Source organism: Ktedonobacter sp. SOSP1-85, assembly GCF_016587415.1.
Classification (GTDB): Bacteria; Chloroflexota; Ktedonobacteria; order Ktedonobacterales; family Ktedonobacteraceae; genus Ktedonobacter.
This window is the reverse complement of record NZ_BNJI01000001.1, coordinates 1,311,200-1,368,870: the sequence shown is the minus strand read 5'-3', so window position 1 is coordinate 1,368,870 and position 57,671 is coordinate 1,311,200. Positions and strand designations below refer to the sequence as shown.

At 54.8% G+C, this 57,671-nt stretch carries 48 protein-coding genes (1 of these 48 cut by a window edge); 22 read left to right on the top strand and 26 right to left on the bottom strand.

Going from position 1 to position 57,671, the window contains the following annotated elements:
* From KTE_RS05960 to KTE_RS05920, 8 genes are all read right to left on the bottom strand, one after another.
* Positions 1–1,069 carry the 5' portion of a histidine kinase dimerization/phospho-acceptor domain-containing protein gene (locus KTE_RS05960; RefSeq protein WP_201379519.1) on the bottom strand. It extends 449 nt beyond the left edge of the window, so 1,069 of the gene's 1,518 nt are visible here — the first part of the coding sequence; its start codon is at positions 1,067–1,069; its stop codon lies off the left edge, out of view.
* A 30-nt stretch (positions 1,070–1,099) separates the two neighbouring features.
* On the bottom strand, positions 1,100–1,474 hold the full coding sequence (locus KTE_RS05955; protein WP_201379517.1) for a hypothetical protein: 375 nt from the start codon (positions 1,472–1,474) through the stop codon (positions 1,100–1,102).
* Between the two features lie 373 nt (positions 1,475–1,847).
* Positions 1,848–3,719, bottom strand: a complete 1,872-nt coding sequence (locus KTE_RS05950) for an AAA family ATPase (protein ID WP_201379515.1) — start codon at positions 3,717–3,719, stop codon at positions 1,848–1,850.
* Between the two features lie 26 nt (positions 3,720–3,745).
* A complete protein-coding gene (locus KTE_RS05945) occupies positions 3,746–4,528 on the bottom strand; it encodes a hypothetical protein (RefSeq protein ID WP_201379513.1) in 783 nt (260 codons plus the stop codon).
* Between the two features lie 215 nt (positions 4,529–4,743).
* Positions 4,744–5,781 (bottom strand): NrfD/PsrC family molybdoenzyme membrane anchor subunit, encoded by a 1,038-nt coding sequence (gene nrfD, locus KTE_RS05940; protein WP_201379511.1) that lies wholly within the window; start codon positions 5,779–5,781, stop codon positions 4,744–4,746.
* Between the two features lie 18 nt (positions 5,782–5,799).
* Positions 5,800–6,834 (bottom strand): 4Fe-4S dicluster domain-containing protein, encoded by a 1,035-nt coding sequence (locus KTE_RS05935; RefSeq protein WP_201379509.1) that lies wholly within the window; start codon positions 6,832–6,834, stop codon positions 5,800–5,802.
* Complete coding sequence (gene fdnG / locus KTE_RS05930) at positions 6,824–10,024, bottom strand: formate dehydrogenase-N subunit alpha (protein WP_271413143.1); 3,201 nt, start codon at positions 10,022–10,024, stop codon at positions 6,824–6,826. The genes KTE_RS05935 and fdnG overlap by 11 nt, the downstream gene beginning before the upstream one ends.
* A gap of 154 nt (positions 10,025–10,178) precedes the next feature.
* Complete coding sequence (locus KTE_RS05920; protein WP_201379503.1) at positions 10,179–11,426, bottom strand: OFA family MFS transporter; 1,248 nt, start codon at positions 11,424–11,426, stop codon at positions 10,179–10,181.
* A 606-nt stretch (positions 11,427–12,032) separates the two neighbouring features.
* Here KTE_RS05920 and ftsH point away from each other — a divergent pair.
* From ftsH to KTE_RS05875, 9 genes are all read left to right on the top strand, one after another.
* Entirely contained in the window at positions 12,033–13,853 is a 1,821-nt protein-coding gene (gene ftsH / locus KTE_RS05915) for an ATP-dependent zinc metalloprotease FtsH (RefSeq protein ID WP_236600295.1), read from the top strand.
* Between the two features lie 79 nt (positions 13,854–13,932).
* The gene (thpR, locus tag KTE_RS05910; RefSeq protein ID WP_201379499.1) at positions 13,933–14,511 is read left to right on the top strand and encodes an RNA 2',3'-cyclic phosphodiesterase; all 579 of its coding nucleotides are present in this window, start codon (positions 13,933–13,935) and stop codon (positions 14,509–14,511) included.
* An 868-nt stretch (positions 14,512–15,379) separates the two neighbouring features.
* Positions 15,380–17,128, top strand: coding sequence for a biosynthetic-type acetolactate synthase large subunit (gene ilvB, locus KTE_RS05905; protein WP_201386987.1), 1,749 nt, complete (start codon positions 15,380–15,382; stop codon positions 17,126–17,128).
* Between the two features lies 1 nt (position 17,129).
* Complete coding sequence (gene ilvN / locus KTE_RS05900) at positions 17,130–17,696, top strand: acetolactate synthase small subunit (RefSeq protein WP_201379497.1); 567 nt, start codon at positions 17,130–17,132, stop codon at positions 17,694–17,696.
* Between the two features lie 199 nt (positions 17,697–17,895).
* On the top strand, positions 17,896–18,948 hold the full coding sequence (ilvC, locus tag KTE_RS05895) for a ketol-acid reductoisomerase (RefSeq protein ID WP_201379487.1): 1,053 nt from the start codon (positions 17,896–17,898) through the stop codon (positions 18,946–18,948).
* 57 nt (positions 18,949–19,005) lie between these two features.
* Positions 19,006–20,181, top strand: coding sequence for a 2-isopropylmalate synthase (locus tag KTE_RS05890; protein ID WP_201379485.1), 1,176 nt, complete (start codon positions 19,006–19,008; stop codon positions 20,179–20,181).
* Between the two features lie 265 nt (positions 20,182–20,446).
* Positions 20,447–21,472, top strand: a complete 1,026-nt coding sequence (thrB, locus tag KTE_RS05885; protein WP_201379483.1) for a homoserine kinase — start codon at positions 20,447–20,449, stop codon at positions 21,470–21,472.
* Positions 21,426–22,925: a threonine synthase gene (thrC, locus tag KTE_RS05880; protein WP_201379481.1), complete on the top strand. Its 1,500-nt coding sequence runs from the start codon at positions 21,426–21,428 to the stop codon at positions 22,923–22,925. The genes thrB and thrC overlap by 47 nt, the downstream gene beginning before the upstream one ends.
* Before the next feature lie 209 nt (positions 22,926–23,134).
* Positions 23,135–23,608: a hypothetical protein gene (locus KTE_RS05875; RefSeq protein ID WP_201379479.1), complete on the top strand. Its 474-nt coding sequence runs from the start codon at positions 23,135–23,137 to the stop codon at positions 23,606–23,608.
* A 142-nt stretch (positions 23,609–23,750) separates the two neighbouring features.
* Here KTE_RS05875 and KTE_RS05870 read toward each other — a convergent pair whose 3' ends face one another.
* The 4 genes from KTE_RS05870 to KTE_RS05855 all read right to left on the bottom strand — a co-directional run bounded on the left by KTE_RS05870 (position 23,751) and on the right by KTE_RS05855 (position 27,726).
* Positions 23,751–24,797, bottom strand: coding sequence for a type I phosphomannose isomerase catalytic subunit (locus KTE_RS05870; RefSeq protein ID WP_201379476.1), 1,047 nt, complete (start codon positions 24,795–24,797; stop codon positions 23,751–23,753).
* A gap of 84 nt (positions 24,798–24,881) precedes the next feature.
* Complete coding sequence (locus KTE_RS05865) at positions 24,882–25,223, bottom strand: co-chaperone YbbN (RefSeq protein ID WP_007906035.1); 342 nt, start codon at positions 25,221–25,223, stop codon at positions 24,882–24,884.
* A gap of 109 nt (positions 25,224–25,332) precedes the next feature.
* The gene (locus KTE_RS05860; protein WP_201379474.1) at positions 25,333–27,048 is read right to left on the bottom strand and encodes a DNA repair helicase XPB; all 1,716 of its coding nucleotides are present in this window, start codon (positions 27,046–27,048) and stop codon (positions 25,333–25,335) included.
* A gap of 3 nt (positions 27,049–27,051) precedes the next feature.
* Positions 27,052–27,726 carry an alpha/beta hydrolase gene (locus tag KTE_RS05855; RefSeq protein WP_201379472.1) on the bottom strand — a complete coding sequence of 225 codons (675 nt, stop codon included), beginning with the start codon at positions 27,724–27,726 and terminating at the stop codon, positions 27,052–27,054.
* A 991-nt stretch (positions 27,727–28,717) separates the two neighbouring features.
* Between KTE_RS05855 and KTE_RS05850 the strand changes: the two genes are divergently transcribed.
* Together KTE_RS05850 and KTE_RS05845 are read left to right on the top strand one after the other, a co-directional pair.
* Positions 28,718–29,677 carry a response regulator gene (locus tag KTE_RS05850; protein ID WP_201379470.1) on the top strand — a complete coding sequence of 320 codons (960 nt, stop codon included), beginning with the start codon at positions 28,718–28,720 and terminating at the stop codon, positions 29,675–29,677.
* Between the two features lie 180 nt (positions 29,678–29,857).
* Entirely contained in the window at positions 29,858–30,262 is a 405-nt protein-coding gene (locus tag KTE_RS05845) for a hypothetical protein (protein WP_201379468.1), read from the top strand.
* A gap of 12 nt (positions 30,263–30,274) precedes the next feature.
* Here KTE_RS05845 and KTE_RS05840 read toward each other — a convergent pair whose 3' ends face one another.
* Positions 30,275–30,916, bottom strand: coding sequence for a hypothetical protein (locus KTE_RS05840; protein ID WP_201379466.1), 642 nt, complete (start codon positions 30,914–30,916; stop codon positions 30,275–30,277).
* Positions 30,917–31,054: 138 nt separating this feature from the next.
* Between KTE_RS05840 and KTE_RS05835 the strand changes: the two genes are divergently transcribed.
* Positions 31,055–31,996 carry a GNAT family N-acetyltransferase gene (locus KTE_RS05835; protein WP_201379464.1) on the top strand — a complete coding sequence of 314 codons (942 nt, stop codon included), beginning with the start codon at positions 31,055–31,057 and terminating at the stop codon, positions 31,994–31,996.
* 101 nt (positions 31,997–32,097) lie between these two features.
* On the opposite strand, the gene ruvA is transcribed toward KTE_RS05835, so the two are convergent.
* The 4 genes from ruvA to KTE_RS05815 form a co-directional block, all read right to left on the bottom strand.
* The gene (ruvA, locus tag KTE_RS05830) at positions 32,098–32,688 is read right to left on the bottom strand and encodes a Holliday junction branch migration protein RuvA (RefSeq protein ID WP_201379463.1); all 591 of its coding nucleotides are present in this window, start codon (positions 32,686–32,688) and stop codon (positions 32,098–32,100) included.
* 38 nt (positions 32,689–32,726) lie between these two features.
* Positions 32,727–33,275: a crossover junction endodeoxyribonuclease RuvC gene (gene ruvC, locus KTE_RS05825; protein WP_201371569.1), complete on the bottom strand. Its 549-nt coding sequence runs from the start codon at positions 33,273–33,275 to the stop codon at positions 32,727–32,729.
* Between the two features lie 29 nt (positions 33,276–33,304).
* Positions 33,305–34,066, bottom strand: coding sequence for a YebC/PmpR family DNA-binding transcriptional regulator (locus tag KTE_RS05820; protein ID WP_201379462.1), 762 nt, complete (start codon positions 34,064–34,066; stop codon positions 33,305–33,307).
* 173 nt (positions 34,067–34,239) lie between these two features.
* Entirely contained in the window at positions 34,240–34,980 is a 741-nt protein-coding gene (locus KTE_RS05815) for an alpha/beta fold hydrolase (protein WP_201379461.1), read from the bottom strand.
* A gap of 202 nt (positions 34,981–35,182) precedes the next feature.
* Here KTE_RS05815 and KTE_RS05810 point away from each other — a divergent pair, with 202 nt between their 5' ends.
* From KTE_RS05810 to KTE_RS05775, 8 genes are all read left to right on the top strand, one after another.
* The gene (locus tag KTE_RS05810) at positions 35,183–35,563 is read left to right on the top strand and encodes a YraN family protein (RefSeq protein WP_201379460.1); all 381 of its coding nucleotides are present in this window, start codon (positions 35,183–35,185) and stop codon (positions 35,561–35,563) included.
* Between the two features lie 346 nt (positions 35,564–35,909).
* On the top strand, positions 35,910–36,443 hold the full coding sequence (locus KTE_RS05805) for a zinc ribbon domain-containing protein (RefSeq protein WP_201379459.1): 534 nt from the start codon (positions 35,910–35,912) through the stop codon (positions 36,441–36,443).
* Positions 36,444–36,691: 248 nt separating this feature from the next.
* Positions 36,692–37,255, top strand: a complete 564-nt coding sequence (locus tag KTE_RS05800; protein WP_201379456.1) for a tRNA (adenosine(37)-N6)-threonylcarbamoyltransferase complex ATPase subunit type 1 TsaE — start codon at positions 36,692–36,694, stop codon at positions 37,253–37,255.
* Positions 37,236–38,039 carry a tRNA (adenosine(37)-N6)-threonylcarbamoyltransferase complex dimerization subunit type 1 TsaB gene (tsaB, locus tag KTE_RS05795; protein WP_201379446.1) on the top strand — a complete coding sequence of 268 codons (804 nt, stop codon included), beginning with the start codon at positions 37,236–37,238 and terminating at the stop codon, positions 38,037–38,039. Before KTE_RS05800 ends, tsaB begins: the two co-directional genes overlap by 20 nt.
* Before the next feature lie 22 nt (positions 38,040–38,061).
* On the top strand, positions 38,062–38,706 hold the full coding sequence (gene rimI, locus KTE_RS05790; RefSeq protein ID WP_201379444.1) for a ribosomal protein S18-alanine N-acetyltransferase: 645 nt from the start codon (positions 38,062–38,064) through the stop codon (positions 38,704–38,706).
* Between the two features lie 146 nt (positions 38,707–38,852).
* Positions 38,853–40,019 carry a tRNA (adenosine(37)-N6)-threonylcarbamoyltransferase complex transferase subunit TsaD gene (tsaD, locus tag KTE_RS05785; RefSeq protein ID WP_201379442.1) on the top strand — a complete coding sequence of 389 codons (1,167 nt, stop codon included), beginning with the start codon at positions 38,853–38,855 and terminating at the stop codon, positions 40,017–40,019.
* Between the two features lie 8 nt (positions 40,020–40,027).
* Positions 40,028–41,062 carry an ROK family protein gene (locus tag KTE_RS05780; protein WP_201379440.1) on the top strand — a complete coding sequence of 345 codons (1,035 nt, stop codon included), beginning with the start codon at positions 40,028–40,030 and terminating at the stop codon, positions 41,060–41,062.
* 93 nt (positions 41,063–41,155) lie between these two features.
* The gene (locus tag KTE_RS05775) at positions 41,156–41,770 is read left to right on the top strand and encodes a GNAT family N-acetyltransferase (RefSeq protein ID WP_201379437.1); all 615 of its coding nucleotides are present in this window, start codon (positions 41,156–41,158) and stop codon (positions 41,768–41,770) included.
* Positions 41,771–41,851: 81 nt separating this feature from the next.
* Here the strand turns inward: KTE_RS05775 and metG are convergent, their stop codons facing one another.
* Both metG and KTE_RS05765 read right to left on the bottom strand, forming a co-directional pair.
* Positions 41,852–43,528 (bottom strand): methionine--tRNA ligase, encoded by a 1,677-nt coding sequence (gene metG / locus KTE_RS05770; protein ID WP_201379436.1) that lies wholly within the window; start codon positions 43,526–43,528, stop codon positions 41,852–41,854.
* A 205-nt stretch (positions 43,529–43,733) separates the two neighbouring features.
* A complete protein-coding gene (locus KTE_RS05765) occupies positions 43,734–44,756 on the bottom strand; it encodes a ThiF family adenylyltransferase (RefSeq protein ID WP_236600293.1) in 1,023 nt (340 codons plus the stop codon).
* 369 nt (positions 44,757–45,125) lie between these two features.
* On the opposite strand from KTE_RS05765, the gene KTE_RS05760 reads away from it, so the two are divergent.
* Complete coding sequence (locus KTE_RS05760; protein ID WP_201371582.1) at positions 45,126–45,572, top strand: response regulator transcription factor; 447 nt, start codon at positions 45,126–45,128, stop codon at positions 45,570–45,572.
* A 169-nt stretch (positions 45,573–45,741) separates the two neighbouring features.
* Complete coding sequence (locus KTE_RS05755; protein WP_201371583.1) at positions 45,742–46,119, top strand: response regulator transcription factor; 378 nt, start codon at positions 45,742–45,744, stop codon at positions 46,117–46,119.
* 210 nt (positions 46,120–46,329) lie between these two features.
* Here KTE_RS05755 and KTE_RS05750 read toward each other — a convergent pair whose 3' ends face one another.
* The 7 genes from KTE_RS05750 to KTE_RS05720 all read right to left on the bottom strand — a co-directional run bounded on the left by KTE_RS05750 (position 46,330) and on the right by KTE_RS05720 (position 57,107).
* On the bottom strand, positions 46,330–47,337 hold the full coding sequence (locus KTE_RS05750) for an ABC transporter ATP-binding protein (RefSeq protein ID WP_201379435.1): 1,008 nt from the start codon (positions 47,335–47,337) through the stop codon (positions 46,330–46,332).
* A gap of 15 nt (positions 47,338–47,352) precedes the next feature.
* Positions 47,353–48,330, bottom strand: coding sequence for an ABC transporter ATP-binding protein (locus KTE_RS05745; protein ID WP_201379433.1), 978 nt, complete (start codon positions 48,328–48,330; stop codon positions 47,353–47,355).
* Positions 48,331–48,349: 19 nt separating this feature from the next.
* The gene (locus tag KTE_RS05740; protein WP_201379431.1) at positions 48,350–49,438 is read right to left on the bottom strand and encodes an ABC transporter permease; all 1,089 of its coding nucleotides are present in this window, start codon (positions 49,436–49,438) and stop codon (positions 48,350–48,352) included.
* Positions 49,439–49,458: 20 nt separating this feature from the next.
* Entirely contained in the window at positions 49,459–50,418 is a 960-nt protein-coding gene (locus tag KTE_RS05735; RefSeq protein ID WP_201379428.1) for an ABC transporter permease, read from the bottom strand.
* A gap of 969 nt (positions 50,419–51,387) precedes the next feature.
* Positions 51,388–53,145: an ABC transporter substrate-binding protein gene (locus tag KTE_RS05730; protein ID WP_201379426.1), complete on the bottom strand. Its 1,758-nt coding sequence runs from the start codon at positions 53,143–53,145 to the stop codon at positions 51,388–51,390.
* A 649-nt stretch (positions 53,146–53,794) separates the two neighbouring features.
* The gene (locus tag KTE_RS05725) at positions 53,795–55,114 is read right to left on the bottom strand and encodes an RNA-guided endonuclease TnpB family protein (protein ID WP_201379424.1); all 1,320 of its coding nucleotides are present in this window, start codon (positions 55,112–55,114) and stop codon (positions 53,795–53,797) included.
* Between the two features lie 235 nt (positions 55,115–55,349).
* Positions 55,350–57,107, bottom strand: a complete 1,758-nt coding sequence (locus KTE_RS05720; RefSeq protein WP_201379422.1) for an ABC transporter substrate-binding protein — start codon at positions 57,105–57,107, stop codon at positions 55,350–55,352.
* Positions 57,108–57,671 lie beyond the last annotated feature (564 nt).

The following is a 57,671-nucleotide window of genomic DNA, read 5'->3' as shown; positions in this document are numbered from 1 at the left end:
CTTTGATCGCTGTCAGCGGGGTGCGTAGCTCATGTGAGACGACGGAGACAAACTCATCTTTCAGGCGTTCAACCTGTTTCATCGAGGTCACATCGTTGAGCACGGCCACAATCCCTATCGGAGGAGAAGTGACATCATCTGCGGCATAGAGTGGTGCGGCGCTCACATGGAGCGTCAATGGTACGGTTTCGTCACCTTCGCCAATAAAGAGTTCTTGATTCGTCACCGTTTTCCCTTGCAGGGCTTCTTGAGCGGTATCTGCCAGGCGTTCGAGCCAGGGAACGGCGTTTTCTTTAGCCAGTTCGTGCAGGGGGATGTTGAGTTGAAAATGGACATTCGCCTGGCCAAGCATATGCCTGGCGGACTGATTGAGGGAGGTAACCGCCCCTTCCGCATCGGTGATCAGCAGGCCTTCAGCCATACTACGAATTACCAACTCCAGGCGCTGGCGCTCAAGCTCTGCTTGCCGCCAGAGTGCATTCTCCCGTTCGCGTAGACGCACATTCTCCAGTGCGATAGCGGCATAATCGGCGATCATTGCGGTAAGTTGGAGCAGGTTGGTGTCGAAGGCGCCGGGCTGTTCATCAAAGAGGCTAAGTAGTCCGATGATGTGGCTTTCGACCGTTAAAGGGATGTTGAGGCAAGAGCCGACGGTCTCTCCTGAGTCGCCTTTTCGCGCACGAGGTTGCGCCAGTTCATCGGGGGCATCCAGGTAGGCGGTTGCCGCGAGCTGTTTCTCATCGATGTGGGGAAAATCCATGACATGAGCCGCGCTGGTAATCCGGTGAATCATGGCTTCGAGCAAGGGTGTGCTCAGGGGATAGGATGGGATAATGAAGAGCTGGTTGGGAGGACCTTTGAGCAAGATACAGCAGGCAGTGAAACTATAGATCTCTTGTAGCGCCGCAAGCAGGGCACGGTGGACTTGAAAGCGATCAAACGCCGCAACGAAGCGCTTTCCGATAGTATTGAGATATACTATCTCTTCACGGATATGAACCAGGCGATCCGCGTTCTGTCCAGTGGAAGAGCGAATCGCGCCTGCCTGGGATTGCATTTCCGATTGCACGCTGCTCTCCATGCTCTTTCCTTGCTGCTACTAGAGTTGCCGTAGTTGCTGGGTTACTTCCTCGTGCAGGTGTGGCACAATAAGGTCTCCTGTCAATTCTCGTAAGCCAGCGAAGCATTCGTCAAGAAGGTCATTGAGACCGTTAACGAACTCGGTTGGAGTGACGCCTGAGAGTTCTTCCTGGATGGCAGATGGATGAATATCGGTATAAGGCCGTTTAATAAGGCACCCAAGGAAGGGATGTTTATCCATAACTCTTTTGGCAGCTCCCTGAACCAGCACGCGCGTGGTCGCTCTCCCCAGATAGGGATAGACCCGCTTGTCAATCAGGCTGATGGCCTTCAGGAATGCCTCAGTAATTTGCTCACGAGAGATGGAAGAGGAGTTGTCAGGTAAGTATGACACTGTTCGCTCCCTTCACCTGTTGAAAAAAAACGCTCTCCTTTTTTATTATAGCATAGTTGCCTATATATTGTAAGTGTATGGTACTTACAATGCTTGAGCCGCTTTCTGGTTTATACACAGCCTTTTAGTCTCTTCTGGCTTTTTTCAAATTATGCTATAGAAACATTGATAGATGCACAATGAAAAATGTTGAGACTATAAATCCTACTGTTTTAATGTAATGTTAATGCAATTGGCGTACATGGCTTCTCGCGCCTGCGGCCCTCGCCCAGGTTAAAGAATGGAACGCGGGATGGCAGCCCGGGCTGCCATCCCGCGTTCCATTCTTTAACCTGGGCGAAAGTTGTTCTGCTACATGCTTCTGGAAGCCTCGCTAGAAGAGTCCGGAGACGTGTAGTAGGAGTACGACGGCGACGATGACCAGGATGAGCAGAAGGGAGAGCACCCAGAAGATGGGGTTTCGCAGGGCTAGTAGGGATGTGCCTGCGCCTGATAGGGCTGGCAGGTTTGAGAGCTGGTCCTGGCCTGCGGCCATCTCAAGAAGGCGTTCGCGTCCCTTCTCAAGCTTGGTGTGTTTCTCCTCGGCCTCTTCCTGAACATCATAGCGATCCCGCTGTTCATCAATCGCGCGGGCAAAGTGCTCGGCGCGAATCTGGAACTGGGTAGTGTCCTGGGTGGGAAGCAGGGCCACGCTAGTAGAGCTGGCAGAGGTTGCGTGTAGCGCATTTGTGACATCGGCCGTCGCCGTTGCTTGAGCTGGAACAGCTGCTGGTTGCAGCGTATTGAGTTGGGGCGTGATCCATTCGCGCAGGGCGAGGAGGGCTGCGCGCCGACAGATGGCCTCGATATCCGCGCCACTACGTCCATCGGTGAGACGCGCCAGCTCTTCGCTGGTTACTTCAGAGGCAATGGGTCGACCACGCAGATGCACATCAAAGATCATGCGGCGCTCGTCTTCGTTGGGATAGCGCAGTTCAACGACCAGGTCAAAGCGTCCCGGGCGCAGGATCGCGGGATCGATGAGTTCCGGGCGGTTGGTTGCTGCCAGGACGATGACGCCTTCGCGTCCCTCAATACCATCCATTTCGGTGAGTAGCTGGGCGATCAGGCGGTCGCCGACATTGCCATCCATGCCGCTGCCACGGCGGGGTGCGAGGGCATCGATCTCGTCGAAGAAGACCAGGCAGGGCGCGGCCTGTTTCGCGCGCCTGAAGACCTCGCGTACGCCTTTCTCCGATTCACCAACCCACTTCGAGAGCAGTTCTGGCCCCTTGATGGAGATAAAACTGGCCTCACACTGATTGGCAAGTGCCCGGGCGATCAAGGTTTTACCCGATCCAGGAGGGCCTGCGAGCAAGACGCCGCGTGGTGGCTCGACCTTAGCATTGGCATAGATGTCGGGATAGCGCAGGGGCCACTCGACCCCCTCGGTCAGGTTCTGTTTAATATCCTCCAGGCCACCGATATCGTCCCATGATGTTTCGCTGACCTCGACATAAACCTCGCGCGTGGTCGAGGGTTCGATCTCGCGGAGCGCGGCCTGGAAGTCAGCCATGGTAATACTCATGTTGATCAGGGTCTCATAGGGAATATAGCCTCGCTGGTAATCGATATGTGGGAGCACACGTCGCAAGGCAATCATGGCGGCCTCGCGGCAGAGCGCCTCCAGGTCGGCACCTACAAAGCCCGGCGTCAGTTGTGCCAGGCGCGCAAAGTCGATGTCGTTGGCCATGGCGGCATCCCGGCTGTGGATGCTCAGGATCTCTGTGCGCCCGCGTACGTCGGGAACGCGCAGGGCGATCTCGCGGTCAAAACGACCAGGGCGGCGGATGGCGGGATCCAGGGCATTGGGCTGGTTGGTCGCGCCAATAAGCACGATCTGGCCGCGAGAGGCTAGACCATCCATCAGGGCCAACAACTGCCCCACGATGCGCCGTTCGACCTCGCCGCCGCTCTCGGCACGTTTAGGTGCCAGGGCATCAAGTTCATCGATGAAGATAATGCTGGGAGCCTGGCGCTGGGCCTCCTGGAAGACTGAACGCAGGCGCGATTCGCTCTCTCCATAGAACTTATTGATAATTTCAGGCCCATTAATGACGAAGAAGGCGGCATTGGTCTCGGCTGCGACGACACGCGCGATCAAGGTTTTGCCGGTTCCGGGAGGGCCATAGAGCAAGACACCCTTGGGAGGCTCGACACCAAGGCGATCAAAAACGGCGGGATACTTGAGGGGCAGCTCAATCATCTCGCGAATGCGCTGGAGCTCTTTGCCTAAGCCGCCAATATCCTCGTAACTGATAATCCCTGGACCATGATTGGTTGCGCCTCGTGACTGTGCTCGTACCAGTGTCCCAGGTTGGACCAGAACGGCTTCAACATCAGCTGTTGGCTGAGGTGGATCAATCGGGGCAACTCGCTGGTGGCGCGTTTGCGCAGCGCATAGGCGGGTGTGGCTGGCGAGGTGTTGATAATCAGGAACTCGCGTGGCGAGGTTCCCGGCATGCCGATGCGCAGCAGATCGCCGATAGTAACAGGGAGTCCGACCAGGTAGCGGGCGATGTATTGCAGGTCGCTCTCCTGGATTGGCGTTCCCGCGCTTAGTGGGAGGAGCGTGATCTTCTCCGCATCGCGTACTTTTGCCTTGCGGACCGTCACGCGCTCGCCCAGGCCAGAGGCGCTATTCTGTCGTACCTGGCTATCCATCTGGATGGTGGGCTGGCCGCGATCAGTGAGCGCGCTGGGGACGACCTTGGCCGCGGTCGTGCGTGACCCGGTAATCATCACGATATCGCCGGGTTTACAGCCCAAGCGCGCAATTTGCGATGGATCGATGCGGGCGACACCTCGCCCGACCTGGAGACCCTCAATCACTGTGAGCTGGAGCGCATCACTGCTCGCTTCAGTGACCTCTTGCGCATCAAGGGGCCGCGTTGTCCCGCGAGTAGTGGTTGCCTGTGCGGTTGTATGTTCTTGTTCTTTTGGAAGCTTGGTTGTTGTAGTGGTTTGGGGAGCACGATTCTGCTCAGTGCTGCCAGTGTCCTGTGACTCCGCCATAGAATATAAAGCCCTTTCTCAGCCACGAAAATACTCTTGCTTCGTAGACATTCAGATCTCTCTGTAGTAGCTTACGAAAGTGCGCGAAAAAAGTTGAATTGTTTTCTACCGTCTGGTACCAGGAAGGGCTACATAGACAAAATGGGGAGGAGAAGGAAAAGCCGCCAGGAGCGCGAAAGGAGACAGAATGGGCGCTCCTGGTTCTGCTTCCAGGGTCAGGGTCGCGCGTTCCAGAGCGTGGTGTGGGCATCGACGCTTGAGGTGCGTCCAGCCTCGACGATGGTACGACGTAGGAAATAGCCACCTATCAGCACGAGCAGCGAGATGAGTAGACCCTTGCCACCACGCGCCCGCGTGCGCCGTGGTTTCTTTCCACCTAGCAGCGTGAGCGATTGAAGAAGCCAGGGAAGCACCAGGCCACCGCCTATCATAAAGCTCCAGAAATGCCGCCCTTGCTCTTGGGGACCAGTGCCAACGAGAGGGCGTGCGGCCCGACCAGAACCGCGTAAGAAGCTAAAGATCTCCAGAGCCTCCAGGCTCATAGCCACCCACTCAATCTTTTCCAGTTTATGCAGAGTCCGCGTAGGCGCGCCTATGACGCGCAAGATAAGCGAGATCAGGGCCGAACTGGTGGAGAGGGCAGAGGTGAGGAAGATTGCCCCCAGGCGCTTATCACGTGACCAGAGGGGAATGCTGGTAGCCGTAAGCAGGACGCCCGAGTAGCTCCCCAGGAAGAAGGCCAGAGCGACACCAGGAAGTGCGAGCAGCTTCTGGGGCAGGGCCGCGAGCGCACGCGCCCCCCACCACTTGCCAAGCAGGCCATCGCGTGCGGCCTGGATGGTCGCGGTTATACCGCTAAAGAGGGAGAAGCCAAGCAGGCACCAGGTCCCCATGGACATAGGTGACTTGACTTTGAAGACGCGCAGCATATGTAAGAAGCGCTCCGGGCGTCCCAGGTCTTTAATTAGAAGTGGTGGACAGGGCAGCAGGGCCAGCAGCGCGAGGTAGTAGCCTGTGCGTACCACCACGCGATCTTCTTTGCTACCAAAAAGCGCAGCAATGCTGGCGAGAGTATAGCAGCCAGCCGCGAGACCTCCAAAGAAGAAGTACCAGATAATCTCGGTACTCCAGAAGGATTTCGTGAGCACCGGATAGTCATAGTAGGTTGGCTCCTGGCCCTCCTTAACTGGATCGGGCTCATACCCGGTTGTCAGCGTGGCCAGACGCTCAAAGAGCGTGTCTGTATCGTTCACTTTCTTTCTCCTGGGGCTCTATCGCTCATCTCTTTGCTGAAAGAAGAGCATACTCGCCAGGCCCAGCACGAGCGCGGCCAGAATCGACCAGAGAGACGCGACTGGTACATTATTCATGGGGCGTGCGGGATTGCGAGGCAGGTTATAGACTTCAGGCTCTTCTAAAAGTAAGAAGAAGGAATTGAGACCACCATCAAGGATCTGATCATCGACGCCGTAGAGGCGTGCCTCCTTGACCCCGTGCTTCTGTAAGACGCCCAGGCGCTCACGCGCACGCTCCTTGAGCTGCTCGACCTCGCCAAAGGTGATGGAGTCAGTGGGGCAGGCCTTGGCACAGGCGGGCTCCATATCGTCTTTCAGGCGATCATAGCAGAGGGTGCACTTATGAGCGGTATGGCTTCCACCATCGTCGCGTGCGATCACGCCGAAGGGGCAGGCAACCGTGCAGTAGCCACAGCCATTGCAGATATCCTGCTGTACATAGACGGTATCGAACTCGGTGCGGATGATTGCGCCCGTGGGGCAGGCCTCCTGGCAGGGAGCGTTGGCGCAGTGCTTGCAGACATCGCTACGCATAAGCCAGCGCTCATTATTGAAGAAGGGTAGCGCCGTTCCAGGCGGGGTCTCAGGCAGGATACCTTCGAACTTTGCCGCAGCGATTTTATCTTCGAGTGTCTGTACCTCAAAGAGTGGAAGCTCCGGGACAGGTTGTCCAGCATGACCATTGCTGGTGGTTTCAACGCGGTCGATCTGCTCGATAAACTGCACATGGCGCCAGGTATGCGCGCCAAGGTGCGTCGTGTTATCGTAGCTGGAGCCGCTCCACTGGGCTGGAGGCGGCGTTAACTGGTTCCACTGGCGGCAGGCCACCTCGCAGGCTTTACACCCGATACAGATACTGGTATCGGTAAAAAAGCCCATCGTCGCCTGCTGTGGTGGCGGTGTCTCCTTATGGAGTGGCTTGAACATATTTAAGAGCACAGGCGCCCCCGACCGTCGTTTAGCGACGGTGGGTTGGACCTGTGTTGTGTTGGGCGTGGTTTCAACGGCCATTCGATTCCTCCTCTCCTGGGAGGCGTCCCGGGCGAATATTACAGGTAAACGCCTTGGCCTCTTCAATACTCACATTGGGTTCAAGCACCATATGGGTCAAATCATTAGTGATGCTGCCCGTGCTCTTGCCCTGGAAGCCCCAGTGGAAGGGCAGACCAATCTGGTGAATCTGACGTCCCTGGATGCGCAGGGGGCGCATCCGGCGTGTGACCATGGCGCGGGCCTCAATCTCGCCGCGTGGCGTACTGATCACCAGCCACTCACCATGCTTGACGCCGCGTTCAGCGGCCAACTCAGGGCTGAGTTCCGCGAAGAGTGTGGGCTGAAGCGCGTTAAGCCAGGGCATCCAGCGCGTCATGGGACCGCTGACATGGTGCTCGGTTAGGCGATAGGTCGTAATCACGATGGGATAGCGCTCATCGCCAACTGCCGCGAGCGGGTTGCCTGGGCGACCCTTGAAGTACTTGGCGGTCGGATTACTCTGCTGCTTGTAGAGTTTATTATGCACGGGCGACTCAATCGCCTCGTAATGTGTGGGCAGTGGTCCATCCTTGAGGCCAGAGGGAGCGAAGAGCCAGCCTCGCCCATCAGGCTTCATGATAAAGGGATCACTACCGGCAATGGCATCCATCCCCGTGGCGTCAGGGGCAGGAACATAGTCCGGCCGCTTGTTCACAGGAAAGTCGGGGATATCATAGCCAGTCCATTGCTGCTTCTCTTCGTCCCACCAGATGTACTTCTTCCGTTCCGACCAGGGACGCCCCTGGGGATCAGCCGAGGCACGGTTATAGAGAATACGGCGGTTGGCAGGCCAGGCAAAGCCCCATTCCAGGTTGGTGGGACCACCAGGTGTGCGGGAGGCCGCGCGGTTCCTCCCTGGCTCGGGATAAACGCCGCTATAGATCCAGGAGCCACAGGCCGTGCTTCCATCGGCCTTGAGCGCCACAAAATTGGGCACGTGAGGCGCGTCGTGCAGCGTATATGCGCGCTCATCGACAGGTTCCCCCTCTTTGGCGGGCTTACGCACGTAGTAGCCGTTGATCTCTTTTAAGACGAGCCGGGCATCTGGTTCATCAAGAATGCGCGAACCTGGCTCGGGCTCTTCACGCTCATAGTCCCAGAGGAGCGTTTGCAGACCACGATCTCTGGCCTCCTGGCTCTCGGCGTAGAGTTCTCTGAGGCGCTTGCCCAGGTGATAGGCAAACCAGAGATCCGAGCGCGCATCCCCAGGAGGATCAACGGCCTTATCGCGCCACTGCATCAGGCGTTGGGTATTAGTAAAGGAGCCTTCCTTCTCGGTAGAGGCGGCGGCAGGCAGTAAGAAGATCTCGGTCTTGATCTGCGTGGGATCTACCGGCCCGGGACCCTTATACCAGAAAGCGGCGCTCTCCACCTCGTACAGATCGCGCACGACCATCCAGTCAAGTTGCTGCAAGGCTTTACGTTGCAGGCGCGCATTGGTGCTGCCCGCGGCTGGATTCTGGCCAAAGAGGATATAGCCCTTAACCTTTCCATCCAGCATGGCATAGGTCGTGGCCAGGTGCGAGTGGTCGCCAGTAATCTTGGGGAGGTAGCGATAGCCACTATCGCTTTCCTGATCAAGGACGGTCTCCTCGCCATACCAGGCGGTGAGCAGGCTCTTGATATAGGCCGGGAAGTTGACCCACCAGCCTGTCTTCTGCCCAGAGGTGGCGATATACTCCTCCAGCGTATTCTGGGTTGGCACATGCGCTGTACTTGGCTGAGCACCTTCCAGGCGTTCAGCGGTATGCGTCTGTGGCTGGGCTGCTGGCTGAGGCATATAGCCTGCCAACAGGTCATAAAGTGTCGGGACGTCGGTCGAACCCTGGATAGAGGCATGCCCGCGCAGGGCTAGAATGCCACCCCCGGGACGCCCAATATTGCCCAGCAGGAGTTGCAGGATGGCCGCCGAGCGAATGATCTGTACGCCCTTGGATTGCTGTGTCCAGCCTACCGCGTAGCAGAGTGCCGTTGTGCGCTCACGGCCAGAGTTGTGAATGAGTGTCTGGGCCACCTGGAGCCACTGCTCACGGGGAACGCCGCAGACCTCTTCAACCATCTCAGGGGTATAGCGCGCGAAGTGGCGACGCATTACCTGGAAGACGCAATTGGGATGTGCAAGTGTGGGATCTTGTAGGGGCTTGCCATGCTCATCGCGTTGGTAGTCCCAGGATTTCTGGCTGGTGTAGGTCCCACTCTCAGCGTCATAACCGGAGAAGAGCCCATCAAGTTCTTCCGTATCTTGAAAGTCCTCGCGTACCAGCATGGCGGCATTGGTATAGTGCTGCACATATTCCTTGAAGTACGACTCGCTTTCAAGCACATGACGAATCAGCGCGCCCAGGAAGACGATATCGCTACCCGCGCGAATGGGGAGGTGCAGGTTGACCAGGGCCGAGGTGCGCGAATAGTGCGGGTCGATATGAATGACCGTCGTACCACGTTCCTTGGCTTTGACTACATTGGCGAATGCCACCGGATGAGCCTCCGCCATATTGCTGCCCATGATTAAGATGCAGTCGCTCTCAACGAGATTCTGCGGGAATGACGTGGCGCCGCCACGTCCATATGTTGTACCCAGACCGGGCACAGTCGAGCTGTGTCATATCCGGGCCTGGTTCTCAATCGAGACGATTCCCAGGCCGCCGGAGAGGAGCTTCTTGATCAGATAATTCTCTTCAACATCCAGCGTTGCCCCACCCAGAGAGGCGATCCCCTGGGTATGATTGACCTCGCGCCCATCATCGAGGTGCTCGACAAAGGTCTCATCGCGCGTCTGCTTGACCAGTTGCGCGATGCGTTCCATGGCCCAGTCGAGGGAGACCTCTTCCCAGTGATCGCTGTAGGGTGTGCGGTGAAGGACCTTGGTTAAGCGACTAGGGTTAATTGTGTATTGGAAGGTTGCTGAACCCTTGGGGCAGAGCGTGCCATGATTGATGGGACTCTCGGGGTTGCCCTCGATATCAATAACCTTGCCGTCTTTGACATATACATTTAAGCCACAGCCGACTGCACAGTAGGGGCAGACACTATGGACAAGCTTGGCGTCGCGGATACGTGGAGCCTTGCTCAGGCTCTCCTTGCTAAAGGACTTTGTATTTGCGCCAACTTGCAGAAGCTCGGTAAAGGCGGATCGCACCGTCTTTGGCAGAGAAGTATGTTCATCCATCTCAATCATCCTTTGAAAAGCGCAAAGCTGCTGCCAGTGGATAGCGTATGAAAGAAGTGTGGTGAAACTGGTGTGAGGCCAGTGCTATGTTCTATACAAATTGTAACATAGCACTGGTTTCGCTACCAGGAAAAAGCCACCTGGATATGCCTGCTTATGAGTTACCAGCACTCGCGGCGACTTCCTGAGCCTGGCGACGTGCCAGCAGTTGAGCCAGTAGTGGCAAGGCGCAACTGACAAGCATCAGTCCCGCCAGGATAAAGAGCGTTGTCTTATAGTCAATACTGGAAATGAGTAAGGGACCAACGATACCGCCCGCGCTCCAGGCGGTCAACATCGCGCCATAGATCGTGCCAGAATTTTTCGAGCCAAAGAAGTCTGCCGCGAAGGCAGGCATAGTGCCGAAGCCTCCACCATAGCAGAGACCGATGAGTGAGGCCGGGATAAACAGGAGCGCGATGGCCCCGATAAAGGGTGTCGCCAGGAAGGCCAGGACCTGGACCAGGAAGATGACCAGGAAGGTATATGGGCGTCCAAGCGCGTCGGAGAGCCAGCCCCAGAAGAGGCGTCCAGCCCCATTAAAGATCGAGATGGTAATCACCAGGGTCGAGGCGACGCCCGCGCTCACGCCAGTAAACTTCTGTGCCAGGGGAGAGGCTACAGATATGAGCGCTGCTCCCGCGGTCACATTGAGGGCGAGAATGAGCCAGAGCAAGTACCAGCGTGGCGAGCGCAGGGCCTCGCCCAGGGTATAGTTGCGGGCGCTTCCCTCTTCCTGTTGTTTCGATGTAGGAGTCCAACCGGCGGGAGCGTAACCCTCAGGGGCGGTACGGAAGAACTGTGCTGCTACAACCACGATGATACAGTAGGCGATGCCCAGGATGATAAAAGTCGTGTTGAGTTTATACGCTGGAAGCAAGAGGTTCGCGGCGATGGGGCCAGTCAGCGCGGCCCCCGCGCCAAAGCCCGCGACCGCCAGTCCTGTAATAAAGCCGCGCCGATCAGGGAACCACTTGATGAGCATCGCGAGCGCCACGATATAGCCCAGACCCAGACCAATACCACCGATAATACCGTAGGTGAGGTAGAGTAGATAGATGTTTGGCGATGCAAACGCTGCGAGTATAACACCTATGCCATACAGAATTCCTCCCACTGTTGCGATGGCACGTGGCCCAAAACGGCTATTCAAATAGCCACCAAAACCGGCAGTAATACCCAGGGCCAGGAGGGTGATACTGAAGGTCAGATTGGCCTGGGCCTGTGAGACCTTGTAGAGACTGATTACAGGCTTGAGGAAGACGCTCCAGGCATAGACTGCTCCTAGCGCTAACTGCATACAAAAGGCTGCGATGGCGATGGTCCAGCGGTTGATGCCGGTACCGGGTGCGGTATGACTCATTGAATACTCCTTTGTAGAAACAAATTGAGCATGCCGAGAATATATGGTAGAGACGTTAAGCAAGCACACATGTCCGCTACAAGATGCGAGCAGGAGTGCCTATGCTCGAACGGTCTCAATGCCATCGATGAAGATGCAAAAGTGCGTGTGCAACCATAAGACGCATCAAGAACGGTTTCCGGGTCAGGAGCCGCACTATATTTGGAATGCGGCGCTCTTTTGGCAGCGTTGCCTAAATCTTCGCATTTTTTCGGGCGAATGTGTATAGTACTTCGGTACCAGTGATGCGCAGAGAAGAATGAAGAAACAAAAACTCTTCAATTGCCGCTAGAGCAAGCGTATATGATGGGAATCTAGTTTTGTTTTCTAATAATTCTAAGATTTCTAAGTGTTTCTTCACCTTGCTAAACAAATTCTTATACGTTATACTAGCGACAAATTGATATAAAGAGATACGGCCGATTCCGGCGTTAGATAGTTTTGGTAGTTTTTTAGCCCGTTTAGTAAGCACAATAAGCACAGTAATCACAGCGATCACAGAGTCAATCACAGAGTATAGAAGGGTCTAGCGTCTGCATGGAAATGCCTCCAAAGAATAACCGCGAAATGAGAAAATCAAACCCACAAAGTTCAGCCCAGAAGGCAGCACGAAAGAAGAATGCCATCTTGCGTTATAGCCTGGCGGGTTCGTTAATTGTTGTCGGTATTATCTTGTTAGGAGTGGCGCTGGCACGCCTGGCTGGTGTTAGCTTTGGTGCGTCAACCGTCCAAGAGAAACCGATTAGCGCCGTATTGACCATGGCGCAGCAGCATAAGCTGAAGTCGGTCTCGCTTAGTGGCAATGACGTTACCGCGACAGCCGCTGATGGCACACAGATCCACGCGGTCAAAGAAGAGGGTCAGCCTGTCACGCCTTTCTTTACCCAAAATGGCGTCACGGTTGATGTTCAGGATCCGCAGAGTGGTCAGTGGGTGCAGGGACTTGAGGCCCTGGTGTTGATTCTCCTGGTTGTTGGTTCCATGGTGTTCTTCATGCGCCGCAGTGGTGGTATGGGTGGTCAGGCAGCTCCCTTTGCACGCTCGAAGGCGAAGCGTTTTAGCGAGTCCCGCCCGTCAATTCTCTTCAAGGATGTCGCTGGCGTCGAAGAGGCCAAGATGGAGCTGCAAGAGATTGTAGAATTCCTCAAGCATCCTGCCCGCTTTACTCAGATGGGTGCGCGTACCCCGAAGGGCGTCTTGCTGGTTGGTGCTCCAGGCACAGGTAAAACGCTTATTTCGCGAGCAGTCGCCGGCGAGGCTGGAGTCTCTTTCTACAGCGTCAGCGGTTCTGAGTTCGTTGAGATGTTTGTTGGTGTAGGTGCGGCGCGTGTACGCGACCTCTTCAAAGAGGCCAAAGACCATTCCCCATGTATCATCTTCATTGACGAGATCGACGCTGTTGGTCGCCAGCGTACCAATTCAGGTATGACCGGCAATGATGAGCGTGAGCAGACCCTGAACCAGTTGCTTGTTGAGATGGATGGCTTTGATAAAGAGACCAACATTGTGGTGATTGCTGCCACGAACCGCCCTGATGTGCTTGATCCCGCGCTGCTGCGTCCTGGCCGCTTCGACCGTCGTGTGATGCTTGATAAGCCTGACATTCGTGGCCGCCTGGCGATCCTGAATGTGCACGCTAAGGGCAAGCCCATGGCGCAGGGCGTCCTGATGGAAGACCTGGCACGCCAGACCGCTGGCTTCTCTGGTGCCGACCTGGCGAACCTCTTGAACGAGGCCGCTCTTCTCGCCGCACGTAATGGCCTGACCGAGATTCAGAAGCCTCACCTTGATGAGTCCATTCTGCGTGTGATGGCTGGTCCTGAGCGCAAGAGCCGCGTGATCACCGAGGCTGAGAAATCCATTATCGCGTACCACGAGGTTGGACACGCCATCGTTATGCGCTCGGTACCGGGTGCGGACCCTGTGCAGAAGGTTTCCGCCATCGCTCGTGGCATGGCCCTGGGTATCACGGTTCAGGCCCCTGCCGAGGATCGCTACCTCTTGCGCCGTTCGGAATTGCTTGCTAAGATGGCAGGTGCCATGGGTGGACGTGCCGCTGAAGAGATTATCTTCGGTGATATCACCACCGGTGCGAGCCAGGATATTGAGTATGTAACCGGTATCGCGCGGCGCATGGTCTGTGAATTTGGCATGACGCCTCTGGGTAATGTAGCGCTCAAGGCTGATGCCGATGGCACAAGCCCATTTAGCGCTGAGACCGCAGCCAAGATCGACGCCGAGGTCTCCACGCTGGTCAACCAGGCCTATGCTACAGCCCTCGACATCCTGCGCGAGAAGAAAGAGAAGTTGATCGAGATCTCAGAGCACCTGATCCAGGTTGAGACCATTGACGGTGTTGAACTAGACTCGATGTTGTTCGCCGCATAGTGCCTTACAGAAACCTGAGCGCGAAGCGCTAGCCACGACAGTGGCGTTGGTTTCTGCATAAGAAGATTGTCAGGACAGCATGACACGAACATTCATTGCCCTTGAAATGAATGATGCTCAGCAGCGCCACCTGTCGGAGGTAATCCGGCAGGTGGCGCTGTCTTTTCCCAGCATTCGCTGGGTCAATCCCGAGAGCATCCACCTGACCTTAGCCTTCCTGGGAGAGCTTGATGACGAGCGCCTGGAGACGGCGATTGAGGCCGCACAGGAAGCTGCCCAGCAGGCAGTATCATTCAGTTACCGTTTGACGCAATTAGGGGCCTTTGGCCCCCCTCACGCTCCCCGCGTCATCTGGATGGGGATTGAGGAGCCAACGGGCAAACTTGAGCGCGTCTACCGGGCGCTGAACCGCGAACTCCGCGCGCGGCGCTTTGAAGTGGAACGGCGGCCCTTCTCGCCACATCTGACGCTAGCGCGTGTCAAGACGCCCCTTGATCCTGTTGCACAGCAGGACTTGCAAGCCTTGTTACAGAGCAAGCAACAGGGACTGACCACGAATGAAGCGTATATGATTAAAAGCCTGCACGTTATGAAAAGCGAGCTCTCACATGGTGGCGCGCAGTATACCTGTCTGCAAGAGTGCTTGTTTCAGCGTTAGAGCGCGACTTTGTACGTACTCTAACTGCCGAGGCTGCGAACTCCTCCGCCTTTAGCGCTATCCATCAGGATAAGAAGCTATGGCCTGAATCGTGAAATTTTTGTGTGCCCACCTTGAACTATGGGCAATCTATCTGTATGATTGATCTTTAGACTGTGCAATCTATCTATACTGTGTAGGGGGCCTGGAAATGACATGGAAGGGGGTTGACAAGAGTTGGTAGTTAGGGTATCCTCCACAATAAGTAATCGACACAGGTCACACGCACTGGCGAGGTTGCTATGCGCAGTGACTTTACTGTGTGCGTTATTGTTACACGAGACGTTGCTACTGGCAGGCATGGCCTTGCTAAAGATGTACAAACTTTGTAAAAGCGAAGCGGAGAGAAGATAATGGCAGCGACATACACAGCGCAGATGCGGTCAGCAATGTTTGCTGACAAATGCCACGCTCGTAGTATGTCCAGTATGCCTGAAGCGATGTCTGCTGCGTCTCAGTGTGCTGCTCAAATGAACGCGAAGAAGAGCACTGCTTCTAAAACCGACGTAATCTACACGTCGGTTTTTTTGTTGGCTGTGGTCCTTCTGACTTCCGTATTCTCCATTAACGTTGTATTCTTGCTTAGCTTGCTTGGCCTTATTAGCCTTATTGTACTCCTCCTTAGCAGCCTTACCGGACTAAACGGGTTTGCGAGTCTGGTAGGGCAGAGTAAGAAGCAAGCCACGAGAATTGCAATGGGAGATTAACGGGAGCAACGAAGCGACCAATCCAAAGAAGGTAACCTGATGAGGGCCTCCCTGGTGGAGGCCCTCTTTTTGTTATCTTTGAAAACTGCTGCGGAGGAATTATGGCAATCGCGACCAATATTATGCAGGAAGCAGGAAACACCCGCGAACGAAACGCCGGGGCACGCGAGCTGACCGGAAGCCAGATTGTGTGTGAGGCACTCGTCCGCGAAGGTGTGGATTTTATCTACGGTTATCCCGGTGGCGCTATTATGCCTTTCTATGATGCGCTGTCCTCTTATCCCGCCTTACATCATGTACTGGTGCGTCATGAACAGGCGGCGTCGCATGCCGCTGATGGCTATGCGCGTGCGACCGGCAAGGTAGGTGTGTGTGCTGCCACGAGTGGTCCAGGCGCGACGAATCTGGTCACAGGCCTGGCGACAGCCTTTATGGATTCAACCCCTATGGTGGCAATTACCGGCCAGGTGGCGCGTACCTTTATTGGACGCGATGCTTTCCAGGAGACAGATGTCATCGGCATCACCCAGCCAATTACCAAGCATAGCTATCAGATTCAGCGCATCGAAGAGATCGCTCCTACGATTCACGAAGCCTTTCGTGTGGCGCGGAGTGGGCGCCCTGGTCCTGTGCTGGTAGATATTCCCAAGGATATTCAGCAGGGCAAGGGCTGGTATGATCCCACGCAATATCAAACCTCAGAGGAGCAACTACGCGAAGAGCGGGAGCGGCCCGAGCGCCCGGCTCCTCATTTGATTGTCCAGGCCATCGAACTCCTCGCCTCCGCCCGGAAGCCTCTCATTATGGCAGGTCATGGTGTCATCCTATCGAGCGCCTACAAAGAGCTGAAGGCCTTTGCGGAGAAGGCTGACTTACCTGTGATCACCACGCTTCTGGGGCAGAGTGCCTTCCCAGAGGATCATCCTTTGCACCTGGGTATGCCAGGCATGCACGGCCCGGCGCACGCCAATCGCGCGATTGGCGAGGCCGATGTCATCGTTGGCGTCGGTTTGCGCTTCGACGACCGGGTGACTGGGAAGGTGGCCGAGTTTGCGCCTAAAGCGCGCATTATTCACATCGATATCGATCCCTCAGAGATGCACAAGGTCAAAATCGCGACTGTACCCATTGTGGCGGACGCACGTATCGCCCTGGAGGCTCTGGCTGAAGCGGTTCAGCCCGCCGATCACCAGGAGTGGCGGCGCGAGATCCGTTCCTGGCAGGACGAGAGTGAGTCGCGCACCGGTGCCGGTCAGTGGGATCCTGCCTTCCCCAGTCCCATAGACATCCTGGGAGAGATACGCAAGCAGACCGATGGCAACGCCATTATCGTTACTGATGTCGGACAGCATCAGATGTGGACGGCCCGCCACTACACCTGGACGCGTCCCAATAGCCACATCACCTCCGGCGGACTTGGTACTATGGGCTTCGCCCTTCCCGCCGCGATGGGCGTGAAGATGGGTATGCCGGACGACTCGGTGTGGGCTATCGCCGGTGATGGCGGCATCCAGATGAATATCCAGGAGCTGGCGACACTTCAGCAGGAGCGCGTTCCTGTTAAAGTCGTCATCATGAACAATGGCTACCTGGGCATGGTGCGCCAGTGGCAACAATTCTTCCATTCGCGCAACTATTCCGAGACGCCCATCACGGGTCCAGACTATCTCAAACTGGCTGAGGCGTATGGGGTGACAGGTATCCGCGTCACAAAAAAGGAAGAGGTCGCAGCCGCGATTCAACGCGCCATTGAGACACCGGGAACCGTGATTGTCGAGTGTATTATCGAAGCCGAGGCCTGTGTCTATCCCATGGTTGCCCCTGGATCGGCTATCACCAGTATGATCGAAGAGAGTGAAAGGAGTGCCTAAGATGCTGGCTGCGCCAATGTCTAATTTTTCAGCAAGCGGCTCTACTGCGCGTGCAGGCCAATCGGAGAAGGCACGCGAAACCGTCCAGGCACATACGCTCATCGCCCTGGTCCAGGATCGTACCGGTGCCGTAGACCGGGTGGTTGGTCTGATGCGGCGGCGACGCGCGAATATGCAGACGCTTGTCCTGGGTCGTAGCGAGGTTGATGACGTGGTACGCGTCACGGTCGGCGTTGACGACTCTGAAGTGGCGGTTGAGCACCTGGTTGAGCAACTGCGCAAAATCCTGGATGTGCGCAACGTCATCAACATTCCAGAGCAAGAGGCCATTTCGCGTGAGCTGGCGCTGATCAAAGTCGCCTATACGCCCGCGCAAAAGACCGAAATCTTTGAGATCGCGCAACTTTTTAGTGCGCATGTCGTCGACGTGGCTGCGGAGACCATGACCCTGGAGGTCAGTGGCAGCACAGCCAGGGTCGAGAAATGCGTTGCGCAGTTGAACCCATATGGCATTCGTGAAGTGGCCCGTTCGGGACGCGTCACGATGGCACGTGGCACCAACGACTAGGTGCCACGCGCGCCTGGTCTCTGACGAGAGATCAGCAGTCAGGCCTCTATCTTTATTGACATACAGAGCCCACATTACCTTTTTATACGAAACCCAACCCCCATTCGGGGTACGGCGCCACTCACGTGGCTAGCGCTTCGCGCCCAGGTTTCCGATAGGCAGGTACATAGAAATTATCAATGAGGAGTGAAACACTATCATGCCAGCAACTATTTACTACGATTCCGACGCAAATCTCGATTTCATCCAGCAGAAACGCATCGCTGTTATTGGTTATGGCAGCCAGGGCCACGCGCATGCGCTCAATATGCGCGATAGCGGATGTGAGGTCGTCATTGGCCTGCCCAGCGGGAGCAAGAGTCGCGCCAAGGCCGAGGCCGAGGGCCTGCGCGTAATGACTCCGGCTGAGGCCTCTGCCTACGCGGATGTGATCATGATCTTGATCCCTGACCAGCATCACCGCGAAGTCTTTGAGCGCGACATTCGTCCCGGCCTAGCCGCGGGCAAGATGATCCTGGTCGCACATGGCTTTAGCCTGCATTATGGCCAGATCGTTCCCCCCGCCGATGTCGATGTTGCCATGGTCGCTCCCAAAGGACCAGGCCACATGGTACGTCGCCTCTATGTTGATGGCGCGGGTATCCCCGGTCTCTGGGCGGTCCTCCAGGACGCAAGCGGACAGGCAGAGGCACTGACCCTGGCCTATGCACGCGCCATTGGCTGCACGCGCGCGGGTGTTCTGCATACCACCTTCAAGGAAGAGACCGAGACCGATCTCTTTGGCGAGCAGGCCGTGCTGTGTGGCGGTGTTACCGAACTCATGCGCGCGGGTTTTGAGACCCTGGTCGAGGCTGGTTACCAGCCAGAGTCGGCCTATTTTGAGTGTCTGCACGAGATGAAGCTCATCGTCGACCTGATCTACGAAGGTGGCATGAACTACATGCGCTACTCCATCAGCGATACTGCTGAGTACGGCGATTATATCACCGGCCCCCGCCTGATTAATCAGCAGGTGCGCGCTGAGATGAAGAATGTGTTGAAAGATATTCAGGACGGCACTTTTGCCACACGCTGGATTCAAGAGAACCAGGCTGGCCGCCCCGCCTTTATGGCCATGCGCCGTAGGAACAGCGAGACCCAGCTAGAGCAGGTCGGCAAAGAGCTGCGCTCGATGATGCCCTGGCTCTCCTCGAAGGAGAAAGCGTCTGAGCAACAGGCGGAGCCAAAGGCGGAAGTCGAGACCAAGAGGTAGCAGCAAGGTTGCTGCACGACCTCGCGAAGTGAGCTGAAGAAAGGGAGACACTGCACCATGGAAGCTTCTGAGGTAGTAAAGATTTTCGACACCACCCTGCGTGACGGTGAGCAGTCGCCAGGGGCAACGATGACAATTGAAGAGAAGTTGCAAGTAGCGGAGCAGCTCGTTGCGCTTCGGGTAGATTGTATTGAGGCAGGCTTTCCCGCGGCCTCCCCTGATGATCTTGCCGCAGTCCGTGAGATCGCGCGCCGGACGAAAGGGGTCGCGGTAGCCGCGCTTGCGCGTGCCACGGCAGACGATATCGACGCGGCCTGGGATGCCATTCGCGAGGCTGAGCATCCCGTGATTCATGTCTTTCTTGCTACCTCAGATATCCATCTTCAGCACAAGCTGAACATCAGTCGCGAAGAGGCCTTGCAGCGCGTGAAAACCATGGTAGCGCGCGCCCGTGCTTACTGCCCGACCGTCGAGTTCTCGGCGGAGGACGCCACACGCAGCGACCGTGACTTCCTCTGCCAGGTATTTGACGTGGCGATCAAAGCCGGGGCAAGTATTATTAACGTGCCTGATACCGTGGGTTATACCACGCCGGGCGAGTACGAAGCGCTCTTCCATTATGTGCGTGCGCATGTACCGGGCATTGAGCAGGTCACCTTGAGCGCCCATTGCCACGATGACCTGGGCATGGCCACGGCTAATACCCTGGCGGCAATTCGCGCTGGCGCACGCCAGGTCGAGGTCACGATCAATGGCATCGGTGAGCGCGCGGGTAACACAGCTCTGGAAGAGGTCGTCATGGCATTGCGCACGCGTCCAGAAGCCTTCGGGGCCGAGACACGTGTGCAGGCTGAACAGCTATTGGACGCCAGTCGCGTGGTCAGTCGCGTCACTGGCCTGCCGGTTCAGCCAAACAAAGCGATTGTCGGCCTCAACGCCTTCGCGCACGAAGCGGGTATCCACCAGGATGGAGTCCTCAAGCATGCCCTGACGTACGAGATTATGACGCCTCAGTCGGTAGGCTGGGGCGACACGAATCTGGTGCTGGGCAAGCACTCGGGGCGACACGGTCTGGATGCGCGTTTGCGTAAGCTGGGATACAGGCTCTCGGCGGAGCAGCTCAAGTACGCATACAAGAGCTTTATCGCGATGGCTGAGCGGCAGAAAACCGTGGTGGATCATGACCTGGTCTATATCGCAGAGTGCATGCAAGAAACCCCCTCGGCGGTGTAGCATATATTGCTCCCATGGTTGTGATTGTAACGTCCGTGAGTGCCGAGGCGTGAATACGTTTCGGCACTCTTTTTTTCTATTATCATGGAGGAATATACGCATAATTGTGTAAAAGTATTGACATCAGAACATGCTACTTATGTAGATCTTTGATATGACTTTTGTACTGATATTGTCATTTATATTGTAAAACATGGTAGAATAGCCGAGAAGGCGAAAAGGAGAAACGCGATGCGTCTTCAAATGGAAAGGCAGGTAGCCGCCGATGGCACTGGCATTACCTGCTTCAGTAGAAGTCTTAGCGCCAGCGACGTCCGCTAACTTAGGCCCTGGTTTTGATAGCCTGGGGCTGGCGCTACAGCTATACAATCGATTTAGCGTAGTGGAAGGTGGTGTGGACCCGCTTCTTCCAGAGATCGAGGTCCTGGGACCGCTGGGTTCAGGACTAGAGCGAGGGGCTGATAACCTCTTCTTTCGCGCGTTTGCGACCTTGTTTGAGCGCCAGGGTGAGCCTCTACCGGCGGTGCGCATTCGTATGCAAATTCACATTCCTCCGGGGTGTGGATTAGGTAGCAGCGCGACCGCGGTCATTGGAGGACTTGTCGCGGCGAACGAGTGGTTGCGTAAGCGCGGGAAGGCGGTGTCCAGGGATGATTTGTTGGATCTGGCGGTTGAAATGGAGGCGGGCAACCATCCGGATAATGTCGCTCCAGCCTTGCTGGGGGGACTGGTGGCCACAACCATGATGAATGGGAAGGCGCATGCCATCAAGACGCCTTTTCCTGAAGCGTTAAAGGCCATCATCTTTACACCAACCTTTCCTATGGATACCGTGGCAGGTAGGGGACTCCTGCCAGCAAGCTATACACGAACAGATGTTACATTTAATACCGGGCGCGTGGCGCTGTTGTTATCGGCCTTGCAGATGGGGAAATATGAAGTGATTGGAGAAGCTATGCAGGACCGACTCCATCAACCGTACCGCCAGACCCTGTTTCCCGCGATGGACAGCATCATTCAAGCCGCCAAAGACGCGGGAGCATATGGGGCCTGTCTCTCGGGTGGTGGTTCATCGCTTATCGCCCTGGCGAGCACACGCTTCTCAGAAATTTTGCGGGCTATGCAGTTGACGGCGCGTGAGCATGGGGTAGAGGGAACGGGTAGGGTGTTACGAGCTGACCAGAATGGGGCTAGAGTTTTGCAAACTCCACGAACTCGTATACGAAAGGAAGACAGTGCGCGTTATGGCGATCAATTCTGCTGGTCTCCAGCCAGGCCGGGGGGCAGGTAAGGAAAATATGCAATCTCATGCGACACTTGTACCTGAAATAGCGGCTCTCTTGTCAGCCATACAACTGCGGTGCGTGGAGTGCTCAGCACTCTACCCACCAGTCGAGGCCCAGTCCTCTTCGGCGACGGGCCTGGTGCCGCGCTATCGTTGTGAATGTGGTGGAGTGCTCGATGTCGAGCTGGAGTTTACGCTTCCCAAACAGGTGGGAATGCAGGGCGATGAGGAGAGTTGGCACTTGATGGAGCGCGCCAGCAATGCCTCAGCCGTAGGAGCGCTCTGGCGCCAGGTCTTTGATGAACGCGCCTCATCTCCGCCTATCTGGTCGATCAGTACAGATAAATTATTGCTTGACTATAGCGGTGTCTGGCGCTATCGCGAATTGATCTTGCCCGCGCCCGAACGCTATGTCATTACGCGCCCGGAGGGGAATACGAACCTCTATCCTGTGGGCATGGAGAACTGTCCCGTAGGGCGTATCGGCCATCGCCAGATTGGTACATATGCAGGTTTGGAACTGTTTTTCCTCAAGCACGAGGGTGAAAATCCAAGCGGCAGTTTTAAAGACCGCGGGATGACCGCCGGGGTAACCATGGCCAATATGCTGGGGGCCAGCGCCGTGGCCTGTGCCTCCACCGGCAATACCTCGGCATCGCTGGCGGCATACGCCGCGCAGGCTGGCATGCGTAGCATCGTGTTTCTGCCTGCGGGCAACGTGACAGCTGGCAAACTTGCGCAAACGATGGCTTATGGTGCGACAACGGTCCAGATCGAGGGCGATTTTGATGCCGCGATGCAGCTGGTGGAGCAAGTCTGTAACGAGTTGGGGATCTACCTCTTAAACTCGCTGAATCCCTTCCGCGTTGAGGGGCAGAAGGCCATCGGCTTCGAACTCTTACAGCAGCTTGACTGGCAAGCCCCCGATTGGCTGATTCTACCCGCAGGAAACCTCGGCAATATTTCAGCGATTGGGAAGGCCTTCCGCCAGGCATATGACCTCTCCCTCATTACGCAAATCCCGCGTATCGCCGCGATTCAGGCCGCGGGTGCCAATCCCTTTTATCAGAGCTATCAACAGCAATTCCAGAAGCGGGTCAGTGTGAAGGCCGATACTGTGGCCTCAGCCATCAAGATTGGCAATCCCGTGAGCTATGCGCGCGCCCGCGCCGTCATTGAGGCCTGCGATGGCATTGTCGCCCAGGTCACAGACGAGGAGATTCTGGCTGCTAAAGAGATTATTGATCGCTCGGGAATTGGCTGCGAGCCTGCCTCCGCCGCTACCCTGGCTGGTGCGCATAAACTGGTGGCCGAAGGCGTCATCAAGCGCGATGAGCGTGTCGTTGGTATTCTTACGGGCAACCTGCTCAAAGATAACGTGACGGGTATTCCCCAGCAGCGCAATAGCGCAGTTGTGAAGCCCAACCTTGATGCTGTGCGGGCTATGCTCGCGCAGTAACGCATACCCCTTACACTCCCTACCGCTCCACCGGTAGAGCCGTGCCGGCTAGAGTGGTTGCGAGAGGTCGCGCGGTGACGAGGTCCGCGCGGCCTCTTTTTATTATTCGTGTCCCTGGCAAAACGAGAGAGGTACTGCTACAATAGAACGAAAGAATGTACATCTCATCGCGTCTCTCGTGAGGGAGTGCTGTGCCAAAGAGGGCTACCGTGAACACGTCAAAACGTTTTAAGCTCAAATCCGTGCGCGACCTTGTTCCGCCCTGGAACATGCCTTCAGATCCGGTCAAAGCTGTTTTGTGGTTTTTGCACTGGTTTCTGCGTGTGCTCGTCCATTTCTTCTGGCTGCCCATTGGAGTGATGTGTGTCTATGAGCTGGTGGCGAACTGGATGGCTGGGGGAGCCTGGAATGGCATTGTGAGCGCCTTTGTAACCCTGTTTGTAGGAATGCTCGTCTGGGGAATTTTGTACGCCATTACCCTGGCTGTCAACTTCGCCACGCGTGTCTCGCAAGTCATCGCCAATGTCTCGCGCTTGCAGGATCAGATGCCTGACATGTCTGGCTTTAGCCCGTTTGATACTCCCTTTAGTCAGACTCAGCAAGATCCGCCCAGAACGCGCATTGTCGAAGGGACAATCACAGATTTAGAAGAGGAGCGACGCAGGCGACGCTCTGAATCATGACGTTGCGTTGGCCGACACGTCATGCGCTACAAAAGCACGCGTCTACATATGCAGGTATGAGATCGCCCGTACCTGCATATGTAGACGCGTACTTTTGTAGCGTCGTCGCCCCCACAGCGTCAGTCCCCACCACATAGCTCAATTAGAGGCTGCTCTCTTTGTTTTCCTGGTTCCAGAGGCGCCATGCCGCATCCTCAGCGGAGGGGACATATGAGCGGAGCAGGAGGCCCTCACCTTGCAGGCGATACTCGCCCAGGGAGGCGGGCAAAATCATGGTCTCACCACGTTTGAGCGTTTCATGCTCCACGAAATCAGCTCCGTAGGCAATCGTCAGTGTGGCACCCAGCGAGGTGAGAATGATACAACTGTCAGTTGTGCGATCCTCGACAACGCTCTGTGTCTTCAAATTAAGCTCGCGTGAGACAAAATATTTGCAAGCCACCAGGCAGCGTTCTTCGTATTGCTCGCTACTATGGAGGACGACCGGGCGCATCTTGATTTGCGGGGAGACTTGATAGTGTGAGACATCGAGCGAGCGGTCAATATGCAGCTCACGCGGCTTTCCCGAGGCTGTCAGGCGTCCATAATCATACATGCGGTAGGTAACGTCTGAGTATTCCTGTAATTCATAGAGCAAAATGCCTGCGCCAATTGCATGGACGGTTCCTGCTGGCACGAAGACGACATCTCCAGCCTGTACGGTTTCGGTGTGCATAAGCGATTCAAGGGTAACGTCCTGAATAGCCTGGCGTACCTCTTCGCTCGTGGTCTCAGCCTCAAAACCATGCACGATGCTGGCCCCTGGCTCGGCGGCCAGAATATACCAGTACTCCGTTTTGCCTAGCTTGCCATACTCATGCTGTGCGGCATAGCCATCCTTAGGGTGAACCTGGACCGAGAGCTGGGCGTTGGCGTCAATAAATTTGGCAAGGAGGGGGAAGCGCTCACCGAATATTGCGACGGCCTGTTCTCCTAGCAAGGGCGTTCCCTGTTCGGCAACAAGGGCGCCCAGGGTCTTGCCCGCGTGGGGACCATTGAGTATGCGATTGCTGATTTCAGTCTCCCAGGACTCGCCGATGGCTGTATCATCTTCTGGGAGTTGCTTCCAGCTGTCGTGTTCCAGGCGGCGTCCACCCCAGATGGTTTCGTGTAGCGAAGACTCTAATCGAAGTGGGTATAGTAAACTCACAAAAAATCTCCCCTCGCATCCATACGTTGTGTTCTGTATGGAGCGTGTTTGTTTGTGGTAATGGGTTGCAGCGTGCGGCGCTATTTACTCGCTCGCTACGAGCAGGACTCCTTCGAGCTGGCGACGAAGCTTATCACGCATCATAATGCCTTTGATGCGATAGATCTCGTTCCCCCCTTTGAAGAAGACGAGGGTCGGAATGCCATCGATTGTGTACTGGTTGGTCAGGCCTTCCTCGTTTTCGACATTTACCTTCGCGAAGGTGACGCGATCCTGGTACGCTTTGCTGACCGCGACAAACTCGGGTTCCTGTATCTGGCAGGAATTACTCTTATCGGCAGCAAAGTAGACGACTACGAGCTGCGGAGCCTGGAGTACCTGCTCAGGAAAGTTTTCATTTGTAACAGAGATATACGTATCTGCCATACCATCCTCTTGGAAAATAGTAAAGAAGCGTTGTTCGTCTCTCAAGGTACCACTCCATTGATGGTACTGTCAAGAAGAGGTTTTTCCATGTACTTCCTCATACGTCCTATTACGCTTCTGGTAAGGATGAGAGGAGCGCCTCTGCATCCTCGATGCTATAGCGATATCCCTGTTCGGTCAGGAAGAGCTGACGGTTGGTGGAGAAATCCTGGTCGCATGTATCGCGTGTCACGATGGTATAAAAGTGCGCGATCCCGCCATTACTTTTGGGGCGCAAGATGCGCCCAAGTCGCTGAGCCTCCTCCTGGCGTGAGCCAAAGGTGCCAGAGACCTGAATCGCCACATTCGCGTCGGGCAGGTCAATGGCAAAGTTCGCGACCTTGCTGACGACCAGGCGTTTGATTTGTCCCTGGCGAAACTGTTCATAGAGCTTTTCACGCTGGCTTGTCGAGGTGCGCCCGGTGAGGAGAGGCGCCTGTAGCTCCTGGGCAAGCACTTTGAGCTGGTCGAGATATTGGCCAATGATAAGTACCTGGTCGTCTCTATGCTGCTCGGCCAGGAGGTGTGTCACCGTAAACTTGGCGGGATTCTCAGCGGCCAGGCGGTATTTCTCCCGTGTCTGTGCCATAGCATAGGTAAGCTGCCCCTCATCTGGAAGGCTGACGCGAATTTCATGGCACTCGGCAGTGGCGATCCAGCCCTGGCGTTCAAGCTCGCGCCAGGGAACATCATACTTCTTGGGACCGATCAGGCTGAAGACATCGGCCTCACGCCCATCTTCGCGTACCAGGGTGGCGGTCAGCCCCAGGCGACGGCGTGCCTGGATTTCGGCGGTGACACGAAAGACCGGGGCAGGCAGTAGGTGGACTTCATCATAGATAATCAGTCCCCAGTCATAGCTCGTCAAGAGCGAGAAGTGTGGGTAGTCGGCGAGCGATTCTGTGCCTTCCTCCTCACCATTGGCGCGGCGGTAGGTCAACATCTGATAGGTGCTGACAGTCACTGGCGCGATATCCTTGCGTTCACCTGTATATTCTCCAATCATTTCGGGAAGAAGCGAGGTTTTCGCGCGAAGCTCGTGAATCCACTGGCGTACCGCGACGGTATTGGGCGTGAGAATCAAGGTTGCGCGCTGAATGTCGGCCATCGTGACCAGGCCAACGATGGTTTTACCCGCACCGCAGGGGAGTACAACCACGCCGCTGCCTCCACCCGGTGCTCCACCTGCATAGAAGGCCGCGGACGCCGCCTGCTGATAGGTTCGAGGCATGAAAGGCTCTCCTACCTCATCGCGCTCACGGAGTTTAAAGGGCAGGGGCGAGCCATCGGCGTAGCCTGCAAGATCCTCAGCCGGAAAACCGATATGGATCAGCGCTTGCTTGATATGCCCCCTCCGGCTGCCGTCTACCAACAGGGTCGAGGCATCGCGTGGACATAGCAGGTAGGGTTGTATAAGCCGGTGATGAAGAATTTCGGTGATAAGGCGGGAATCTTCGGAGGCGAGCAGCAACTGGTCGCCATCGCGTATGAGCTTAAGACGACCATAGCGGCTGATATAGTCGTGGATATCGGTCAGTATATTTGGCGGAAGGGGGTATTTGCTATAGCGTTCAAGCAGGTCGACAATGGCTGGTGCCTGCATACCCCCGGAGGCCGCGTTCCAGAGCGAAAGGGGCGAGAGACGATAGGTATGAATGTGTTCCGGTGATTTCTCAAGCTCTGCAAAGCGTGAGAGCGCGTCACGAGCCTCGGCATGGAGTGAGTGATCGACCTCAAGTAAGACAGTACGATCACTCTGGACGATCATAGGGTTCTTGGGATTCATGGACTACACTCCAGGCATGCTCGCCCATTTATTAATATAATTCAGGATCGCGAGCACGGCAGGTTCTTCAAAGCCACGCATCAGGTGACGTGCGCCAGTAATAACTTTGATACCCTTGTGGCCGCTCTGTTGCTCCACAAAGGGTTCTAGCTTGTAGAGAGGACAGATCTCGTCGAACTCGCCCGTCACAAAGAGCTTGGGGCGTTCGAAGGGACGTGGAAAGCCACTTGTCGCGCGAAAGAGAGGGAGGCTCACAGAGACAAGCGTACGTACCCGTTGATCAAATGGGGCATAGAGGAGTCCAATATAAGCACCGAAGCCATGCCCCACAACGCAGAGCTTGGCTGGATTGGCTCCTGGGAGTGAGAGTGTCATGTCGATAGCGCCTGCCAGGTCCAATGGTTCCAGGCGCCCATCGGTTTGTTGCCCCTGGCTGCGACCAACGCCACGGAAGTTGAAGCGCACAGCGTACATCCCTGCCAGTGCCAGGGCGCGCGCCAGGACAACGAGCAAACTGTCGTTCATATTACTGCTGGCAGGCTGTGGATGGCATAAAATAACGACAGGCGCGAGCTGCATCTTCTGGAGCGGTTCATGGACGACCCCCTCCAGGATAAATGCGGGTTGCCCCTTGCTATAGAAGGAGATTGCTCGCTCCGCAGGTGCTGATAAGGTCATGTTGTGCCTCTCTCCCCTGATCAAGAAGATATTTCTGGAACGTATCTTATCTCAGCCTGGGACTAGCGTCAACTTTTCACGAAAAATACTGGGGGCCAGTTCTCTTTTTCTATCTGCCTCGGCTTGCAAGCTCATCTAGGGGTAAGGCGTGTGGTAGGTGGGTGCTGGCTCCACCAGCACCCACCTACCACACGCCTTACCCATCAGCGCCGCAGGCGCGAAGAGAGATGGTGGCGCATCTGTACCGTTCCTGGCGCTATTATAAACGCAAGAAAATACAAAAGTGTGGATTCTTATTATTGCCCATCATTATGTAGTACAAAAGTCACTATGTTGTGAGTTCCGCAAAAAAATTGACGAAATGGGCAAAATTGAGTGGCAAATACTTTGCATGGACCACGAAGGATGTTATACTGATTAAAGACATATGTATGCATATTTATAATTATGTTCGTTCGTATGTCAACTAGATGCATGATCTCGTTCCGCTACATGTCCTTTATTTTACGAGCCTTTCTGGTAATCCGTCACTGTGCTATGAGCAGCAAGAGGCAAGCGTACAGCGAGCATGTAAGTTCTATTTTGTGGGTCTATGGTGCAGTATTGCCTCTTGTGTATGAAGCCTTCCACCCCACATATATGTGCATTGGATGGTAAGTTCTTTAAGCTTGCAGGTTTTTTGCGCTCAGTACATTTTTGTTGAGCATAGAGGCGGTGGTGGTTGTCAGGGGGCTGGTAGAGGAAAGCGCATAGTACGCTTTACTAATGAAGACATGAGTACCTATACTATGCGGCATATTTCATGAGAACGAGTACGTGGAGAGTGGTGATAGCAGATGATGCTTACTGATGAGAGCGATATGTAAGAGCGGGAGAGAAATTGCAATCTCACGGACAAAAAGCTTCCACAAATTGTTAGTGTTTCATGACAAGAGTGGTATACGTGAGGTATACACAATGCGTAAAATGAAACGTAGAGGCAGGAGTGCATATGTCCAGCATTTTAGTCATCGAGGATGAGGAATTGATCACTAAGCTGCTACGAGAGAAGCTAGCGTTCAAAGGTTATCAAACTGCGATGCACCTCAATGGCGATGCTGCGCTACAGTTTGCTTTACGTGACATTCCCCATGTGATTGTCATTGATTTTTCGACCAGTGGTCTCGATGGATATGCTTTGCTGCGGAGGCTGCGCGCTCATCCCAAGAGTATGCACATTCCTCTTATCGTCGTCAGTTCTTCACAAGAAATAGATGACCGGGTGCGTGCCCTGGACATGGGAGCAGATGCCTACATCACTAAACCTGTCAACAATGATGAGCTTCTAGCCCATGTGCATAGACAACTCCGTCGTATCCAGCAATACTCTCTCTCCCCCTTGACCCTGCTTCCTGGTGGCTTGCAACTTGAATGGGCACTGGATAATAAGCTCAAGAGCGCAGAACCCTGGAGCATTCTCTATCTCGACCTCGATAACTTTAAGGCCTTTAACGATGTGTATGGCTTTCTGGCTGGCAATGACATGATCCTGCTCGTAAGCCATATCTGCCAGAGCGTCGTCTATGATTATGGGAACGCGGATGACTTTGTTGGCCATATCGGGGGCGATGATTTTATTATTTTAACGACCCCCGAGCGCGCTACCGTCCTCTATCAGCACATCCTCAATCGCTATAAACGCGAGAGCCTGCAACTGTATCGGCCAGACGATGTCGAGCGCGGCTCCATTAGTGGGGTAGACCGCAAAGGCCGCCCCTATCAATTCCCACTCGTCTCCCTCTCGATTGGGATTGTCAGTGATCAACGTCGTTATCTTCACGACGAGATAGGCTCCCTAACCGCGACGGCCAAACGGCGTGCAAAGCAGTCTTCCGGGAATGTCTGCCATATCGACAAAATGCCTGCACACGACTGCGCCTATCCCTTCTCACCCCCTCGGGCAAGCGTATAAGCCTGGTAACCAGGCCGATAGCATGCCTGAAGGAAGACGCTTTCGCGGAAAGTAAGTGATGTGAAGTAACTACTATCAGGTCTTGCCTTGGGTATGAAGCCTGTTCGTAGATAGGGATATCTGCTACAATCTGAGGGAGCCGCCGGCTCACAAACTCAAACATAGAGAGAGAATGGCTGTATGAATCAGGAACCCGAGACACTACCGAACGCCTCACCTCTGGAGGAACATAGTCAGCAGCAGCGCGAGAACGCCAAGCGTATCTTTCGTGTCAGTGGCTTGCCAGAAATGCTTCAATCAATCAACACGACCGAGTTGAAGGGGCGTGGCCACTTTGAAGAGTACGATACCATGGTGCTGTTCCGTTGGGGGACTGGCTACACGCGACGGCATATGTGGATTGAAGTTGTCGAGGAGAATATCCGTTTTCGCTTGCTCCCTCATCTTAAGCACAAGCACGAGGCCCCCATCTGTGATGGCGAGTATCACATCTTCACGCCACAGATGTGGCAGCAGCGCGATTTTCTCCAGGCGGAACTCAAAAAATATTATGACCGCCCGGTCCATGAGACGAGCGTCGATTAGGTAAAGGGCGAGCTAAAGAATTTCAAACGGTAGCGTGTGTAGCTTCCCTAGCGATTGAAGGATATTCCCCAGAGCCTGGGTATGAGGGTGTTGAAAGAAGGCCTCGCTTTCCTCCTGACTACTCCAGCTAAAGAGGCCAAAGAGCATGGTTTGTGGCTCATTGCTTGTGGATGTGGGCTGGGTGAATTGAGAGGGACCATCAGAAACGCCATAGGCCAGGAAGGCGAAGGTCAGCGGGGCCTGGAGCGTTAATTGATGTAGGTAGCGCAGGCATTCCTGGTTGGCGCGCTTGAGTTGCTGCGGTGGTAGGGAGAGCAGGTGAACTGTCGCGAAGCCCGGTTGTCTTGTAGCACGGCTATATCCCCAGAGATAGTGCATATACCATTGCTGAGGAGGCCCTGCAAGCAGATCGGCCATACTACTACGCAGGAGGAACTGTGGATTATGACGTTCGCCCGCGCTTTTCCAGCTGGTTTCATCGTCCCAGGTGGTCAGGAGCAGGTAATAGGGCTGCTTGCCTCGACCTTGATACAGGTTGGAGGAGATGACTCCTGGAGCATTGCGTGCCGTATCAAAGACCAGGCGTATGCGTGCTATGCTATCAATATCTTTCCCTGCCTGAAGCGAGGTCAGGGTAGCGACAAGTAATTCCATACAGTCAGCATCTATCTCTATCACTAACCCGATGTGTACGTTATTGGTGTGACGCCTCTGGAGTATAACCTAAGCTTTTCAGATTGGCAAGGATGGAGACCTGCTCTCCTATAGTTCCTCGCTGTTGGAGGTCTACCGATGCTTGATTCTGACGTGATGCGTAACTCTGTCGAATGGCGCCAGGCACTGCCACAAGATGCCGAGACCTGGGTGTCGGTTACCCGGCAGAGCGCGGACCAGCTGCACTTTGAAATGGAGGAGGCGCAAATCGAGCGATATCGCAGTGAGCCGCCGAAAAAGCAGGCTCAGCGCTATCTCCTCTGGCAGGGCGAGAGGCCCGTTGGTCGCTTACGCTTCTATGTGGCTGAAGACGAGGAGGAGAAGACCGCCGTTCTAGATGGTTTTGTCTTGCTCTTTGACGCGGGCGGGAGTGTTGCGGCTCAGGTGGTAGCTGAGGCGCAGGTGCGCGCGGCTGCCCTGGGCGTACGCTATATTAAGGCTACCTATCCCGCGGCTTATACCGCCTCCTTTGCCGCCGCCAATTTTCGTGAACTACGCCGGCGCACCGTGATGGTGGCCTCGACCCAGCTCACAATGCCCCTGTTTCCCTTGCCTGCCTCCTTGCGTGTCCGAGAAATTACCCAGGGTGATGTAGAGCAGCTAGGCATCTTGTTGCAGCGTGCGTACGCAGGTGGCCCCGACAATGTCCATGCCGATCCGGGAGAGTGGCGTGCTGAGGCGCGAGCCATACAAGAAGGCGCCTTTGGCCCATTTATGCCTGAATGTTGTTTTGTCGTTGAGCATAGCCTGGACCGTTTTCACCTGGCGGGCGCCGTTCTGGTGCATCTAGAGCGGGGTGTGCCCCGCATCCGGCATATGGTGGTGGCTCCCGCCTTTCGGCACATCGGTCTGGGGCAGTACCTGGGCGTGCGGTGTATTCGCCGCCTGCGCGAGCTGGACTATGCAACGGTGCTGCTCAATATTACCCTCAACATTCCAGCGGTCAACCTCTACCATCGCCTGGGGTTTATCGAGGCAGGTCCAACCTATATCGAAGCCGAACGCATCTTAACGCGCTAAAAGTCCCTGGATGAATGCTGATTCACGATGATCATCTCTTCGCAAAGCGAATTGTGGAACCGATTGCGCGCCTGACGTGACCCCTGTCAGGCGCTTTTGCCTCATGAGCGAGAGAAGGTGCGTAGGGCGTAGGTCACCTGCTGTTCGAGGGTCATGGCCTGGTCCTGAGGAATTTTCGCAATGGCTGCCTGGGCCTCCGCGCTTGAGAAGCCAAGCCCCATCAAGGCCTCCAGCACCTCGGCCTGAAGCTTGCCCGAAGGGACACCGCTGATCGTGCCCGCGGGGACGATAGATGGTAGCTTGCCCTTGAGTGCGAGTATGAGCTGCGCGGCGAGGCGTTTGCCAACGCCCTTGGCGAGCCCCAGGCGCTGCTGATCCTCATCGGCAATAGCTTTATAGAGCGCGGGCGCATCCATCACCGAGAGCAGCGAGAGGGCCACACGTGGGCCAACTCCGTTGACGGCGATGAGTTGCTCAAAAGCGTCGCGATCCATCTCGGTCGCGAAGCCGTAGAGCGCGATACTGTCCTCGCGCATATGAAAATGCGTATGTAGCTCTACCTCGGTGCCAGTTTCACCCAGGCCACTAATGGTGGTGGCTGGCGCGAAGACCTGGACGCCAAAACCACCCACACGTACCGTTACGTGGTCGGGGTGGCAGGTTTGCAATATTCCATGAATACTTGTAATCATCTTTTTACTATTCTGTTTCACGAGCTAGAAAGCGGTTACTAGCGCTGGTAGCTCGTGTAGCTCGCAAAGTTTCTGGCCAGGGGCAGGGTATTCAGATGGCAAATAGCGATGGCGGCGGCGTCAGCGGCGTCATCGGGCTTGGGAACTGCGGTCAGCTTGAGTAAAATGCGCACCATTTCGCCTACCTGGTCCTTGTTGGCATCCCCATAGCCAGTAACAGCCTGTTTGACTTGTTTGGGCTTATATTCAGCGACAGAGAGTCCACCATTCGCCAGAGCCAGCATGGCGACGCCGCGTGCATGTCCTACCGTCATGGCGGTCCGGGCATTTTTGGCGAAGAAGAGCTCTTCAATGGCGGCTTCCTGGGGCTTAAAGGTGGCAATAATGTTGCTGAGTTCGGCATAAATTGTCTGAAGGCGCTGTGCGAGCGGTGTTTTGGCCGGGGTAGTGATGACATCACAGGCCAGTAAGCTCAAGTTACTTCCCTGAGCCATCACTACCGCATACCCTACAATGGCAGTGCCCGGGTCGATACCCAGCGCGATGCGCGGACGAGTTGCTGATGCTTGATCGCGTACGGTATCCATGAGGCTGCTTCCCTTTTCTTTTTATGCGCCTACTGATACGAGGCCGCGAACTCCTCAGGGAAGTCAGCGTTAGTATGGACACCCTGGACATCGTCCAGGTCCTCAAGCTTATCAATCAGGCGCATTAACTGGTGAGCCTGTTTCTCGTCTGTGATCTCGGCCTTGGTCTTCGGCACCATCGAGGTCTCGGCCTTGACGATGGTGTAGCCCTTCTCCTCCAGCGCCTTTCGCATGCTCTCCAACTCAGAAGGATCGGTATAGATGGTGAGTGTCTCGCTATCGGCTGCGACCGGCTCCACATCATCGGCGCCCAGGTCGAGCGCTTCGAGCGAGAGTTCATCGGGGTCTTTGCCCGCCAGCTCAATCTCAATAATGCCTTTGAGCTCAAAGAGCCAGTCAACGCACCCATTTTCACCCATGTTGCCGGCGTTACGGTTAAAGGCGTTACGGACCTCGGCAACGGTGCGGTTGCGATTTTCGGTCATGGTCTGAACCAGGATGGCGGTGCCACCAGGACCATACCCTTCGTAGGTGATCTCTTCCAGACTGAATTCCTCGGCGCCACCCACCGCGCGTTTAATCGTGCGCTCAATATTGTCGAGTGGCATATTGGCGTCGCGAGCACGCTGAACTGCCATGCGTAGGCGGAAGTTTGCTGCTGTATCACCGCTTCCACCCTCACGTACGGCAACAACGATTTCGCGTCCCAGGCGGGTGAAGAGTTGACCACGGCGTGCATCATTGACGCCTTTTGAGCGGCGAATCTGCGCCCATTTAGAATGACCTGACATATCGTTGCTCCCTAATTTGATCTTATTGTACAAGTGACATTGTTGAAAATATGCCTCAAGCATATGGTCATGCTCGTGTTTTAAGTGCTGCTCGATTATTGTAACACGAACAGCCGTAGAGCGTCGAGGGGGTGAGATGAGCTAGTGTATCTCCCTTGGGAGACAGCGCGTAGCTAGGCATTACCTTCGATTTCTTGTAGCCACAATGAGAGCGCCTGGTAGATCGCCTCCGCTTGCTCACACATGACGTAGTGTCCTGCGTCGGGCAGAATCTGCAAAGATGCGTGCGTAAGTTGCTGCTGGAGATAACGACTATACTTAGGAGGCGTGAGCTGATCATCCTCGCCACAGAGCAGGCAGGTTGGCAGCGTGATCCCAGGGATGCGTTCCATGACATCAAAGCTATTGCAGGCGGCCAGGTCGCGGTAGAGCATCTGCATATCATTGGCGCCTTTCTGTTGTAACAGGCGAGGTAGCATGCTGGCGCTAGTGCTGGGTGACAGGGCCAGCGCCGTCAGTCGCTCTGCGGCCATGCCTGGCTGGTGTTGGGCCTCCTCTAACAAGGTAGGATGGACGCGTAGGCGCGCTCCACCGCCGATCAAGGCCAGCCCCGAGAGCATCTGTGGATACTCTAACGCAAGCGTGAGCGCGATGGCCCCACCCAGGGAGTGCCCAACGATAATCGCCGAGGAGAGATGCAGCTCATTGCTCAGGATATGGGCGACCTCCCTGGCGTAGTCGGCAACGCTCGCCGTCGCGGGCAGCGTATCTGTCCGCTTGCCATGCCCGGGGAGGTCGAGCGCGTAGGTGGGGTGTTGCCCCTGCTGCTGAAAATAGGGCAGTAGCGTATCCCATATCCGGGCATTATCGCCTGAGCCATGGATGAAAACCAGGGGCCTGGGTACTATCTGCATGTGGGTGAGTCCTCCTTGCCTTGAGGTCGCTCTTTCGGTGAGCGAGATATTCTTCGTTGATATCACTATCGTATCACAGGGCAAGTATATTGAGGTGAGGGGCTGGCGTCAGCCAGCCCCTCACCTCAATATACTCAGACACAACATTTCACCTGGTGCTTCGTACTAGCTTTGTAGAGCCATAAAGAGGATGGGAGGAGTTGTGCCAGAGAAAAAGAGTGTGCAGCGAAGTCTGGGTATACTTGGTGAGGATCTGGCCGTAGCCAGGTTACAGGAGTGTGGCTATCATATAGTGGCACGCAATTTTCGTTGTGTCTTTGGCGAGATTGATATTATCGCGGAAGAGGGAGAAGACCTCGTATTTGTGGAGGTTAAGGCGCGCCGGGGACGGAGCTACGGCTTGCCGGAAGAGGCTGTGCATAAGCGTAAGCAGCACAAGCTCATTCAGGTCGCGCAATACTACCTGACTCATCACGGGCTTACTGAGCGTTCATGGCGTATCGATGTCGTCGCGATTGATCTGAATGCCCAGGGGGCGACCAGAGAGATTCGGCTCTACCAGCACGCAGTAATAGAAGAGTAGTATTCTGGTAAAGCTCAATTGGAAAGGAAAAGAGGGGAGTGCAGAGAGGTTAACGCCTCTCTGCGTCCCTTAAAGCTCAATTGGAAAGGAAAAGAGGGGAGTGCAGAGGGGCGTCAGCCCCTCTGCGTCCCTTAAAGCTCAATTGGAAAGGAAAAGAGGGGAGTGCAGAGGGGCGTCAGCCCCTCTGCGTCCCTTTCCTATGCCGCCACAGGCGGCATGAATACCTTTCAATTGAACTTTAACAGAGCAGTTGGCGTGCAAAAATAGACAGATATCAAGAAAATACTATACAATGTAGCAGTTGTGCAGGCCAAAAGCACACCTGACACAGATTTTGGAGGCAGAGATGAGTGACTTTATTGAATCGGCAAAAAATTTCTTGAATACCGCTGTCAGTCGCACAAGTTGGGAAGCGCAGAAACAAATGCGTGTCCGTGGCAAGCAAGGCGAGATTGATAAACTGCTGGAGCAGCGCCAGCAGCTTTTGAATGACCTGACCGTTACAGCCATGAACTTGTATCAGCAGGGAGCTTTGACGGATTCCCAGCTCTCGCGTCTCTGCGCGAGCATTATCGAGCTTGATCATGATGTGAAGCGGCGCGAAGAGCAGTTAGATGAGGTAAAAAGAGAGATCTACCCGGCCGATCAGTATGCCCCGGGTCAGACCACCAACTACACTCCCCCCTCTCCAAACCAGGGGAATCCAAACACCAATCCACAGCCTGGCACGCCTCCCCCTGCTTCAAGTGTTGCGCCAAACTATCAGCCAGTGACCGGCAATACTCCGACAGCGCAGGGGCAAACGATCTGTCCCAATTGTAAGAGCGTCGTGCGTCCCAATGCGCTCTATTGCCGCGCCTGTGGGGCCAAACTACGCTAAGTGTGGCCCTTACTTGCCCATCGACTGCTGCATTGCGCCGTTAACGCGTGAGCAGTTGCTGACTGGTGAGGTCGCATAGTCGTCACGAAGGTATGCTATAATAAGTTCACCATTCTGCCCTATGCATGCGAGGAACGTATTTTCTGGCACGTAGCTGGCAATGGATAAATGAAATTTTCCACGAGATAGAAGAGCAGCGCCTCTATTCGTTGCTGGAGGCGTTGCGTTGTGGTGAAGGTTGTCTGGTTGTGACTGAACATTTGCCAAGAGAGACACTCGAACTTGTCAGCCGGAGCACGCAGCAGACGCAGCATATTGGTCGTACCCTGGGTACCTTATTGCGAGGTGGGGAGTTGCTCTTGTTTGAGGGGCAGTTAGGGGCCGGGAAAACGACCTTTACGCAGGGGCTGGCGAAGGGGCTGGGGATTACCACTACTATTAGTAGCCCCACATTTACGATTTTGAAAGAGTATCCGGGACAGCCACGTGCGCAGTCTGAGCGGATTGCTGGCTCGTGGTCTACGGTATCCTCGCAGAGAGGACCGGCCCTCTATCACTTTGATCTGTATCGGCTGGAAGACCCCGATGAGATACTTGACCTGGGCTTTGAAGATTATTTTTCAGGCTCGGGCGTTTGTGTTATTGAATGGGCTGAGAATGCCGATATCTCCTGGTTACCAGAGCGCCTTGCGATCCACCTATCGGTTATCAATGAAACGGAGCGTCGCCTGCGGTTCATCGCAACTGGAACAGTCTATTGCGAGCTATTGCGACATTTACAGAAACAAATTTATGCTTCTACTGGCTTTTGATACTTCTACACGACAATCTAGCATCGCCCTTTGTACAGAAGACGCGCTGCTTGGAGAATATACCTGGAACGCTGGCACTAATCACAGCGTGGAGCTACTGGAAAATCTGCAGCGCTTGCTTGCAGATTGTCAGTCCACGTTGGCACAGGTCGAAGCGCTGATCGTCGCAGCCGGACCGGGTTCTTTTAATGGTGTACGCGTTGCTGTCTCGACAGCGAAGGCGCTGGCTTTTTCTCTGCAAAAGCCCCTGTTGGCCATTCCCACCCTTGATAGTGTTGCCGCGCAGCAATCTGCCTGGCAAGGGCCTATCTGTGCCGTTCTAGAGGCTGGGCGCGGTGAATTGTATGCCGCGTGCTATCGCTCTCAGGAGGATCTTACGCCCGAGGGCGAGGTGCAGAGGCGCCTGGAGCGTGAGGGCGATTACCTCGTGTTGGAGCCTGCTGCCCTGGTAGCACACCTGCGCGCGAGCTTGCCAGGTGGGGCAGAGGCCGCCACAGAGACGCCACCATGGCTCTTCTGTGGCGAACTGAAACAGCCATCACGTGTCGCGCTTCAGGCGTTGCTGGGATCGCAGGGGCGTTTCGCCACAGCACATGAGTCAGCGCGCCGGGCCTCTACACTGGCTATGCTGGGGCTACAGCGTTTACGCATGGGTCAGAGCGACGATCCATTCACGCTTGAACCATTGTATTTGCGGCGTCCATCTATCACGAAGAGCACACGCAAACAACCGTTGCTCGCAGGCGTGACGCCACCGGAGAGTGAAGCCACACAAGCTGGCTGAACGAGAACAGAAAGGGAGAAGGGTGCGTTACGTCATTGACCGAATGACGATGGCAGACGTGCCGCGCGTCATTGAAATAGAGCGCCTGGCTTATCCATCGACCTGGCCACCAAGTGCCTATCGCAAAGAGCTTCAGGACAATCGTTGGGCGCATTATATTGTGTTGCGTGACAAACAATTACTAGATGGAGAGCCTACAACGACGGTTGTAGCCGCGGATCAGGAGAAACCACGCCGGAATCGCCTCTTCCCGCTCTCACTGTTGCCCAATCGCCCGGCGATATCTATGCCGGTGCCAGAGTTGGCGTCCATCCTGGGCTTCGCGGGTCTCTGGCTCATGGTTGATGAAGCACATGTGACAACCATCGCCATGCATCCCGATTTTCGCCGCCGGGGCCTGGGCGAACTGCTGCTGGTGAGCCTGATCGATATCGCCTACGAGATTGGTGCGAAGTGGGTGACCCTTGAGGTTCGTGTCTCAAATTATTCCGCGCAGAGCCTCTATCGTAAATATGGCTTCCGAGAAGCAGGCGTACGCCATCGCTATTACAGTGATAATCAAGAAGATGCACTTATCATGTGGACGGATGAGATTCATTCAGATGCCTATCGTCAGCAGTTCCTGGCCTTAAAAGCAGATTTGTATCATAAGTTAGAGGCGCAATAATATTCGTGTAGGTGTTTGTGGTAGCTCCTGGCAGCCGAAGGCCGCCAGGAGCTACCACAAACACCTACGCTGACGAGCACCGCAGGTGCGAGACGTCACGCCAACACATTGCACATCGGGTTACTTCATTTATTAGGACTGTATCTATGCTTGTACTGGGTATCGAAAGCTCCTGTGATGAGACAGGGGCTGCAATTGTTCAAGATGGGCGCTATCTGCTCTCAAATATCGTGGCCTCACAGATTGAGGTACATAATCGTTATGGGGGAGTCGTGCCGGAAGTTGCCTCGCGCCAGCAGCTCACGGCCATTATCCCCGTACTGGAGGCTGCGTTAGAGCAAGCACACTGTGGCTGGGATGATGTGGACGCGATTGCAGCTACCTATGGGCCGGGACTGGCAGGCTCGCTGCTGGTAGGCCTGACCGTAGGGAAATCACTGGCCCTGGCACGTACTAAACCCTTTGTGGGGGTGAACCACCTGGAGGCGCATATTTACGCGAACTGGTTGCGCCAGGGTGAGCAACCGCAGGCAGGCGTTGGGGCCATCAGCGAGGGCGATCCAGAGTTTCCCTTGATCTGCCTGGTGGTTTCTGGCGCTCACAGCGAACTCGTGCTGGTACGCGAACATGGACACTATGAATTGCTGGGCCAAACGCGTGACGATGCGGCGGGCGAGGCCTTTGACAAGGTCGCGCGTATTCTAGGCCTGGGGTATCCAGGAGGGCCAGCTATCCAGCAGGCGGCACAGCGGGTCGAAGAGGAACTGCGCCAACAGAAGAAATCACTGAAGCAGGCTCGTAAAGCCTATCTCTTGCCACGGGCCTGGCTGCGTGGTACCTATGACTTCAGCTTTAGTGGTTTGAAGACGGCCATGCTGCACTTGGCCGAGGGGGCAACCGGGGTCGCGCCTGAGCTACGCAGCACTGGCCAGGCCAAGCAGGGAAGCCGCTATGCTCGTATGGGCGAGCAGGCTGCGCAGGCGGGAGCGCCCGATGTGGCTCTGCTGGCCTCAAGCTTTCAAGAAGCCATTGTGGATGTACTGGCAGTCAAGACGCGCCAGGCCGCTCAAGAGTACAATGTTAAGCAAGTGGTGCTGGCGGGTGGAGTGGCCGCCAATGCGAGCCTTCGTGAGCGCCTACAACGCGAACTGACGCCGCTCCATGTGCGACTGAGCTACCCACCGATTGAGTTTTGTACAGACAACGCTGCGATGATCGCAAGCGCGGCCTTTTTCCACCTGAGCCGGGGAGAGCGGCATGGGCTTGATCTTGATGTGCAGCCGGGTCTTAGTTTGCCATTTGTTCAAAGGTGACGTGGAAAATGCCAAAACAAAAAACCTATGCTCTCGGTATTGACCTGGGAGGAACCAAAACGCTTGCCGCTGTCGTGGATGTGCACACGGGCGAGGTCCTGGCCTCCGCGCGTAAGCGTACACGTGCTGAGCGTGGCGCCGATTTTGTCAGCCAGCGGACCATTGAGCTGGCCACAGCAGCCATTCAGAGCGCAAACCTGGACGCGAGTGATAACCTGGTGGCGATTGGGGTGGGGGCCGCGGGCATGATTGACCGCCAGAATGGAGTGATCATCGATGCCCCTAATCTGGGCGTACGCAATATGCAGCTGGGACAAATTCTACAGAAACAATTCAACGTACCAGTCGCGGTCGGCAACGATGTCGAGGTGGCGGCGCGTGGTGAGTTCTTCTATGGCTCCGGTCGCGGTTACAGCAACTTTATCTGCGTCTTTGTTGGGACAGGTATTGGCTCGGGTATCGTGCAGGAGGGGCATCTCTACACAGGGAGCACCGGGACCGCTGGCGAGATTGGGCACATGGTGATTCAGGCTGGTGGACGCATCTGTGGTTGTGGTGCGCGTGGCTGTCTGGAGGCCTATGCCTCGCGTACAGCGATCACCCGCGCCATTATGGCCGAAATCCATCATGGTCGTCAATCGGTTCTGGCAGGCGATGCGCAGCGCCAACTGAAACAGGGCGAGACGATTATTCGCTCGGGTATCCTGGCCGACGCCATTCGCCAGAAGGATGAACTGACAATTGAGGTGGTGGAGGAAGCGGCGAACTACCTCGGTATTGCTCTGGGCAGTATTATGAACGTCTACAATCCCGAGAGCATTATTCTGGGTGGCGGCGTGATTGAAGCCATCGACCTGCTCTTCGATACGGCCGAGCATCGGGCGCGTACCGCGGCTCTGGCAACACCTGCGCGTCGTACACCTATCCATAAGGCCAAGCTTGGCGACTTCTCCGGCGTGGTGGGAGCGGCCTGCATGGGAGCTATGGCCGTGGGCATTCAATTAGATGGCGAGGCCCAGGATAACGGCAAGCAGAAAAAGTAGGCAGGCTGCTATGTAATGAATGTGGCGTCATCGCTCAAGGGCGGTGGCGCCGCCTATGGCCTCTAGGCCAGAAAGACTCTGGTGGCTGTTGTCATGGACGAAGAGACACCCCACATCGAAGTGCGCGCTGTGCAGGTCGATGACGCCCCGGACCTCTATAAATTAGAGCATGATTTTGAAACGGATCGTGTGTACACGCTGCATGTGCGCGATCACCTTCTCCCGCAGGCCGCGCCTGAAGAATTGAGCCGCCTGGCATTTGCCTTTGACTTACTGGAGACCCAGGTCGATCCTCCTATTTACAAAGATTTCTTCGCGAGACGAACGCTGGAAGATGTCGCGCAACAACTACAAGAGATTGAAGGCGGTTATGTCGCCATAGCGGAGGGTCATATCGCTGGCGCGATCCTGCTCAGTATTGATCCCGAACATGCCGTGATGCGTATTCAAGATGTAATCGTCGGGCGACAGTATCGGCGCTACGGCGTCGGTTCGCTGTTGCTGCGTTGCGCGGCGGATTGGGCACGAAAACGTGATTGCTGGGCAATGGTGCTGGAGACACAAAATATCGACTATCCCGCCATCCAGTTCTACCTGCACAATGGCCTGGAAATCTGGGGTATTCAGCAGCATTCCTATCCTCCTGGTTCCTCTGAGCACGAGATTGCGATCCTGATGGGCAAGCGTCTCGCCTCAAACCCTACATAGGAGATATTTGGTGAAGAAAACGTGATGCGTTCTGGCAGCCTGCGGCTGCCAGAACGCATCACGTTTTCTTCACCAAATTATTTAACCTACCGCGACCTCGGCCTGGTCGCTCTCTAGCTTGGGGAAGAGTGGCGCGGGTTTGGGTAGTGTCGCGTTAGCCGCCACGCCTTCCTGGCGCCATGCCTGCTTGCTTACATCGCCCGTAAAGCCCAGATATTCATGCAGCTTCTGGGAGGAGAAGGGCAGATAGGGGCAGAAGAGGATGCGTAGCGCGCTCAACACCTGGAGCATCACATAGATTGTGGTGCCAGCGGCTTCACGGTCCACTTTAATCTGCTTCCAGGGGGCCTGCTCGTCCAGGTAGCGGTTCGCGGCGCGGGCGACCACCATGGCGGCCTGGAGACCATCTTTGAGGTGGCACTGCTCGATGCTATGCGCCACCTGCTTATAGCCGCGCTCAACTTCGGCCAGGATGGCGCGGTCAGCCTCATTGAGTTCGCGTGGCTCAGGCACGACTCCGCCGAATTTGCTCTGCAAGAAGGTGAGTGTGCGATGGACAACGTTGCCATAGGTGGCAACCAGCTCGTCGTTGTTACGGCGCAGCATTTCATCGAAGGTGAAGTCGGTGTCGCGTCCCTCGGGCGCGGTCGCCGAGAGGTAGTAGCGCAAGGTATCCGCGCTGTAACGCTCAAGCACGTCACGCGTCCAGATGACGTTGCCGCGGCTGCTGGAGGCCTTGGCTCCACTCATGGTCATAAACTCATTAGCTGGCACATCGTAGGGAAGATTCCGATTGCCATAGCCGAGTAGCATGGCGGGCCAGATAATGGTGTGGAAGGGAATATTATCCTTGCCAATGAAGTAGTAGGCCTTGACGGCTGGATCGGTCTGGCCTGGTACCCACCAGGTCTTCCAGGCCTCGGGCTTGCCCTGTTTCTCGGCCCATTCCACGCTGGCGGAGAAGTAACCGATGACGGCATCGAACCAGACATAGATGCGCTTGTCTTCGTAGCCCTCAATGGGAATGGGGACGCCCCAATCCAGGTCGCGTGTGATGGCGCGTGCGCGCAGGCCCTCTTTGATCCAGTTGAGCGCGAAGGCCAGGGTATTGGGGCGCCAGTGCTCTTTGCCCTGGTTGAGCCATTCTGCAAGTGGCTCCTGGAGTTTGGGGAGATCCAGGAAGAAGTGCTCGGTCTGGCGCATTTCGAGCGTGCTGGTCTTGCTTCCGCAGAGGCGACAGCGTGGGCGAATCAGGTCCACTGGATCAAGCGTCTTGCCACAGTTGTCGCATTGGTCGCCACGCGCGGAATCATAGCCACAGTGGGGGCAGGTCCCTTCAATATAGCGGTCGGGAAGGAAACGCCGGTCTGTGGGGCAGTATGGCGATTGCATGGTATCTTTGAAGATGTAGCCTTTGTCATACAGGGTCAGGAAAAAGTCTTGCGTAATCCGGTAGTGGTTCTCTGTGCCGGTCTCGGTATAGAGATCCCAGGATATGCCCAGGCGTTCCCAGACCTCGCAAATTTGCTGATGATAGCGTGCGACAAACTCCCGGGGCGAAATGCCCTGGCGCTCGGCATCAACGAGAATGGGAGTGCCATGCTCATCGCTGCCCGATACCATCAATACCTGGTTGCCTGCCATGCGGTGATAGCGTGCGAACGTGTCCGCAGGAAGATAGGCGCCAACAACCTGGCCTACATGGGTTGATGTCTTGGCATAGGGCCAGGCGACGCAAACGAGAATATGTTCACTCATGAGTTCCTTAGAATCTCCCTTACATAGTGGTAAAAGTCGTGTGTGATGTTATGTTTGACCCCACGTGCAAGTTATTTCGGGTAGGAGGTGTGGTGCGTGCTGGTGGCCGCAGGCCACCAGCACGCACCACACCTCCTACCCGGGCGAGCGCCGTAGGCGCGAGAAGTTACGCAAAAAAGTTGCACATCAGGTGAGTAGTTGAAGGTCACATGCCGATGAAACGTGCGTAGAGAGAGCGTGCGACCTGTTCATCATCTGTCCCTTTGATAATGGACCGCGCGTCCGGAAAGATGGTGAGTTCATAGCCATCAATGACGCAGCGCAGCAGGAAATCGTTGTACTGCACCTCTCCTACTGAAGCGAGACGTTCCGCGAGCGCGGCAAAATCCAATCTTCCTCCACCCTTCCCAAAAGTACTACGTACCTGCACCGCGTTTCGCCCGCACAGGGTCGTGGTGACGGACCCGACTTCCGCGTCAAGAAATTCATAATGGTGTTCTCCACAGGCGGGGCAATCAGGTTGCCGTGGGAGCGCGATGCGCTCAGCCGTGTTTTCCCACAGGTCCATCCAGACCAGGTCACGACTGATTTTCTCACTCTGCAAAAGTATTTTGAGCGCCTCAGTTGAGGCGATTCCTGAGATTGTACCAACAATACCATTGAGCACGCCTGCCGTATCGCAGGTAGGCGTGGTACCGGGCAGGGGCATCTCGGGAAAAACACAGCGCAGACAGGGTGTCTCACCCGGGAGAATATTCATGGTGACGCCATACGATGCAATGACCCCGCTATAGATCCAGGGGCGCTGGTGCTTGATACAGGCATCGTTGAGCAGATACCGTGTCTCGAAGTTATCGGTGGCATCGATGACCAGGTCGCTCTGGCGTACCAGTTCCTCGATGCTCTCGGCCTGGATATCCTCGACTCGAGCCTCAATGGTAATCTCGCTATTCACTTTGTGCAGTTTCTCAACGGCGGCGATGGCCTTGGGCAGGCGCCTGGCGACATCCTCTTCGTCGAAGAGAATCTGGCGCTGCAGGTTATTGAGCTCGATGTAGTCTCGGTCGGCAATCGTCAGGTGCCCAATGCCGCTACGACACAGATTCGTTGCCAGAACAGTGCCCAGAGCACCACAGCCAATGATGGCGATTGTGGAGGCATGCAGTCGCTCCTGCCCCTCCTTGCCAATGGGTCCGAAGAGTGTCTGGCGTGAATAGCGTTCGAGCATTACAATGTTTCCCTTCGCTGTGCCTGCTGAAATTTCTTGTTTGCGAAAATAGTACGCATGTCCAGTGTATTCTAACATACATAGGCACATCTGGCATACTGGCTCTCTCCGGAGCTTCAAGGACTCATCCCAGTAGTCTGCATCAGAGGTATGTTGTTTCAAGTTGCTCCTACTGAATATATGATGTACCATACTAATATAGCAGTGTCGTTGCCCATTCGGAAGGACGCATGTAGTAGCCAGCGAGGCGTGCGCGAATCAGAAGAATCCAAGTTGGCAGTAGAAGAGAACTGTGTTACAATGCAAAAGAGTAATAACTCTGCGAAACCTGTAACCAGTACGGTTGTGTTTTGTGATGGGGAACCTTTTATGAATAGCGGGAATGCTATAAAAAAAGTATTGGTTATCGATGACAATCCGACCATTGTGGAACTCATCAAGTATGCGGTAAACTTGCAGGGCGTCTATCAGGTTGCGGTTGCCTATGATGGCGTGCAAGGGCTGGAGCAGGTCTATGCCGAGCATCCAGATTGCGTGATTATAGATGTGAAGATGCCCCGTATGGGTGGCTATCAACTCGTGCGCTGCCTGCGTGGTGATGCTCGCACGGCTGATATTCCGCTGATTATTTTAAGCGCGATGACGCGTGAAGAAGATCAGATGACGGGTTTACTTTCAGGGGCCGATGAATACCTGACCAAACCGTTTAAGCCAACCGCCTTAAATGAGGCTATTGAGCGGGTCCTGCGCCTGACACCTCAGGAGCGCCAGAATCGTACTGATCACCTCGTGCGCACGCAGACTGATTGCGAATAGATCGTTCCTGTGCTGCTCGCGCGCGTATCGAAAAGGCGGCACTAAATAGTACCTCTCTCTTACTCTCATCTTGAGTAAACAAATTTGTAGCTTGGTCCCCGGCGGCCATACCCTGGCCACGGCGTAATACAAAGCATGTAGGTTACAGGTATTGCGTAGGTTAAGTATTTTGCTCGTCGACAGTGAAGTGCTTGCATACGAGAAACTACAACGCGTGGTTGGCGACCAGTTCACTGTTCAATCTGTAGCCTCTCTACGAGAGGCCAAACAGGCGCTTGAAGAAGCTCCTCCCGATATCCTGGTGCTAGAAGTTCACCTGAGATCGGAAGATGGGCTAGAACTCTGTCGCTATGTGCGCGCCAGGTCCTCCCTCTCGTATCTTCCCATCTTGCTTCTCTCTTCTTTTTCAACGCTCCAGGACAAGGTCGCTGGCTTTGACGCGGGCGCGGATGACTATGTCGTCAAGCCATTTGATGGGCAACACCTGCTGGCCCGTATCCGTCTCCTCTTACGTATCAAGCGCCTCGAGCGCCGTACCCACGTTTGAGCCTTGCGGGGCTTTTTTTGTTCTTGTTGATCTCTCCCCTGTCATAAGCTATGCTCAGCGCCTGCGACACTTCGCGGGGAGTTATATGTGCTGGTGATATAGAGGTTTGTGTGAAACACAACAGGAGAGGGGCTCTCAATTTGAGAACCCCTCTCCTGTTGTGTTTCTGTCTCTGTGTGCTCGAGTTGAAAGGGAACGAGCAGGCAGTAGCTAGCCAGGGAAGTGGCAGGCCGCAAAGTGATTGGGCTGCTTCTCCTCCAACTGGGGGATCTGCTCGCGGCAGATGGCCTGGGCTTTCCAGCAGCGGGGGTGGAAGTTACAGCCGCTGGGTGGATTGACCGGGCTGGGTACGTCACCCTCAAGGATGATACGCTTGCGGCGTGACTCAATGGTCGGATCAGGCACAGGGACCGCTGAGAGAAGCGCCTGGGTATAGGGGTGAAGTGGCGTTTCATAGAGCGTCTCGCTCTTGGCCAGTTCTACTACGCGCCCCAGGTACATCACGGCCACGCGGTCGCTGATATGCTTCACGACCGAGAGGTTGTGGGCGACGAAGAGATAGGTCAGACCAAACTGTCCCTGCAGCTCCTGCAACAGGTTCAAGACCTGCGCCTGAATCGAGACGTCAAGTGCCGAGACCGGCTCGTCGGCAACGATAAAGGATGGACGCAGTGCCAGGGCGCGGGCGATACCGATACGCTGACGCTGACCACCGCTAAACTCGTGCGCGAAGCGGTTGACGTAGGAGGGATTGATGCCCACCGTCTTGAGCAGGCTGGCGACCTCATCCTGGACCTGCTTGGCGTTGCCGCGATTGAAGTTCTCCAGAGGCTCAGACACGATCTGGCCAATGGTGAAGCGCGGGTCCAGCGAGGCATAGGGGTCCTGGAAGACCATCTGCATCTGGGCACGCCTGCGTCGAACCTCAGCCGCTGGGAGCGTCGTGAGTTCGGCGCCATCGATTTTGACGCTACCAGCGGTCGGTTTGATGAGCTGAAGGATCGCGCGACCCGTTGTACTCTTCCCGCAGCCGCTCTCTCCTACCAGGCCGAGCGTCTCACCACGGCGGATGTGCAGGTCGACACCATCTACGGCTTTGACCGAACCAACCTGGCGACCAAGGAGACCGCCCTTGATGGGGAAGTGAACCTTCAAGCCTTTTACATCGACGAGAGTGGTTCCAGTCTGCTTTGGAGTTTCTACTTGCTGTTGTACCATCGTCTTTTCTTCCCCTTAGTTTGGATAGAAACAGGCTGCTGCTTGTTCGCCGCGTCCGACTGGCTGCAATACCGGAAGTTCCTTCAAACAGCGGCTCTGCGCCCGAGGGCAGCGTGGAGCATATGGACACCCGACGGGCGGGTTCGCGAGGTCAGGTGGCTGACCGGCGATAGGTGTGAGTCGGGAGCCACGCCCCTCGTCGAGGCGGGGAATCGATCTGAGTAGGCCGATGGTATAGGGATGGGCAGGGCTTTCAAAGATCTGCTTGACCGGGGCTGACTCTACGACATGGCCCGCGTACATTACGTTCACATATTGGCAGGTGCCCGCGACCACACCCAGGTCATGGGTAATAAGCATGACGGCTGTGCCAAACTCCTGCGAGAGGCCCTTCATCAGTTCCAGCACCTGGGCCTGAATGGTCACGTCAAGAGCGGTTGTTGGCTCGTCCGCGATGAGCAACTGGGGATTACAGGCGAGGGCGATAGCGATCATGACGCGTTGGCGCATGCCACCACTAAACTCGTGGGGATAGTTCTTCGCGCGGCGCTTCGCGTCAGGAATACGCACCAGGTCAAGCATCTCAACCGAGCGTTTCCAGGCCTGGTCATTGGTGACATCTTTTCTATGGCGTTTGACCGTCTCAGCGATCTGGTAACCCACGGTGAAAACCGGGTTGAGAGAGGTCATGGGGTCCTGGAAGATCATGGAGATTTTGCTGCCGCGCAGGTCGGTCAACTCGCCCATGTTTTTGTCCAGAATATTTTCGCCATTAAAGTTGATCTCGCCACCCACGATCTTGCCAGGAGGGTTGGCGACCAGGCGCATGATAGAGAGCGCGGTGACACTCTTACCACAGCCGCTCTCGCCCACGACGCCGAGTGTCTGGCCTGGTTTGATAGAGAAGGACACATCGTCTACGGCCTTCACCACTCCACTGCGCGTAAAAAAGTAGGTTTTGAGGTTTTTTACATCCAACAAATTGGCTGTCATCGTTATGTTACTCCGCTAACTAGTCTTTAGATCGTGGATCGAAGGCGTCACGCAGGCCATCACCCAGGAACGAGAAGCTCAAGACGATAATCGTAAGCACAATTGAGGGCAACAGGACTTCCCAAGGATGCGTATCGACCAGGTTAGAGGCATCATTAATCATCAGACCAATGCTGGAGCCAGGAGGTTGTACACCCAGGCCCAGGTAGCTCAGACCGGCCTCGTTGATGATGATTGAACCCAGGTCGAGGGTGACCTGCACAATAACGATGCTAAACAGGTTGGGAACGATGTGCCGGACGATGATGTTCCAGTCAGTGGTACCCATGGTGCGGGCGGCTTCCACAAACTGCTGTTCGCGCAACTGGAGGGTCAGGCCACGAACCTGGCGCGCCATGAAGGGCCAGCCAACCAGGGCCAGGGCCATCGAGACCAGCACGAGGCGTGCATTGCCGTTTGCGCCCACCAGGGGAATATGGCTGAAGGTTGCATCTGCCGAAGAGCCGAAAATGCCGGCGAGCAGGATAGTGAAGAGCAGGCCCGGGAAGGCGAACATAATATCGGTAAAGCGGGCCAATAGCTGGTCAATCCACCCGCCATAGAAGCCAGCGAGGATACCTACGGTCAGGCCAAGCACGACCGTAATGATCTCAACGACGACAGCGACAGTGATGGAGATCAACATACCTGCCATCAGGCGTGCGAAGAGGTCGCGGCCCACACTATCGGTACCGAGCAAGTATTGCGGACCTGGATTCTCATCCTGGCGATCCAATTCCTGGTGGAAGGGATCATGGTACTGCTGGGGGCTGATATTGCCATAGGTGGTGCTGTTATAGGTACCACCAACATGTTGGTAGATAACTGGACCAATAATGGGCAAGATGATAAAGAAGATGAGGAACGCCAGGCTGATCATGGCGCGCTTGTCACGGCGCAGGCGGCGCATGGAATCCTGGAAAGGCGTCGGCGACTTTTTGGGTTGCCGAATGTCGGGCTGGATTCCATCCTTGCCCGTTGTTTCGACCGCGTACTCGCTCTCCATTGGCATGGCTGTGTCAGGCGCTATCATACCAGGGGAGGCATTGTTTTTGTCTCTTGTTTCCATATTCTAGTGTCTCCTGTCTCCTACTCGGCTTTGATGCGGGGATCAACCAACGTATAGAAAATATCCGACAAAAGGTTGCCGGACACAACACAGGTCGCGAATAGGACGGTAGTAGCTTGAATGACCGGATAATCACGGTCCGTCACCGCCTGCAAACCGGCAGAGCCGATTCCAGGAATGTTGAAGATTTGCTCAATGAAGAAGGCACCCGCCACAATCGTACCAATTGCCAGGCCAAGCACGGTCATGATTGGGATCAGTGTGTTGCGGAAGGCATGGCGGTACACAACCGCGCCCTCATGCAGGCCCTTGGCACGCGCAGTACGAACATAGTCCTGGCGTAGAACCTCTAGCATGGTGGTGCGAGTCAGGCGGGCATAGAAAGCAAAGCCAAGAGCCGCGAAGATGATCACAGGCACGATTTTGTATTGGATATCACTCCAACTGTAGCTCCACACTGTTCCCCAGTTGGCCACGGGCCAGGGGTAGCCCGTTACCTTGTCGAGCCAGACAATGAGAACCTGTGCGAAGATGGCAAGAATAAAGGCTGGAAGGGCCCAGAAAATCAGCGACGTTCCCATGATCAGGGTGTCAAGCCAGGTATTGGCTTTGAGAGCCGCGACAATTCCTGTTGGAATACCCAGGAGCAACGTCAGCGTTAAGGCCCATATTCCCAGTTCGGTTGAGGCGGGGATTCCCTGGAGGATGATCTCCGAGACAGGGCGTCCTTGTGTATGGAATGAGTAGCCAAAATCGAGATGGAACAGACCACTGAGGAAGTTCCAATACTGCTGATACCAGGGTAGATCAAGGCCGTACTGATGCTTTAGCTGGGCATACAGCACAGGATCTTGGTGCTGGCCTAAAAGTGCTCTGATGGGATCGCCTGGAGCCAAATAGCCGAAAATGAATGTGATGAAAGTTACGGCGAGAATCACAAAGACGAGCCCTATTAGCCGCTTTACGAGGAATTGAACCATGTTGTACCCCTTACTCCCTACTCGAGGTTTGGTGTGCTAGGTTGACCACGATGGTCTTATGCGCAAATACTAGATTTCTTGCTCATCGTACGATATCTATGAAACGGCACCTCTCCATAGACAATCTCCGATTATAACTACCCATGCATGATCGTGGATAGATGCTGTCTATTGTAAGTTAGCCTGATGCGTATGTCAAGCGAGCCGTTTGAGATATGAGTGTAAGAAATGAGTAAGAGTGTAACCAGGGTGAGTGCGCTCGTACTGTAGTTGTAGCCCTCCTGCTCTATATGCAGTGCGTGCTACATTCCAGTGAAGCGGGATACATCACTCTTTTTCTAGTCGATTTGCCTCAACTGCTCATTCGTTCCGCATTCGGTCCCAGATCCCGCGTCTTACCTCTGTCGCTTTTGTAGCGGTAACAAGGGCTTTTGGCGTATTGATAAAGTGCTTTATCATATTCTGAATGCAATTTATCAGGGTCCTGGTACTGTTCTTATTGTAAAAGACGCGTTAAAATGATCAGTTTCTATTGGTTTGAGTCGAGAGAAAAACTACTGCCTACGGATAAGCTTCTCTTCTTGTGCTTTCACTTTACACTACGCCGGAAGATGTCGAATTCTCTCACAGAAGAAGACCATACAAGAGACAATCGGCAGAAAGACTTACAAGAACAGAACGCATAAGGCGGTCTACCAGCGTCTGTTCTTGAGCTATTATATGTTATTGTATGCCATGGAAACGCCGTTTCCATGGGGAGAGAAGGTCATAATGAACGTTCGGATGGCCCTTATAGCGCCTCCCTTCCTATAGGACGTTTGTCTTATGTTGCAGGCACGGATGCTGGCTGAGAAATCCTCGTCATTTCAGTCGTTATCCCATATCATTATTCCATTAAGAGGGAGACAGGCCAGTGGGTAGTATCTACCCACTGGCCTGTTTAAAGTGCTGCTTACTGTGTAGAGAAGACTACTTGTAAGTGTTGGTGTTGCCACAAGGAGAATCGCCGGTCTTGTAAATCTTAGACCAGTCCGCTGGCGGAACCAGACCCTGAGCGTTATCGATAATACCCTTGACGCAGGGTTTGAGGACATAGGAGCTCTGGCGCTGCAACCTGGGAATCCAGGCGGCATCGTCTACGAGCTGCTGCTCAATCTGGTTGTACTGCGAGATGCGCTCAGAGCTGTTCTGGTTGGCATCCGCGGTCGTCATCAGATCCTGGATCTGCTGCTCGGCGGTAGCGTTCTTCGACTGGTTCTGGCCAAAGTTGGTCTCGTTGTAGGAGGAACCCTTACCAAAGAGGAGGGTGGTCCAGTCCTGAGGATCGGGATAGTCCGCAATCCAGGCAATGGCCCACATCTGAATACCCTTGGCATTGCCAGTGGCTGCAGAGGTATCGTCCAGGAGTTTATTGAAGTCCTCGTCGTTAATGGTGACGCTGACGCCCAGAGTATCCTTCCACTGCTGCTGCACAAACTGGAATTCGTTCTTGGCTGTTTGCGAACCACCAGTGGCGACGGTCAGGGTAACCTGTGGGAAGTTCGCCGTGGTATAGTGCTCTTCCTGCATGCCTTGCTGGAAGAGCTGCTTGGCGAGATCCTTGTCGCCCTTGGTGCTGGTCACACCACCAGGTCCCTTCAAATTAGGATTGTAACCGGGCATGCCCTGGGGAACAATATGGTTAGTCGGCAGGCGCGACCCCTTATAGATGTTCTGCGAAATGGTGTCTTTGTCGATGGCAAGGGCAAAGGCCTGGCGAATCTTGATGTTGTTAAAGGGCTTCACCAGGAAGTTCAAGGCGTAGTAGTCGATAGCCAACTCAGGCGCCTGGCGGAACTGCTTATTAGGCAGCGCACGTGCCTGGTCCAGGTTCGCGGTAGGAACACCAGCGGTATCGACCTGGTTGGATTGGTAGGCTTTATAGGTTGTCTGAGGATCTTTGTAGAAGGGGAAGACGACCTTTTTCAGCTGTGGCTTGGGACCCCAATAGTTTTTATTGGGTGTGAAGCTGACCTGCTGACCACTGACGTGCTTATCCAGGATGAAGGGACCCGAGCAGCCACCCTCACCGAGGTGCTTCAGGAAATCGGTATCGCCATACTTCTCGACGAAGCTCTTCTCCACCACATAGGAGGTGGAGTAGGTCAGGGCATCGAGGAAGTACTGGGCTTTCTGCGTGGTCACGATCTTGACGGTTGAGGGATCAGGGGCGAAGAGGCTGTCATTAATCAGAGTTGGAACTTTCCCCGCGAAGCGCTTGTCCGAGTCCTTGACCAGGGCCAGGTAGGCGGGAGCGACGGTGGATTTGAGTTCGGGCTTGAGGGCGCGGTCGATGCTGAAGATCACGTCGTCGGCGGTGATGGGGTTGCCATCACTAAACTTCAGCCCCTGGCGCAGGGTGAAGGTCCAGGTCAGGCCATCGCTGGAGGTATTCCAGGTCTGCGCTAGTTCGCCGTATACCTTGAGGTTGTCGTCGAGCTGGACCAATCCCACGAACATCATATCCAATGCCGAGATAGATGCTGAGTCTGTAGAGAGGGCAGGGTCGAGTGTGGCGACGTCGGAGAGTCCGCTGTCGGGGGAGACATAGATCTGCTTGTCATCGGAGAGCTTATTGCTCGTCGCGGTGCTGTTGCCAGAGCTGCCGCCACAGGCGACGATCAGCATAGCTAGTAGCACCAGGATCGCTGGTAAAAATTTACCAGCATGTTTCTTGCCAGGTTGCATGTAAATACTCCTTGTCCTAAGGATAGTACATACGAGCATTTCTATGAGCTGAGAACAACTTCTTCGAAATGCTTTTTATATAGGTAATGCCTACTTGCTCCTGAAAGGGGTAAGAGAGCATATTACCTGCCTGGTGACGGGTATTCTGTTGTGATGACTGCTTTGGCACCCGAGTTGCTGGATAAAGAGAACCCTCTTCTTTTGTTGGCTGTGAGCTATGTTTGCACGCAAGTCAGATATTTTTTACTGTAAATAGAAGTACGCGAGAAGCAATCGACTTATCTCCCTCTACTCGCTTTATCTTTAAAGAAAGATGCATTCTTTCAGTCGTTTGCTTTTGGATGTGGCTCTTGTATTCACAAACATAACTCTTGTGTGTAATTACGTAAGCATAGTGGTTAAATCTCTCACGAATTTACCACAATTTTGAGCCTTTTCCTTGGCATCTCTATTTCGATAACTATCGGTATGGGGAAACCTGATTTAGAGGCATAAGTGCTTGTAGGGGCAGAGCTTGCTCGGCCTCCGAGCGCAGCTACCTTCCGGCATTTGGGATAGGCTTGCGGGCCGGACGAATCCATGCTGACATGGACTCTACAACACCCGTGAAGCGATCGTAGGGTGGGTGATAAATAGTTATGTCAGTACCCTACGGCGAAAGCCGAGGGCTTGGAGTTGTGTCTGAACTCCACCGCAACTCAGCATACCTTTTCAGGCGTGCTGCTTTGGCTTCAACGTCCGACACATCAGGGCGTACTGACAAGAGGCCCGTTCCTATCCAGTCTTGCCGAATAAGAAGCGTTCGCATCGCAATGTTTCTTGCGCCAACCAGATCGGCATGGAGCGTGTACTGACAATTCTGACAGACAAAGAGCAAGCCCTTGTGAGGGCGATTCTCTTTGCAGGTGTGCCCACATTTGGGGCAAGACTGCGAGGTATAGTTGGCATCCACCTTGATTGCCATACTTTGATGCAAGAGCGCTTTATAGGCGATCATCGCGTGCAACTCACCAAAAGCCCATTTGGAGAAGGTACGATTGGCTTTTCGCTGTTTGGCACTGGCTTGTTTGCCTTTCCGTCGTGTGGTCCGCTCTCGAATGTCTGTCAGATGCTCCAGTCCAATCAAGCTTTGAGGATATTGCTTCACAATCCGTTTACTCACGACATGATTGGCGTTGGCTTTCAACCGTCTCTCTCGTCCACTGATGGCGACGAGCCTTCTCGCCGCGGAACGAGTGCCTTTTTTTTGCAGACGCTTTCTCAGTCGTGCGTAGTGGTGAGACCTGGTAATAGGAGAGATGTCAGCATGGAAGGTGCAATCGCCTTGCATTGTCGCCGTGACGGCAAGGTATCGCATCCCCACATCCACGCCAACGACCTGCTTGTGCGTTTCGGGGGTAGGATCAGCCGTCTCCACTTCCAGGGAGACGAGGAGGTAAAACTGCTTCTTGGGCTTGTCATACCAGAGTTTCGATGCACCTATCTGCGTCCCACGCTGGATCAATGCCACGTGCTTGTCATAGCCAGTATAGGGAACCTTGACCCGTCCCTCAAGAGTGAGGAGACTCACGTGCTGCTCTTTCTTGAACGTGTAGTCCTTCTTATACTGGTAGGTCAACGTGGGGGAGAGAAACGTAGGAGCCTTATCAAGCCCTTTGTACCGCTTTTTGGTCGTCTTTGCCTTACGATGGGCAGCATTGTTCTTCACCTTTGTCCAGAGAGCTTTATAAGTGGCTCCAACTTGGCGAGGAACAGAACAGGCCATTTGTGAGGGAAGGTGAAAACGGAGGCGAATCTCATCATACGTGCCATCTTGCAGACGAACAGCATTACTCATCTTGCCATTCTCAAAGGCATATGTACTGGCATAGTTGAGAGCATCACGATATGCCAGTTGTGTCTCACGTAATGCCTTGAATTGCTCGGGTGTTGTATTCAATTTGAGTTTCGCTGTTAACACCGTTTTCATGCTTTAGAGCATATCATAGTTTTCATCTACCTGTCAATAGAAAAGGAGCAGATGAAAAAGCTGTCTACGGTGTCTCTCACCCAAGCCACCGACAAAGGAACGCCGCATTCCTCCCCATGCCTGAAAGGGCAGGGGCATCCTGCGGCGATTTCGGTGAATGGCAAAAGACAAAGGGGGGAAGAGCCTATACGGTTCTTCCCCCTTCGCTTACCAGTTCTAACTTACAAGTCAGAACTTACTTGTAGGCGTTGGTGCTGGCACAAGGAGAGTCACTTGTCTTGTAGATGTTGGCCCAGTCCCTTGGGGGAGTTAGCAACTGCGCATTGTCCACCACGCCCTTGACACAGGGTTTGAGAACGTAGGAGCTCTGGCGCTGCACGATGGGAATCCAGGCGACATCATCGATGAGTTGCTGCTCGATCTGGTTGTACTGCGAGATGCGCTCCGCGTTGTTCTGGTTGGCATCCGCGGTCGGCATAAGGGCCTGAATCTGCTGTTGAGTTGTGATGTCAGCGGATTTGCCCAGACCGTAGTTGGGGTTATTGTTCGAGGACCCCTTACCGAAGAGCAGGCTGGTCCAGTCCTGAGGATCGGGATAGTCGGCGATCCAGTCGATAGCCCACATCTGCAGACCTTTGGGGTTATTGACAGCGTTGGAGGTATCGTCGAGAAGCTTATTGAAGTCCTCGTCATTGATGGTGACGTTGACGCCCAGGGTATCCTTCCACTGCTGCTGTGCGAACTGGAACTCATTCTTAATGGTTTGTGAGCCGCTGGTCGCAACGGTGAAGGTGATCTGCGGGAAGGTAGAAGCTGTGTAGTGCTCCTCCTGCATGCCTTCCTGGAAGAGCTTCTTAGCCAGATCCTTGTCGCCCTTGGTGCTGTCCACACCAGCTGTCCCCTTCAGATTGGGATTGTATCCAGGCATGCCCTGAGGGATTATATGGTTTGTGGCAAAACGTGCGCCCTTAAAGATATTCTGGCCGATGGTATCTTTGTCGATGGCAAGGGCAAAGGCCTGACGGATTTTGATGTTGTCGAAGGGTTTCACCAGGTAGTTCATCGTGTAGTAGTCGATGGCTAGCTGAGGTGCCTGGCGGAATTGTTTGCTGGGGAAGGCACGTGCCTCATCCAGATTGGCAGTGGGGACACCAGCGGTATCGACCTGGTTGGTCTTGTAAGCCTTGTAGGTTGTCTGTGGGTCCTTGTAGAAGGGGAAGACCACTTTCTTGAGCTGGGGCTTGGGACCATAGTAGTTATTGTTTGGCACGAAGCTGATCTGCTGACCATTGACGTGCTTCTCCAAGATGAAGGGACCAGAACAGCCGCCCGTATCAAGATGTTTGAAGTAGTCGGTATCGCCATACTTCTGGACCAGGCTCTTCTCTACCACGTAGGAGGTAGAGTAGGTCAGGGCGTCGAGGAAGTAGGCCGCTTTCTGTGAGGTGACGATCTTGACAGTGGTTGGATCGGGAGCGAAGAGGCTGTCATTGATCAGGGTTGGGATTTTGCCAGAGAAGCGCTTGTCCGAGTCCTTAACCAGGGCCAGGTAAGAGGGGGCGACGGTAGATTTGAGCTCGGGCTTGAGGGCGCGGTCGATGCTAAAGATTACATCGTCGGCAGTAATGGGATTGCCATCGCTGAACTTCGCCCCCTGATGCAGTTTGAAGGTCCAGGTCAGGCCATCGCTGGAGGTGGTCCAGGTGTCAGCCAGTTCACCATATACCTTGAGGTTGTCGTCGAGCTGAACCAGCCCGGTGAACATCATATCAATGGCGCCGATGGAATCCAGGTCGGTCGAGATGGCTGGGTCGAGTGTGGCGACATCAGAGATGCCGCTGTAAGGGGTAACATAGATCTGCTTGTCGTCGGAAAGTTTGCTGCCTGTGCTACTGGTACCAGAGTTGCCGCCGCCACAGGCGACGATCAACATGGCGAGCATGATAAACATGCCGGGTAAGAATTTACCTAAAAGCTTTTTGTTCGGCTTCATGTACGAAATCTCCTTGAACTGAAGAGAGAAAAGAAGATACGCCACAGAGCTATATAATAGCATAACAAGCATTATATTCAGCATTGAATATTTTGCAAGCGACGCTATTTGCTCTACAAAGATAGATTGCTAGTATACCTGCGTACAAGGTTAAAGCTAGGAAATATATCCTCTTCTACAAAAAAAGCATAAAGAGGGTTTAGCCCAGAAAACAAATCTTATAGAAAGAGTCATTTTCTGTGCAGGTTACTTCTACTTAAGAGCAGATTGTGATTATTGGATACATGTATATATACGCTGATGTTTTGCACAATCTCTCAGATTTCTTTAAGAAAAATCAAGCCCAGAAAGTTTGGCCTGATTTTTCCCTTTGATAAAGCGTTCAGAGTCGGAAAAGCGTAGAGGAGAGCAGTCCAGGCTTGTGCTCTTCTTTCTGGTGTTGCTCGCGTTTTATCGCCGAGACGAGGTGTGTACAGAGAGGGAGAGACGTGGGATCTCAAGCGATGTGCCGTAGCATGGAGCCGTACATGGCACGACGCTACTAAAGTACGCGTCTACATATGA

Excerpts from the sequence above, each read along its gene's own strand:
- KTE_RS05820 (WP_201379462.1), bottom strand. The coding sequence starts at position 34,066 with ATGTCAGGTCATTCTAAATGGGCGCAGATTCGCCGCTCAAAAGGCGTC.
- ftsH (WP_236600295.1), top strand. The coding sequence starts at position 12,033 with ATGAGAAAATCAAACCCACAAAGTTCAGCCCAGAAGGCAGCACGAAAG.
- ruvC (WP_201371569.1), bottom strand. The coding sequence starts at position 33,275 with ATGGATACCGTACGCGATCAAGCATCAGCAACTCGTCCGCGCATCGCG.
- KTE_RS05840 (WP_201379466.1), bottom strand. The coding sequence starts at position 30,916 with ATGGAATTACTTGTCGCTACCCTGACCTCGCTTCAGGCAGGGAAAGAT.
- metG (WP_201379436.1), bottom strand. The coding sequence starts at position 43,528 with ATGAGTGAACATATTCTCGTTTGCGTCGCCTGGCCCTATGCCAAGACA.
- KTE_RS05935 (WP_201379509.1), bottom strand. The coding sequence starts at position 6,834 with ATGGCCGTTGAAACCACGCCCAACACAACACAGGTCCAACCCACCGTC.
- KTE_RS05815 (WP_201379461.1), bottom strand. The coding sequence starts at position 34,980 with ATGCAGATAGTACCCAGGCCCCTGGTTTTCATCCATGGCTCAGGCGAT.
- KTE_RS05740 (WP_201379431.1), bottom strand. The coding sequence starts at position 49,438 with ATGGAAACAAGAGACAAAAACAATGCCTCCCCTGGTATGATAGCGCCT.
- KTE_RS05725 (WP_201379424.1), bottom strand. The coding sequence starts at position 55,114 with ATGAAAACGGTGTTAACAGCGAAACTCAAATTGAATACAACACCCGAG.
- KTE_RS05835 (WP_201379464.1), top strand. The coding sequence starts at position 31,055 with ATGCTTGATTCTGACGTGATGCGTAACTCTGTCGAATGGCGCCAGGCA.
- KTE_RS05730 (WP_201379426.1), bottom strand. The coding sequence starts at position 53,145 with ATGCAACCTGGCAAGAAACATGCTGGTAAATTTTTACCAGCGATCCTG.
- KTE_RS05920 (WP_201379503.1), bottom strand. The coding sequence starts at position 11,426 with ATGAGTCATACCGCACCCGGTACCGGCATCAACCGCTGGACCATCGCC.
- KTE_RS05845 (WP_201379468.1), top strand. The coding sequence starts at position 29,858 with ATGAATCAGGAACCCGAGACACTACCGAACGCCTCACCTCTGGAGGAA.
- KTE_RS05745 (WP_201379433.1), bottom strand. The coding sequence starts at position 48,330 with ATGACAGCCAATTTGTTGGATGTAAAAAACCTCAAAACCTACTTTTTT.
- KTE_RS05760 (WP_201371582.1), top strand. The coding sequence starts at position 45,126 with ATGAATAGCGGGAATGCTATAAAAAAAGTATTGGTTATCGATGACAAT.
- KTE_RS05735 (WP_201379428.1), bottom strand. The coding sequence starts at position 50,418 with ATGGTTCAATTCCTCGTAAAGCGGCTAATAGGGCTCGTCTTTGTGATT.
- ilvB (WP_201386987.1), top strand. The coding sequence starts at position 15,380 with ATGCAGGAAGCAGGAAACACCCGCGAACGAAACGCCGGGGCACGCGAG.
- KTE_RS05850 (WP_201379470.1), top strand. The coding sequence starts at position 28,718 with ATGTCCAGCATTTTAGTCATCGAGGATGAGGAATTGATCACTAAGCTG.
- tsaB (WP_201379446.1), top strand. The coding sequence starts at position 37,236 with ATGCTTCTACTGGCTTTTGATACTTCTACACGACAATCTAGCATCGCC.
- KTE_RS05950 (WP_201379515.1), bottom strand. The coding sequence starts at position 3,719 with ATGATTGAGCTGCCCCTCAAGTATCCCGCCGTTTTTGATCGCCTTGGT.
- KTE_RS05780 (WP_201379440.1), top strand. The coding sequence starts at position 40,028 with ATGCCAAAACAAAAAACCTATGCTCTCGGTATTGACCTGGGAGGAACC.
- KTE_RS05860 (WP_201379474.1), bottom strand. The coding sequence starts at position 27,048 with ATGAATCCCAAGAACCCTATGATCGTCCAGAGTGATCGTACTGTCTTA.
- ruvA (WP_201379463.1), bottom strand. The coding sequence starts at position 32,688 with ATGATTACAAGTATTCATGGAATATTGCAAACCTGCCACCCCGACCAC.
- KTE_RS05865 (WP_007906035.1), bottom strand. The coding sequence starts at position 25,223 with ATGGCAGATACGTATATCTCTGTTACAAATGAAAACTTTCCTGAGCAG.
- KTE_RS05750 (WP_201379435.1), bottom strand. The coding sequence starts at position 47,337 with ATGGTACAACAGCAAGTAGAAACTCCAAAGCAGACTGGAACCACTCTC.
- KTE_RS05890 (WP_201379485.1), top strand. The coding sequence starts at position 19,006 with ATGGAAGCTTCTGAGGTAGTAAAGATTTTCGACACCACCCTGCGTGAC.
- KTE_RS05775 (WP_201379437.1), top strand. The coding sequence starts at position 41,156 with ATGGACGAAGAGACACCCCACATCGAAGTGCGCGCTGTGCAGGTCGAT.
- thpR (WP_201379499.1), top strand. The coding sequence starts at position 13,933 with ATGACACGAACATTCATTGCCCTTGAAATGAATGATGCTCAGCAGCGC.
- KTE_RS05765 (WP_236600293.1), bottom strand. The coding sequence starts at position 44,756 with ATGCTCGAACGCTATTCACGCCAGACACTCTTCGGACCCATTGGCAAG.
- thrB (WP_201379483.1), top strand. The coding sequence starts at position 20,447 with ATGGCACTGGCATTACCTGCTTCAGTAGAAGTCTTAGCGCCAGCGACG.
- ilvN (WP_201379497.1), top strand. The coding sequence starts at position 17,130 with ATGCTGGCTGCGCCAATGTCTAATTTTTCAGCAAGCGGCTCTACTGCG.
- ilvC (WP_201379487.1), top strand. The coding sequence starts at position 17,896 with ATGCCAGCAACTATTTACTACGATTCCGACGCAAATCTCGATTTCATC.
- KTE_RS05720 (WP_201379422.1), bottom strand. The coding sequence starts at position 57,107 with ATGAAGCCGAACAAAAAGCTTTTAGGTAAATTCTTACCCGGCATGTTT.
- KTE_RS05855 (WP_201379472.1), bottom strand. The coding sequence starts at position 27,726 with ATGACCTTATCAGCACCTGCGGAGCGAGCAATCTCCTTCTATAGCAAG.
- tsaD (WP_201379442.1), top strand. The coding sequence starts at position 38,853 with ATGCTTGTACTGGGTATCGAAAGCTCCTGTGATGAGACAGGGGCTGCA.
- KTE_RS05945 (WP_201379513.1), bottom strand. The coding sequence starts at position 4,528 with ATGGCGGAGTCACAGGACACTGGCAGCACTGAGCAGAATCGTGCTCCC.
- KTE_RS05805 (WP_201379459.1), top strand. The coding sequence starts at position 35,910 with ATGAGTGACTTTATTGAATCGGCAAAAAATTTCTTGAATACCGCTGTC.
- thrC (WP_201379481.1), top strand. The coding sequence starts at position 21,426 with ATGGCGATCAATTCTGCTGGTCTCCAGCCAGGCCGGGGGGCAGGTAAG.